General features: G+C 54.5%; 37 protein-coding genes, 1 tRNA gene and 1 riboswitch. Of the genes, 8 read left to right on the forward strand and 30 right to left on the reverse strand.

All coding sequences use genetic code 11. The features are described 5' to 3' along the window. From ACTQ1N_RS10055 to tig, 22 genes are all read right to left on the reverse strand, one after another. Positions 1-3784: Spy0128 family protein (locus ACTQ1N_RS10055; RefSeq protein WP_441956626.1), on the reverse strand; the 3784-nt coding region annotated here is incomplete at its 3' end. A 405-nt stretch (positions 3785-4189) separates the two neighbouring features. Continuing rightward, positions 4190-4261: transfer RNA gene (locus ACTQ1N_RS10060), tRNA-Gly, on the reverse strand. 143 nt (positions 4262-4404) lie between these two features. Next, positions 4405-5961, reverse strand: coding sequence for a HEAT repeat domain-containing protein (locus ACTQ1N_RS10065; RefSeq protein WP_441956627.1), 1557 nt, complete (start codon positions 5959-5961; stop codon positions 4405-4407). Between the two features lie 183 nt (positions 5962-6144). After that, the gene (locus ACTQ1N_RS10070; RefSeq protein WP_441956628.1) at positions 6145-7092 is read right to left on the reverse strand and encodes a peptidoglycan recognition protein family protein; all 948 of its coding nucleotides are present in this window, start codon (positions 7090-7092) and stop codon (positions 6145-6147) included. 21 nt (positions 7093-7113) lie between these two features. Then, positions 7114-8580 carry an IMP dehydrogenase gene (gene guaB, locus ACTQ1N_RS10075; RefSeq protein ID WP_441956629.1) on the reverse strand — a complete coding sequence of 489 codons (1467 nt, stop codon included), beginning with the start codon at positions 8578-8580 and terminating at the stop codon, positions 7114-7116. A 176-nt stretch (positions 8581-8756) separates the two neighbouring features. Then, on the reverse strand, positions 8757-9266 hold the full coding sequence (locus ACTQ1N_RS10080; RefSeq protein WP_441956630.1) for a DUF6106 family protein: 510 nt from the start codon (positions 9264-9266) through the stop codon (positions 8757-8759). Next, complete coding sequence (locus tag ACTQ1N_RS10085) at positions 9263-10267, reverse strand: hypothetical protein (RefSeq protein ID WP_441956631.1); 1005 nt, start codon at positions 10265-10267, stop codon at positions 9263-9265. Before ACTQ1N_RS10085 ends, ACTQ1N_RS10080 begins: the two co-directional genes overlap by 4 nt. Positions 10268-10479: 212 nt before the next feature. Then, positions 10480-11805: a C40 family peptidase gene (locus ACTQ1N_RS10090; RefSeq protein ID WP_441956632.1), complete on the reverse strand. Its 1326-nt coding sequence runs from the start codon at positions 11803-11805 to the stop codon at positions 10480-10482. A 365-nt stretch (positions 11806-12170) separates the two neighbouring features. Continuing rightward, a complete protein-coding gene (locus ACTQ1N_RS10095; protein WP_441956633.1) occupies positions 12171-13139 on the reverse strand; it encodes a carbohydrate kinase family protein in 969 nt (322 codons plus the stop codon). A 144-nt stretch (positions 13140-13283) separates the two neighbouring features. Further along, positions 13284-14771 (reverse strand): glycoside hydrolase family 32 protein, encoded by a 1488-nt coding sequence (locus tag ACTQ1N_RS10100; RefSeq protein ID WP_441956634.1) that lies wholly within the window; start codon positions 14769-14771, stop codon positions 13284-13286. A 44-nt stretch (positions 14772-14815) separates the two neighbouring features. Continuing rightward, the gene (locus tag ACTQ1N_RS10105) at positions 14816-16684 is read right to left on the reverse strand and encodes an amylosucrase (RefSeq protein ID WP_441956635.1); all 1869 of its coding nucleotides are present in this window, start codon (positions 16682-16684) and stop codon (positions 14816-14818) included. Between the two features lie 79 nt (positions 16685-16763). Continuing rightward, positions 16764-17624, reverse strand: a complete 861-nt coding sequence (locus ACTQ1N_RS10110) for a carbohydrate ABC transporter permease (RefSeq protein WP_441956636.1) — start codon at positions 17622-17624, stop codon at positions 16764-16766. Next, complete coding sequence (locus ACTQ1N_RS10115; RefSeq protein WP_441956637.1) at positions 17624-18505, reverse strand: carbohydrate ABC transporter permease; 882 nt, start codon at positions 18503-18505, stop codon at positions 17624-17626. Before ACTQ1N_RS10115 ends, ACTQ1N_RS10110 begins: the two co-directional genes overlap by 1 nt. A 150-nt stretch (positions 18506-18655) precedes the next feature. After that, positions 18656-19948 carry an ABC transporter substrate-binding protein gene (locus tag ACTQ1N_RS10120; RefSeq protein ID WP_441956638.1) on the reverse strand — a complete coding sequence of 431 codons (1293 nt, stop codon included), beginning with the start codon at positions 19946-19948 and terminating at the stop codon, positions 18656-18658. 448 nt (positions 19949-20396) lie between these two features. Continuing rightward, positions 20397-21374 carry a LacI family DNA-binding transcriptional regulator gene (locus tag ACTQ1N_RS10125; protein WP_441956639.1) on the reverse strand — a complete coding sequence of 326 codons (978 nt, stop codon included), beginning with the start codon at positions 21372-21374 and terminating at the stop codon, positions 20397-20399. A gap of 199 nt (positions 21375-21573) precedes the next feature. Next, positions 21574-22362: an ABC transporter ATP-binding protein gene (locus ACTQ1N_RS10130; protein WP_441956640.1), complete on the reverse strand. Its 789-nt coding sequence runs from the start codon at positions 22360-22362 to the stop codon at positions 21574-21576. Between the two features lie 14 nt (positions 22363-22376). Then, a complete protein-coding gene (locus ACTQ1N_RS10135) occupies positions 22377-23414 on the reverse strand; it encodes an ABC transporter substrate-binding protein (RefSeq protein ID WP_441956641.1) in 1038 nt (345 codons plus the stop codon). Between the two features lie 210 nt (positions 23415-23624). Next, complete coding sequence (locus ACTQ1N_RS10140; protein WP_441956662.1) at positions 23625-24290, reverse strand: ABC transporter permease; 666 nt, start codon at positions 24288-24290, stop codon at positions 23625-23627. 157 nt (positions 24291-24447) lie between these two features. Continuing rightward, a complete protein-coding gene (locus ACTQ1N_RS10145) occupies positions 24448-24756 on the reverse strand; it encodes a thiamine-binding protein (RefSeq protein ID WP_441956642.1) in 309 nt (102 codons plus the stop codon). A 127-nt stretch (positions 24757-24883) separates the two neighbouring features. Beyond that, positions 24884-24984, reverse strand: a riboswitch (TPP riboswitch). 36 nt (positions 24985-25020) lie between these two features. Next, complete coding sequence (locus tag ACTQ1N_RS10150) at positions 25021-26415, reverse strand: uracil-xanthine permease family protein (RefSeq protein ID WP_441956643.1); 1395 nt, start codon at positions 26413-26415, stop codon at positions 25021-25023. A 237-nt stretch (positions 26416-26652) separates the two neighbouring features. Next, a complete protein-coding gene (locus ACTQ1N_RS10155; RefSeq protein ID WP_441956644.1) occupies positions 26653-27570 on the reverse strand; it encodes a hypothetical protein in 918 nt (305 codons plus the stop codon). A 5-nt stretch (positions 27571-27575) separates the two neighbouring features. After that, the gene (gene tig / locus ACTQ1N_RS10160; protein WP_441956645.1) at positions 27576-28790 is read right to left on the reverse strand and encodes a trigger factor; all 1215 of its coding nucleotides are present in this window, start codon (positions 28788-28790) and stop codon (positions 27576-27578) included. Between the two features lie 204 nt (positions 28791-28994). On the opposite strand from tig, the gene ACTQ1N_RS10165 reads away from it, so the two are divergent. Further along, entirely contained in the window at positions 28995-29498 is a 504-nt protein-coding gene (locus tag ACTQ1N_RS10165; RefSeq protein WP_441956646.1) for a hypothetical protein, read from the forward strand. A 74-nt stretch (positions 29499-29572) separates the two neighbouring features. Here the strand turns inward: ACTQ1N_RS10165 and ACTQ1N_RS10170 are convergent, their stop codons facing one another. Continuing rightward, positions 29573-32734, reverse strand: a complete 3162-nt coding sequence (locus ACTQ1N_RS10170; protein ID WP_441956647.1) for a transglycosylase domain-containing protein — start codon at positions 32732-32734, stop codon at positions 29573-29575. 123 nt (positions 32735-32857) lie between these two features. On the opposite strand from ACTQ1N_RS10170, the gene ACTQ1N_RS10175 reads away from it, so the two are divergent. The 3 genes from ACTQ1N_RS10175 to murI all read left to right on the forward strand — a co-directional run bounded on the left by ACTQ1N_RS10175 (position 32858) and on the right by murI (position 35037). Further along, the gene (locus ACTQ1N_RS10175) at positions 32858-33514 is read left to right on the forward strand and encodes a YigZ family protein (protein ID WP_441956648.1); all 657 of its coding nucleotides are present in this window, start codon (positions 32858-32860) and stop codon (positions 33512-33514) included. A gap of 177 nt (positions 33515-33691) precedes the next feature. Further along, positions 33692-34123: a DUF1934 domain-containing protein gene (locus tag ACTQ1N_RS10180; RefSeq protein ID WP_441956649.1), complete on the forward strand. Its 432-nt coding sequence runs from the start codon at positions 33692-33694 to the stop codon at positions 34121-34123. 137 nt (positions 34124-34260) lie between these two features. Beyond that, the gene (gene murI, locus ACTQ1N_RS10185; protein WP_441956650.1) at positions 34261-35037 is read left to right on the forward strand and encodes a glutamate racemase; all 777 of its coding nucleotides are present in this window, start codon (positions 34261-34263) and stop codon (positions 35035-35037) included. Between the two features lie 10 nt (positions 35038-35047). Here murI and ACTQ1N_RS10190 read toward each other — a convergent pair whose 3' ends face one another. Continuing rightward, positions 35048-35551: a CarD family transcriptional regulator gene (locus ACTQ1N_RS10190; RefSeq protein ID WP_441956651.1), complete on the reverse strand. Its 504-nt coding sequence runs from the start codon at positions 35549-35551 to the stop codon at positions 35048-35050. A gap of 283 nt (positions 35552-35834) precedes the next feature. Here ACTQ1N_RS10190 and tsaA point away from each other — a divergent pair, with 283 nt between their 5' ends. The 4 genes from tsaA to ACTQ1N_RS10210 all read left to right on the forward strand — a co-directional run bounded on the left by tsaA (position 35835) and on the right by ACTQ1N_RS10210 (position 41135). Continuing rightward, positions 35835-36533: a tRNA (N6-threonylcarbamoyladenosine(37)-N6)-methyltransferase TrmO gene (tsaA, locus tag ACTQ1N_RS10195; RefSeq protein WP_441956652.1), complete on the forward strand. Its 699-nt coding sequence runs from the start codon at positions 35835-35837 to the stop codon at positions 36531-36533. A 30-nt stretch (positions 36534-36563) separates the two neighbouring features. Beyond that, positions 36564-37817 (forward strand): leucine-rich repeat protein, encoded by a 1254-nt coding sequence (locus tag ACTQ1N_RS10200; RefSeq protein ID WP_441956653.1) that lies wholly within the window; start codon positions 36564-36566, stop codon positions 37815-37817. A 92-nt stretch (positions 37818-37909) separates the two neighbouring features. Beyond that, positions 37910-39286: a vWA domain-containing protein gene (locus tag ACTQ1N_RS10205; protein WP_441956654.1), complete on the forward strand. Its 1377-nt coding sequence runs from the start codon at positions 37910-37912 to the stop codon at positions 39284-39286. A gap of 163 nt (positions 39287-39449) precedes the next feature. Continuing rightward, positions 39450-41135 (forward strand): AAA family ATPase, encoded by a 1686-nt coding sequence (locus tag ACTQ1N_RS10210; protein WP_441956655.1) that lies wholly within the window; start codon positions 39450-39452, stop codon positions 41133-41135. 137 nt (positions 41136-41272) lie between these two features. Here the strand turns inward: ACTQ1N_RS10210 and asrC are convergent, their stop codons facing one another. The 6 genes from asrC to ACTQ1N_RS10240 all read right to left on the reverse strand — a co-directional run bounded on the left by asrC (position 41273) and on the right by ACTQ1N_RS10240 (position 46952). Beyond that, on the reverse strand, positions 41273-42259 hold the full coding sequence (gene asrC, locus ACTQ1N_RS10215; RefSeq protein WP_441956656.1) for a sulfite reductase subunit C: 987 nt from the start codon (positions 42257-42259) through the stop codon (positions 41273-41275). A gap of 17 nt (positions 42260-42276) precedes the next feature. Next, on the reverse strand, positions 42277-43065 hold the full coding sequence (gene asrB, locus ACTQ1N_RS10220; RefSeq protein ID WP_441956657.1) for an anaerobic sulfite reductase subunit AsrB: 789 nt from the start codon (positions 43063-43065) through the stop codon (positions 42277-42279). 1 nt (position 43066) lies between these two features. After that, the gene (asrA, locus tag ACTQ1N_RS10225) at positions 43067-44092 is read right to left on the reverse strand and encodes an anaerobic sulfite reductase subunit AsrA (RefSeq protein WP_441956658.1); all 1026 of its coding nucleotides are present in this window, start codon (positions 44090-44092) and stop codon (positions 43067-43069) included. A gap of 155 nt (positions 44093-44247) precedes the next feature. After that, positions 44248-45012 (reverse strand): ABC transporter ATP-binding protein, encoded by a 765-nt coding sequence (locus tag ACTQ1N_RS10230; protein WP_441956659.1) that lies wholly within the window; start codon positions 45010-45012, stop codon positions 44248-44250. Then, the gene (locus ACTQ1N_RS10235) at positions 45009-45986 is read right to left on the reverse strand and encodes a FecCD family ABC transporter permease (RefSeq protein WP_441956660.1); all 978 of its coding nucleotides are present in this window, start codon (positions 45984-45986) and stop codon (positions 45009-45011) included. The genes ACTQ1N_RS10230 and ACTQ1N_RS10235 overlap by 4 nt, the downstream gene beginning before the upstream one ends. A 27-nt stretch (positions 45987-46013) precedes the next feature. Next, complete coding sequence (locus ACTQ1N_RS10240) at positions 46014-46952, reverse strand: ABC transporter substrate-binding protein (RefSeq protein ID WP_441956661.1); 939 nt, start codon at positions 46950-46952, stop codon at positions 46014-46016. Positions 46953-47099 lie beyond the last annotated feature (147 nt).

Here is a 47099-nt window from a genome sequence, read left to right on the forward strand (position 1 = left end):
ACTTGCCATCCTTCTTGTCAAGGTCGGCCAGCGTGTAGTTGATCGGCGGGAACTTGAAGCTTCCGTCTGCATTATTCTTTACCGTTTCCGTTGTCCCATCCGGCTTCGCCAGCACAAACGTGAACTCTTTGTCCTTCAGACCCCTATTCTCCAGTGTCTTTGTTCCGCCGAATGTAATCGTACTCTTCGCCCCGTATGTGTTTGTAAAGCTTGCCCCATCCGGTTTCTTGTCACATGCGACTTCGATGTTGCCATTTCCGTCATCATGAAGAGTCACTGTTACTTCATACTCACTACTGTCGTAAACGACGGTATTATCAGCTCCTGCCAACTCAGTGATCTTGTACGTCTTTGTTGTGTCTACATACTTGCCATCCTTCTTGTCAAGGTCGGCCAGCGTGTAGTTGATCGGCGGGAACTTGAAGCTTCCGTCTGCATTATTCTTTACCGTTTCCGTTGTCCCATCCGGCTTCGCCAGCACAAACGTGAACTCTTTGTCCTTCAGACCCCTATTCTCCAGTGTCTTTGTTCCGCCGAATGTAATCGTACTCTTCGCCCCGTATGTGTTTGTAAAGCTTGCCCCATCCGGTTTCTTGTCACATGCGACTTCGATGTTGCCATTTCCGTCATCATGAAGAGTCACTGTTACTTCATACTCACTACTGTCGTAAACGACGGTATTATCAGCTCCTGCCAACTCAGTGATCTTGTACGTCTTTGTCGTGTCTACATACTTGCCATCCTTCTTGTTAAGGTCGGCCAGCGTGTAGTTGATCGGCGGGAACTTGAAGCTTCCGTCTGCATTATTCTTTACCGTTTCCGTTGTCCCATCCGGCTTCGTCAGCACAAACGTGAACTCTTTGTCCTTCAGGCCCCTATTCTCCAGTGTCTTTGTTCCGCCGAATGTAATCTTGCCCTTCGCCTCGTATGTATCAGTAGTCGTATTATTAAATGCTACACTGCAACTCTCGTTTCCTTTTGCTAAAAATCCCTTGTCGTTGCATGACAACTTACTGACTTTGTACGTCGAATTTTGTTCATCTTTTTCGACAATAATTTGGATGTTATAGTTCTCTGGATCACAAGTATAACCATGAGGTACATCTTCCGTTACAGTAATATTGTATGTTCCTTCCTCAGTAAACTTTAGTTCTCCAAAGTCTATGGAACCATCCGGGCTATTTGTTACCGTTTTTGTGTTCGTTTCACCGGGAAATGGGTTTCCATGATCTGCCGTTATAATGAACCGAAACGCTGGTAAGTCCGTTTTCTTAACACCGTTAACAGTCTTCGATCCAGTGATAAACACAGATGCAGCCCCAGTTACAATCTTTCCTCCGAATGTAAATGAACTTTTGTGAAACTCTGCTCCAATATTAATTGTATTAGCAATGATTTCGCCATTCATATTCGAATTTGCGTTAACAGTCCCATTGGGAGCCAGAACTGTTCCAAATGAATGTTCTGTAAAAGAGACTTTCCCCGAAAATTCATTTTTAATACTGTCAGAGTTTGAATCAGATGAAAACAGATTGATTAATACATTTTTCTTTGTCCATTTGCCAACTACTTCACCCGTCGTCTGCTCTTCGCCATTTATTGTTATCCCATGAATATATAATTCTTGAATGATCTCGTTCGTCTTCTTATTTCTTGTATCAATATTGATAATAATAACTTGTGATTTATCAGGATCGCTTGCCTTGATATCTATACCTTTCTTATCGCTTGCAAATAAAGAGCCATCCAGATTTATCACAGATACATCCGTCGAGTCACCGACATCGATACAGACGACACTATCACTACTCTTCTCCGTGTTTATTGTTGCATTACAGTCTTGATAGCCTGCTATCCTTTTTTCAAGTGAAATGGCCTGTTTCTTCATTGAAGAATCCCGATCAGAATCCAAATCAAGGAACTTAGTATTGCTAGCCTCTTTCCAAACGATAGTTCCCTGATTTGAATTGTAATCATTCGTTACACCGTTGCCAGGATTAATTTGTAAACTCCAATTAACGCCATCTCCATCTTTGTATTGATAATCATTCTGCCCGTTTGAAACCACTACATCCTTTCCTAAAACAAGCACTGATCCGTTATACTGACTATTGTCACTCTGGGCAGTTAAATTATATTGTCCATTGATTGATTCCCCAATATATGATAGTTCACCTTCCGTCCGATGATTCGTTCCAAACGTTGTTCCGCCACTAAGATGCTTCGTCGCAAGATTCGAATTAACATGATTGCCCTTTGTATTGATTGAGTCAAATCCAACAAGCCCGAAATTGGCAAGTATTCCTAATTCGCCTTTGAGTTTATAATAGTCAAACCTTTGACCATCGTTTACGTTTACATTATTCTCTGCATTCTCAAAAGTGACTCCCTCTTTAATTTGATCTGGCTCTTTCGGTCTCAGTTTGTTATTCCCCGGGTCCTTTTCATCGCAACGAATTAAAAACGCATATGGGGAAAAACTCTCTGCCGAGAATGCGGCGCGTTCTGCGGCGACAGAGACGTTTGCCGCGATTTCAGTTGCACCGCCTGCGAGGTGGACGACTGCAACGTCATTTGCGGAATCCGCCCCGATGGAGGAAAGCTGTCCGTTCTTGAACTTGAAGGCAACATGGACAAGGCCGTTGTCGGGTTCGACTTCTCCAGCCTTCTGGCCATCCTTTTCCGGTACAGCAAAGTGAATATCGTAGACAATGGCATCTTCGTTGGAATAGGTGACACCATCCGGTGCCAGAGTATTCAGCTGGTTCAGGTAAGCCGATGTTGATACCCTGCTGACCTGAAGACTTGCGTCATCCGGAAGCACATCCGGGTTGTCGATGGTTGCAACGACGTATACGTCGGAATCGGAATAGGTATAGGTAGTGACTGTATTAACTGACTTCTCCGTTTCCGCTTCTGTTTCTTCTTCAGTGAGGGCTTCCGTCATAGCCTCGGATGCAGCCTCGCTCGCCGCTTCTGTCTCGGAAGAGGTTTCAGATTCAGAAGCTGTCTCGGTCTCCTTCACGGATTCTGTACTTGCTGCAATTTCCGTCTCGGACTCTTTCACGTCTGCAGTCGTCTCAGACTCAGCCGCCTTCTCCGTCTCGACCTTGTTCATCGTGACGCGGACAACCGTGTTGTCCGTCTGGATGCCTTCGATGATGTATTCGTTTTCATTATGCGTATTACGCGCATCCTTGGTGTCGTCAACCTTGACGGACGTGATGGCATACCCGGTCTCCGGAACGACCTTGAAGATGATCTTCCCGTCCCTGGCAGTTCCCTTCTGGTTCGTCACATCCTTGCCGTCGACATAGACTTTCGCGCCTTCTGCGACCGCAAAGGACACCACATTCTCGCGGACTTTCTCCGTTGAAGCAGTCTCAGAGGCCTTTGTTTCAGATTTGGGCGCAGCAGTCTCAGGCGTCTTCGTTTCCGGCGTCTTTGCCTCAGGTGCTGCGGTCTCAGGCGCTGCCGTCTCTGCCACCTTGGTTTCCGGTGCCGCTGTCTCCGGCGCTGTTGTCTCCGGCGCCTTTGTCTCAGGTGCTGCCGTCTCCGGTGCCTTTGTTTCCGGAGCTGCCGTCTCCGGCTGCGATGCCGGAGCGGCAGACTCTGTATTTTTTTCAGAAGCCGGTGTCTCTGTCTGCGCAGCGGAAGTTTCGGTCACTGGCTGTGGAACGGTCTCATCCGCCAGTACATAGGCTCCCTGCTGAACAACCATCACCACAACCAGAAGCATGGCCATGATCATCCTGTACAGGCTGTTTGATCTTTGCTTTTTCATACGAATCACACTCCCATTCTCTTACATTTCCACCCGGATAGCTGCCATCCTGACGCTTGTCTTTCGCTCCGGTATCGCAGTTTTTTTCCGAAAACGATTGCGTCTGCCAGAAAACAAAAAGAGCAACGGAATCAGATGCTCTATGCGGGCAACGTATAGCTGTTTATATTTTACTTCTCCTCTATTTAAGATCTCAATTGTAATGATATATAATTTTTCAGCAAAATTATGTCATCTATGACGAATTCGTTTTCGTGCAATTAAATAATCTTCAATATAAGCGAATCGTCATAGTAATTTTAACGATCTTTTATCTTCTTTAAGCTTTGTCAAGTCTCCTGCCTGACCTGAACAAAAAAAAGCTCCGGAACCCACATCCATGCGGCATTCCGGAGCATAAAAATAAGCGCGAAACGGGATTCGAACCCGCGACCTTCGCCTTGGCAAGGCGACGCTCCACCTCTGAGCCATTCGCGCACATCCTGTCATCTTGAAGCTTTTGTTTTTCACTCGCTCTTGACGACAAAATGAATGATACTACTTCTTCTCCTGCTTGTCAACCATATTATTGTTCGACTTTTTGGAAATATTTGAACTATTTACGGTCATCAGCCCTTCCGTCAAGTTCTACGGTACCGGAAGATGAACTCCGTCGTGCCGAGGCGCTCATTCAGCAGGTATTTTTGAAGAAGTCTGTAGTCCTGTCCCTCCTGCTGCGCTTCTAAGACGGCTTTCTCCAGCGTCTTCGGGCTTCTGGTTACGACCACCACAACGGCTTCCTCCGCAAGAAGCGCCGCTGCCTTGCGCAGAAAACGCTCCTCGAAGGGCGCGCTGCCCGCATCCTCTTCGACCCTGCTTCCCTCCTGGGGAAGCTCTGTGATCAGCTCATCAAATGCATACGCATGTGTAAAATCAAAGAAATTGCGGTTGATATAGTTGATGTGTCCGATCGTGCCGGTATTGACGCGCGCCTTCTCGATGGCCTCCCCGAAGGTATCGATCCCGTAGCAGGTTCCTGAAGGCAGGATCAGTTCCCGCTCGATCAGCAGCGTCCCGGTCCCGCAGAACGGATCGAGAACCTGTGCGTCCTCTTTCAGATACGGCCGCGCAAGTCTCAGGACAAGGGCGGCATTGACCGGTGACATGCTCTGGGCTGTGGATGCCTTCCGGTAGGCAAACCGCCTGTCCTTCAGCGTGAAAAGCTTCAGCATCGGCGCCAGCGTGCCATCTGAACGTTCAATCAGGCGCAGCTCGACCTCATAGTCGGTGTCATCGTTCTGGATTTTACCTTTTTCAAGCATGTCTAACCGCGCCGTCAGCCCCCGGATAAAGCTCCCCCGTTTCTCCATCAGAGCACGTTTTCCCTTCAGTTCTATGCGGTAGCAGTATGGTCCCTCCTCTCCTCCATGGAGGTACTTGAGATAGCCATAGACCTTCATCTCATGAAGGCACTCAGCTGCCTCCCGCTCCTGCGCAGGGACTGGCCGCGCCCCTGGGATCGGGAACAGCATCTCTGACCAGGTTCTGACCTGCATCAGCTCATCCAGGCTCCCGTCTTTGACAAAGACACCGCCCTTCAGCATTCGCACACTGCCCTTTTGAATCTGCTCTGCCGTCGCCGATACCTGGCAGCGGTTGCAGACTAATAGAAGCTCCGGCGCCGGGTCTGTCTTCGCATATGTATGGTGCTTCTTCTCTCCCACGTGTTCGATCATCCTGCGGATCTGACTGGCCTCCCCCGCAAGGTGCTTGTTGTTATCCCAGAGGCTGTGTTCCTGGCCGTCCTGATTGTGGTCAGCCTGCCCCTCTCCTGCCTCAATCTCCGCTAGACGCGCCCTAAGCTGCGGCAGAAAGGGCCTGTAGTCCAGATGCTCGACCGCCTTCAGGTAATCCTCGCGCACAAAGAGCGTCTTCTCCGTGCGCCAGGCCTCCATGATCGGAGCAAGGACATCCTCGTTCTCGGTCTGGCCGAGGATCAGCGCCGCATTCCGGCGGATCTTCGGATCCGGGTCCCTGAGAAGGCCCGAAAGAACAGAAAAATCGCCTCCGAGCAGAACCATAAACTTCCGCCGGAGGCTCTCGTCCCTGATCATCTGACGCACAGAGATCAGGCTCTGCCGAGCCTCATCTCCGCGGGTGATATTGTCATAGAGTTGCTTCAGACTGTTCTCAGCCATATATCCCTTTCCCGGCCTTATCGGGCTTCCCCGGCCCTCCCGGCCATTGCCGGATCGCCTCCGTCATGCCCGCTCTTGCTCGGTCTGATCCGGTCCAATCCCGCAGATTTCCAGCCTTCCCTGCAAATTCACATCGTTTCCGGCAGTGTGTATCATACACACTACCGGCCATCATTCCCCTTTTTAGCCCTCATCTGCCCTGGACTGGAACTCTTCTGCCTTTTTCTTCAGCGCATCCCACAGGCCGCTGTCAGAGGTCTCCGCCTCGATCTCTGTCTCCGTCCCGATCGAGTCAAGATATTCCTTCAGAACATCCTTCTCCGTCTGCCTGGAGAGCTCGGAGATCTTTTCACTCCTGGCATCATCGCACTCCTTCCGGTACGTCATGACGTCATCCTTGAACTTTTCCCAGTCATCCGGGTGCTCAACAAACCACTTCGGACAGTCCTTTCCCGTCACATCATAATGACGGATGATATCGTCACGCCCCAGTCCGTACTTTTCGGTCAGGTATGCGACAAGGTGAACATCCGACCAGTAGGTGGAGTCATTGAACTTACCGGTCGTGTCCTCATGGCAGTTCTCGATCGAAATCGAGTAGTAGTTCGCCTTGTTGGATGCCCAGGCGACTTCCCCATCCGGAACGCACTGGATGATCTCACCCTTCAGACCGATGACGTAGTTGGCGCTCATGTAGGTATCCTGGAGATCCTTGAGGCTCTCAAAGTAATCATGATTCTCCTGCGCCGTCGTCTTCGGATTGCCCAGGTAGTGGACGACAATCTTTTTAATTCCTTCCGTCGGAATCCCCGGTCTGGACCAGTCATTGATATCCAGAAGCTGCACATCGATATCCGGTTTCGGGACAGCCGGCCCCAGCCCGGCGGCCAGAGACGCCTCCGTCTGGTACGGAATCTTTGGCTTTTTCGCAAGCAGCTCCTCCACCTGAGGATCCTCCTTTGGAAGAAGGATGTAGAGCAGCCCTCCGATGAGCGCTACGATCTCAAAGAAAACAATCCAGAAGATCAGTCTTCCGACCTTCCGCTTCCTTTTTCGCCCGTTATTCGGTTGTTCATCCTCATAGCGATATTCATCATCGCCGTCCGTCTGGTACCAGTCGTCTCGTTTCATCCGTCCCGTCCGTAACCGAGCTTAGTTTACGTTATCCTCCACCGTATAGTTTGGCGCTTCCTTCGTGATATGGATATCATGAGGATGCGACTCTCTGAGCGCCGCGTTCGTGATCTTCACGAACCGACCCTCTCTTTTCAGGGTCTCTATATCCTTGCATCCGCAGTAGCCCATCCCGGACCTGAGGCCGCCCATCAGCTGGAAGATCGAGTCCTCGACAGAGCCCTTGTAGGCGACCCGTCCCTCGACCCCCTCCGGCACCAGCTTCTTCGCTCCGGACTGGAAATAACGGTCCTTGCTGCCGTTCTCCATCGCCGCAATGGACCCCATGCCTCGGTAGACCTTGTATTTTCTGCCCTGATAAAGCTCGAACTCGCCCGGCGCCTCATCACAGCCCGCAAACAGTGATCCCATCATGCAGACATTCGCCCCCGCAGCGATGGCCTTCGTGAGGTCGCCCGAGAACTTGATGCCGCCGTCCGCAATGATCGGGACACCGTACTTTGATGCCGCCTCATACGCGTTCATGACCGCTGTAATCTGAGGTACGCCGATCCCTGCGACGATTCTGGTCGTGCAGATGGAGCCCGGTCCGATTCCGACCTTGACACAGTCCGCACCGGCCTTGATCAGAGCCTCCGTGCCCTCTGCCGTCGCGACATTGCCTGCGATGACCTGCAGATCCGGATAAGCCTCCTTGATCATGTTCACGACGCGAAGAACATTCGCGGAGTGGCCGTGTGCCGAATCGACAACTACAACGTCCACATGTGCCTTCACCAGCTCGCCGACGCGGTCCAGTACGTCCGCCGTCACGCCGACCCCTGCGCCTGCAAGCAGCCTGCCCTTGGCATCCTTGGCACTGTTGGGATACTTGATCTGCTTCTCGATGTCCTTGATGGTGATAAGCCCCTTCAGATGGCCTTCCTTGTCGATGATCGGAAGCTTTTCCTTGCGTGCCTGTCCGAGGATCTTCTTGGCTTCCTCAAGCGTGATACCTTCCTGCGCGGTGACCAGGTTCTCGGACGTCATGTCCTGGGCAATCTTCCGGGTGAAATCCTCCTGGAACTTGAGATCGCGGTTCGTGATGATGCCGACCAGCTTTCCTTCCGTATCCACGATCGGAACACCGGAGATGCGGTACTTTCTCATCAGGTCTTCGGCTTCCTGAAGGGTATTGTCCGGCCCGAGCGAGAAGGGATCTGTAATGACGCCGTACTCGGAACGCTTGACCTTGTCGACTTCTTCCGCCTGCGCTTCGATCGACATGTTCTTGTGGATGATGCCGATTCCGCCCTGGCGTGCCATGGCGATGGCCATGCGGTGTTCCGTCACCGTATCCATGCCGGCGCTCATGACAGGAATGTTGAGTTTGATCGTCTTTGTCAGGTTTGTCGTGAGGTCGATCTGGTTCGGAATCACTTCCGAATAGGATGGAACCAGCAGCACGTCATCAAATGTAATACCCTCTCCAACTATTTTGCCCAAAGCAGTCTCCTTTCCTGAAGCATACCTGATGCAGTCCAAAGCCGGGAACAGTCCCGCAAAAAGATTTCAAAAATTATAGCAGACCAGGACATCTCCCGCAAGGGACAGACTTCCATGAAAAAGTTTCCTGTGCGGTACAAAATAACAGCAGTTGCACGAAATACACCTGAGACAGCTTACTGCAGAAAAACCTTCTGAGGCGAATACCGGCGCATGTCCTGCACAACCTCGTCCGGAAGCTCCAGGATCAGCATCTTCTGATCAGAACCGTCCCCATAGACCAGCGTCCAGGTCTTCACATTCGACTCCCGGCTCGAATAATCGAGCACCTTGATTCCCTGACGGTTCTGATAACCGTCCAGATGCGCACTTCCGGTCGGTGCCATGACGACAAGTGAGCTGTTGTCATAGGAGCCCTTTCTCTTCCGGGTACTCTTGCTGTAAATCTCATCGATGTCGATGTCCCCGTTCACGTAGAGGTACTCATACTCCACGCTGAACCGCGGGAAGATCAGCCAGATCTCCAGAAACAGCAGGACGATCCCGCCCAGCATGACAAGCGGCTGAACAAACAGCATGCCTGCCGCAAACACCAGCACCGCCGCCGCGATCAGAAGCCCTTTCTTCAGCGCGTTGGTCTGGGAAGGCCTTGGTTTCACCATGATTTCCTTGTATAAGTCGTTCATTTGTTGTCCGCTCCTTTGAGGTAATGAAGATAGGTGAGCGCCATGTCCTCATGGCGCGCGTTACTCACAATGCCAAAGTAGACCTTCTGATTGATCGGATACCAGGCATAATCGGACAAGACGCCTGAGTCGTCGACCCGGATCCCGTAGATCTGCTCACCCTCGGATGGTGTTGAATGGATTTCAGCTGCCTGACCTGATGACGCTTCCGTCCCGGTGTCTGTCTCCGGCAGGCTCTCTGATTTTGCCGGTGCTGCCATCCCGCTATCTGATTCGGCTTCTGTATTCGCTGCTGTTTTGGCTTCTGCTTCGGCGGCTTCTGTTCCGGGTTCCGTCTGGTTCTGCAGACTGCTCAGAGTGGTGATCGTGCGGACGGTGCTCTCACCCTCAGGGTCCAGCGTGCCAGCTTCCGATGCATCCTGCTCAGACAGCGCCTGAAGATCCGGTGCGGAAGCATAGGCCAGATCCCCGGCCTTTCCGTACGTCTCAATCTCATCCGGACTCAGGACATCATCCAGGCTCATCAGCATTCCTCGCTGCTGGATATAGGAGAAGGCATAGTCCGGGACGAGCACAACATCCAGTGTCCCGGAGGAAACCTGAACCTGAAGCTTGACGTCTGCCACCTGCTCCGCCTGCGTGACAGCACCCGGATGCAGATCGATGGAGAGATCGAAGGAAAGCGCTTCATGTTTCTTCAGCCCGCCGATATAAGAGGAAAAGTCCTTCTGCATCTGATCGCCGGCCGCGTTGTAGTCTGCCGACAGGGCACTGACCTGAAGAAGCGTCTTCGTCATCAGTCCCTTCACAATTGTCACCGCGATGTTGACCGCGACAATCGCAATAGCCAGAAACACCAGCCACACCTTGTAGTAATCCCAGAGGTACTGGAGCCTCTTCTTTCCGTGCAGAGAAGCGATCTTCTGCCGCTCCTGCCTTCGCTTTTCCCGCTGCTCCTCTTTCTCCTGCTGCCGCTCCAGCTTCTTCTCTTCATCTGTCATAGACACATCATCCTTCGGTGTATTTAGCCATTATTATAAAGTTGCAGAGCCGCTTTTTCAACCACTTGCATGAACAGGACAGCCTGCTCTGCCACTCTGGTACTCTTTCGGTTACACATATCCGGAAGCAAAAAAAGATCCTCCGCCCTGACGGAATGCCAAGACGGAGGATCTTTCTATCTCAATGCTGTGTAAATGATTCAGCTTCCGTATCAGACAACTCTGCAGGCTGCAACCGGGGTCATCCAGTTCAGGCTGCCGTAGCAGATACCGGACTTGCTGTTTGCCGCGTGGACGATGGAGCCGCCGCCGACATAGATCGCGACATGATCAATCTCTCCACCTGTGCTGCTGAAGAAAACAAGGTCGCCAGGCGCCAGGCTGTCGATTGAAACCTGTGTGCCGCAGGACAGCTGGGATGCTGCATAATGCGGAAGAGAAACGCCAAAGTTTGCGAAAACAGCCATCGTGAATCCGGAGCAGTCAGCGCCGCTCGTCAGGCTTGTGCCGCCCCATACGTACGGATTGCCGACAAACTGGGATGCATATGCCACAACGGCAGATCCCGTTGCAGAAGCTGCCGGAGCTGATGCCTCGGTCTGAGGTGCCTCTGTCTCCTGCGGCTGAGGCGCTTCCGTCTGCGGAGCATCGGTCTGCGCTGCTGTCTCCTGCGTCTGAGGAGCCTCAGTCTGCGCCGCGGTTTCCTGCGTCTGAGCCGCTGTCTCCTGTGTCTGAGAAGCGTCTGTCTGCGCTGCCGTCTCCTGCGTCTGAGAAGCCTCCGTCTGCGCTGCTGTCTCCTGCACCTGAGAAGCGTCTGTCTGTGCTGCTGTCTCCTGTGTCTGAGAAGCATCTGCCGGCGCTGCCGTCTCGCCGCTTTGGTCTGCAGAAGCATCCGTCGAGTCTGATGCAGCATCTGCCGCCTGCTCAGCCTGCTTCTCAGCTTCTGTATCACTCATCATCTGATCGATGGTCTTTGCCGTCGGATAATCGGTCTTCTCCTCGACATAATCCTTGGAAACATAACCGTAGGTGTCGGAATCCAGGGCAACCTTGAACCAGTTTCCCTCGTCAGCAACGATCTCAGCTTCTGCCCCCTCATCCAGGGAAGCAACGACATCCGATCCCTCATCCGCCTGAGAGCGGACGTTCAGGGAAACGGCGTTGTTGACCGCATAATTGTAAGCGACCGTCGGAGCGATCGCCGCTGCCTCATCGCCGGTCTTGATCAGCCATGCTGCCACATATCCTTCCACATCGCCGGACTTGATCTTGTACCAGCCGTCATCCTCGACGCTCTCGATGATCGCGGAATCATGATTCTTCAGGATTCCGATCACTTCGCCGCTGTCGGTGCTCGGTTCTGTGCGGACATTCACATAGTACGCTTCGTCACACTCTGCAAATGCCAGCGATCCGGTCACATCAGATGCTGCCTCAGTCTCCGGTGCGGTATCCTCGGCATAGACAGCTGCGCTGTTCGCAAAAAGAAGCCCTGCTGTCAGGCAGAATGCTGTAGCTCTTGCCAATCCTCTTTTCATGTTTCTCTTACCTCCTGGCACTGTGATGGTTCATCCATCCCCCGGTCGGTGTCACGTACTCAACTATATGGTGGATAAAGGATTCCGGAAGCCTTGCGGCTTCAATGCCTTACCAGCTGCCCCAGATCGGAAGCCCTTTATCAAACTGTTACTACTATAAAAGCAACTTGTGTCAATCCTGTGAAGATGTAACAACTTGTTAAAGGTTTTAACACAAATATTTCAAGAATGCAAGCACATTTTGTAACAAAAAAAGACCGGGGGGACTGTTCCTTTGTCCATCCCGGTCTTTCCTGTGAAATAGATTGATATTCCTGACTGTTTCAGAAACCGTTCCCGCATGCCTGTATGCAGCGGCATGCCGGTCAGCTGCGTTCCCTGATCAGTTTCTTGATCTCCTCCACGGTCGGCATGACCTTCAGTGCGCCCTTCCGCGTCGTGACGATGGAGGCTGCCGCATTGCCTGTCACAAGCAGCTCCCGCAGCTTTTCCTCGTCAAAGCCGTCCAGGCCGTATTTCAGCACAAAGTGAAGGATGGTTGCGCAGAAGGTATCGCCGGCACCGGTCGTCTCGATCGTCTTCTCCTGTAAAAACGGCGCCGCTTCGACACGCAGTCCCTTGTAGTAGGCGCGGCTGCCGTCTCTGCCCATCGTGATCAGCACCAGCGGAATCTGGTACTTGTCGATCAGCATCTGCGCACCCTTGTCGTAGTCAGTCGTCCCGCACATGAACTCAACCTCGTTGTCCGAGATCTTCAGAACGTCGCACTTCGAAAGACCATACTCGATCTCTCTCTTCGCGTCGTCGAGCGACCTCCAGAGCGGCGGTCTGAGATTCGGATCGAAGGTGATGACATCGCCGGCTTTCTTCGCCACATCGATGGCATAGCGGGTTGCCTCGCGCACGCCCTCATCTGTCGAGGACAGAGTTCCGAAGTGGAAGATCTTTGATTCCTCAATCAGCTTTTCGTCTACATCCGCCTTTGTCAGCATCATGTCCGCACCGGGATTTCTATAGAAGGAAAAGTCCCGGTCTCCGTTCTCAAATGTATGAACAAACGCGAGTGTCGTATGGACGACCGGATCGGTCTTCAGTCCCCTTGTGTCGATCCCGACGCTTTTCACTGCCTCCGTCAGCATCCGTCCGAACATATCATCGCCGACCTTGCCGATGAAGGCGGTCTTCCTGCCATAGTTCTGGAGCATCGACAGAACATTGCAGGGCGCTCCGCCCGGATTCGCCTCCAGAAGCGGATTTCCCTGACTGCTCAGTCCATTCTCCGTAAAATCGATGAGCAGCTCTCCGAGAGCTGTCACGTCTACTGTCTTTGCCATCTCCCATCCTCCTTGAAAGTACATCCATATCCGGCATGCTGCCTTACGCTGCCTCTGGAGCCGGGTGCCCTCTCCGGTACGCTGCCGGATGCTGTCCTTCCCGGCGTGCTGCCAGAAGCCATATGCGATCAGTATACCATGGAATTACAGGGTCAGGTCATATTTTGTAATGTTCATGGAGACGGCGCCCTCGCTGCTGAACGAGATGCCGTCTGCGTCCTGCTCCGTGTACAGATTCACCGTCATCACCTGCTCCCCGTCGTTGAAGAACGCCTCTGCCGAGAATCTGTCGAGAATCAGGCGGATCTTCAGGTGATTTCCCGGCCGGCGCAGCTGCATCCTCCTCTGGTGAATGATTGCGCGTCTGGAGCCGGAGAACTTGCGGTCGATCTTCACGATCCCCTCCTCCGGATGGAAGCTGAGGGTTGTGTAATATCTGCCCTTTGACGCGAAACGCACCTGGAACTTCCGGAAACCGGCCGTCTCATCTGCAGGCGCAATGTCCATGATCAGCTCTGTCTGCCGTCCGGATATGCCTTCAAGCTCCGTATCACCATCAACATAGACATGTTCATAGGCGACCTTGCCGGTCCTCAGCGTCTCGATTTCCCTGACCGGATTTTCATACAGATGCCCGTCCCGGATGCTGAGCTCCCTTGGCAGCGTCATCTGCCCGAACCACGTCGTCGGCTCCAGCCGGTAGCCGGGTGTCGTATCCCAGTTCTGCATCCAGGCGATCATGATCCGACGTCCGTCCGGCGCAAGGATCGTCTGCGTCGCATAGAAATCGATGCCATAGTCAATCGTCTGGTTCTTCTGCGGGGTAAAGGTTCCTGTCTGACTGTCGTAATCCCCGATCAGACAGAGCGTCCCGTTGCCGTTATGGTACTCAAACCCCTCCGGGAGCATGTCCATCGGAGAAGTCAGGAGCACCCATTTGCCGTCGAGCTGGAAGAACTCAGGGCATTCCCAGACACTGCCGAAGCGCCCATTGTTCCGGATCAGGACCTTTCCGCGGCTCCATTTCTGCCCGTCCAGACTCGAGAACATGACAATCCGCGCATCCCGCTCATGGTTGGCACAGCAGGTGACCATCCGGTATGTCCCGTCCTTCTCCTGCCAGATCTTCGGATCGCGGAACTCATACTTATTCGCTCCCTCCGGCAGGTTTTCAACCGTCAGGATCGGATTGGCGTCGATCTTCTCATAGTTCAGCCCGTCCCCGATCGCAACGCACTGCCGCTGCAGGCCGCGGCAGACCCCCTGCTCGTCCAGCTCGCGGACAACACCGGTATAGATCAGCATCTGCCGTCCGTCCGGCATCGTCATGGCAGATCCGGAGAAGCAGCCGTCCTTGTCGTATGCCTCATCCGGCGCCAGCGCCGCAGGAAGATACTGCCAGTGAAGCAGATCATCCGACACTGCATGGCCCCAGTGCATCGGTCCCCAGACCGTATCGTACGGATTGTACTGATAGAACAGATGATACTGTCCCTTGTACCAGGAAAATCCGTTCGGATCGTTCATCCAGCCCACCCGCGAGGACAGGTGGAAATGAGGCCGCGCATCCGCAGGGATGCGGCTTCCCATCTCTTCTTCATACTTTCTTGCGTCTTCCAGTATTTTGCTCACGTCTCTCTCCTGTCCGGCCTTCCTGCCTCATACTGTCATCTGCCTTACTCTTCTCCTGCCTTCGGCTGCTCCAGATACCATCTGTATCCGTACGGCTCCAGCTGGTCTCCAAGCTCCTTCATCGTCTTCCCGGAGAACAGATCGACATACCGCTCCGCCTCGTCATCCGGCATGGTCCAGAAGTGCTGGGTCTGTTCGCTGAAATTGAAGTATGCCCTCAGATGCTGGTCCATTCCGAGATACCGCAGAATTCCGAGCACAGAGCGGCTCCCGGTCTCCATCGTCTCGACACCGGCCTGGCCTGAGAAGATGGCATGCGCTGCACGCAGTTTCTCCATCGTCCTGAGTGCATTGAAGATCCGCATCGAGATTGGGTCCTTCTTCTCAACCTTCTCCCATGGGAACTTTCCTCTGTGGAGATATCTGGAGTCCGCCCATTTCTCTGGATCCTTCTTATATGTATAGTCATTGAGCTGTCCGATCTCATCTCCGGAATAGATGACCGGGATGCCGCTCTGTGTGAACAGCCACGCGTGCAGCATCAGGATGCAGGCAATCGCCTTCTCCTCCTTTGCCTTGTCCTTCTCATAGAGCGCCGCCTCCAGCCCGCACAGGGATGCGGTCGTCCCGCAGAGTCTCGCGTCTCCAAGCTTCGGATCGTCGTTGTACAGCTCGCCCCTGCTGTCGCTGCCATACCAGCGCCCCGTCAGGTAATCATTCAGATACTTCTTGTGCGCGACCTGGTCGATCCCGAACTGTTTGAGCCAGTCATAGTCCAGCCCCCATCCGATGTCATCATGGCATCTGAGATAGTTCTGGAACACATAGTCCTTCGGAAGTCCGGCCACCTGATCTGCCTGGCGCTTCAACAGCCCGACATCGCGCGTGGCGATTGTATTCCAGGTGCTGGCCATCGTCGTAACATTGTAGAGGATGTGACACTCCGGCTTTTCGACCGTCCCGAAATACGGCACGACCTTGGACGGCTCCATGACAACCTCGCCCAGAAGCAGGACGCCCGGACAGACGACCTCTGTGATGATTCGCATCATCCGGACGATTGTGTGAACCTGCGGCAGGTTCCGGCAGTTGGTACCGAGCTGCTTCCATATATAAGGAACGGCGTCCAGTCTCATGACGTCGATACCGCGGTTTGCCAGATACAGCATGTTGGCGGTCATGTCGTTGAAGACCATGCAGTTGCCATAGTTCAGATCCCACTGGTATGGGTAGAATGTCGTCATGACGACCTGCTTGCAGTCGTCCAGCCAGGTAAAGTTTCCCGGAGCTGTCGTCGGAAAGACTTCCGGCATCGTCCGCTCGAACTGGTTCGGGATGTCCCAGTTGTCATAGAAGAAATACCGGCTTCTTGCTGCCATGTCACCCTGACGCGCCAGCTTCGCCCAGATGTGCTCCTCGCTGGTGTGGTTCATGACAAAATCGAGGGCGACCGAGATCCCGGCGTTGTGGCAGTCCTCCGTCAGTTCCTCGAGATCCTTCATCGTCCCGAGCTCCGGCTTCACCTTCCGGAAGTCTGCGACCGCGTACCCGCCGTCATCCTTTCCTTTTGGGCTGTCCAGCAGAGGCATCAGATGCAGGTAGTTCACACCGCAGTCCTTGATATAATCCAGCCTGCTGCGGACACCCTGAAGGTTGCCGCCAAACAGGTTCGAGTACATCATCATGCCCAGCAGTCCGTTGCCCTTGTACCAGTCCGGGTTCTTTTCTCTCTGGCGGTCGAGCTTCTTCAGGCTGCTCTTTCTTTCGGAATAATAGTCCCACATCGCCGACGTCAGCCAGTCCAGCGCCTGATAATCCTCCCCGTAGAGCGAAAAATACAGCCATTTCAGCTCGTCATAGCGATGATCGAACCGTTCCTTGAATTCCTTGTTCCATCCTGATTCATCAAACATACACTGTTCTCCTGTACATGAAAACAGGCGCAGCGAACGCACCACCTTGTACGTTCTGCCGCGCCCGTGTTGTCAGCTGTTATCCCTTGACTGCTCCGGAGGTGACACCTGCGACGATGTACTTCTGAAGGAAGACGTACAGGATCAGGATCGGCAGCATTGCCATCAGCAGAGCCGCCAGGATCAGTCCGATATCGGTCGAGAAGGTTCCGTAGAAGACCTGTGTCGCGATCGGGATCGTGTACAGGCTCTTGTCTGTCAGGACAAGGCTCGGAAGCAGGTAGTCATTCCAGAATGCCATCGCATCGATGATCGCGACCGTTGCGGTCGTCGGCGTCAACAGCGGATAAACCACCTTCCAGAAGGTCTGCCACCTGGTACAGCCGTCGATCAGCGCCGCCTCCTCCAGCTCCAGCGGGATGTTCGTGTGAATCGCCCCGTGATAGAGGAATGTCGCCATCGAAAGTGAGAATCCGGTATGCATCAGAATCAGTGTCAGCCTGTGATTCAGGACATTCAGAAGGCCGCCGTAGAAGGATACGAGCGGAACCATCAGAACCTGGAACGGGATGACCATGGACGCAATCATCATCGTGAACAGCAGCGTGCAGGCTTTCCACTTGTTCCGGACGAGCACGAACGCACACATCGCGGAAAGCAGAAGCGTCAGCACCGTCGAGCTGAGGGTGATGATCAGAGAGTTCCCGAACACTCTCCAGAAGTGCATCTTCTTCATAGCCTTCGGGAAGTTCTTCGTCGTGAAGCCATGCTTGCCGATCAGTGCCAGCGGATGAGAATTGATATCCGCCTTGGTCTTGAAGACGTTGATCACGACCATGATGAACGGGAACACAATCATAACAAAGAGGATCAGCAGGACGATCCACATGATGATCTTCGTGATCTTCCTGTTGCGGGCTGCTCTCTCGTTCTCAGACATTACGCACCCACCTCCCCTTTTCTTCCGATCTGAACCTGAAGGACGCCGACGACAGCGCAGACGATGAACAGGATCAGAGCCTCAGCCTGGCCGACACCGTAGTTCTTGTAGGTGAATGCCTGGTTGTAAACGTGCATCGCAGCGAGTACCGAAGAGTTGAACGGCTCGCCCTTTGTCAGGGACAGGTTCACATCGTAGACCATGAAGCATCTGGTGATGGTCAGGAACAGGCACTCGACAAATGAAGCCCGCATCAGCGGAACGATGACCTTCCAGGTTGCCTGGCTCTTGGTGCAGCCGTCGATCTCGGAAGCCTCAATCAGAGACTTCGGGACGCTCATGAAGCCTGCCACATAGATCAGCATCATATACCCTGCGTACTGCCAGACCGACACGATGATCAGGCAGGTGATTGCTCCGGCGGGCGTTGCCAGCCATGAGGTCTCCATGAAGCCGATATGGAGGGACTTTCCGATCGTGACGAACGCGCGGTTGAAAACGAACTTCCAGACGTAACCTAAGACGATACCGCCGATCAGGTTCGGAATGAAGAAGCCTGCACGGAAGAAGTTCTGTCCCTTGATGCCGCTTGTCACAAGATAAGCGAGGAAGAATGCAAGCACATTGACAAGGACGACTGAGATCGCGGAGTAAAGGACTGTCTTTCCCATCGCTGTCCAGAACGCTGTGTCAGAGAATGCCGCCGCATAGTTGGATAACCCGACGAACGGCTTTGCTCTTGAGACACCGTCCCAGCTTGTGAATGTCAGATACAGACCGTAGATGAACGGAATGATGATGACACCGATGAAAAGCACGGTCGGAATGCCCGCGAACATGAGGAACTGCCGTACCTTGTACGACATCGTATTTCTTTTCATGTTCTCTCTCCCATCAGATATGAAAGCCGGGAGGTATCGGGATCAGATCTGCCGATACCTCCTGCTTACCGGATCCGGTCTCCCGGGAAACTTTCCCGGAAAGCCGGATCATTCCTGAAACATTCTTAAAGAGGAATCAACTTCGGATGATTACTCAGCCTCCGTAGCCGCTTCGGTTCCGGCTGCTGCACCGCCTGCGACTGCCGGATCAGCGAGGGTTGCACCCTGCCAGTATGCCTCGACTTCCTTTGCCAGCTCTGCGCGGTCGATCTCGCCTGCGAGGTACTTCTGCATGGAAGCGCCGCATACAGAGAAGTGATCGTCCGGATCATAGTTGTAGTTTGCAATCAGCTTGTCATCATCAGCATAGGACTTGACGGACTTTCCAAGCGGGTCGCTGACATCCAGTGTGTTGGTCTTAAATGCCGGTACCAGTGCGCAGGTGTTGACCAGGAAATCCTTGCCATCGTCCGTGTTAACCAGCCAGTTGAGCCAGTCCTCTGCCTGCTTCTGAAGATCTTCAGATACAGAGTTGTCGATGAAGAAGTACTTGGAACCGCCGCCGACAAGCTTCTCGTTGGAGCCGTCGTCCGTGTTCTGCGGAACCGGCATCATGCCCATGTTCTCACTGTAGTCATATGCGTTGATGACGGACCAGTCCCAGTTGCCGCCGAACATGAATGCGATCTCGCCTTCCGCCAGCTTCTGCTCGGTTGTCTCACGCTCTGCAGCGATCGGTGCGTCCTTTGCGTAGTTGTACTTCATCAGGACATCGAAGGTGTCCATCAGAGAGTTGAACTTCTCATCCTTCGCCAGATCAACCGTTCCATCGTGAAGACCCTTGATGAATCCGGACGGATCCTCGCGCTCCTCATAAACCTCCTGCAGATAGTGCGCTGCAAGCGACCAGTCTTCCTTCATGATGCCGGTCGGAGCTTCCATGCCGCCGTCCACCAGTTTCTGGCAGAGTGCATCGAAATCATCCAGGGTCTTGACAGATGCCGGATCAAAGTCCTCACCGGTGATCTTCTTGATTGCATCCGCGTTGTAGATGACACCGCGCGCCTCGATGGAGACCGGGAAGCCCATCACCTTGCCGTCGATGCTGATGATCTGGCTTGAATCCTTCACCCACGGCTGGTCGGAAAGATCAAGTGCGTGATCCGGCCCGAGGCTGTAGATATCCTTCGCATCGACCATGGACAGTACATACGGATCCTTGGAAGCATACTTTGTAGAAAGATGCGCTGCCACTGTATCCTGAGAATAGTAGACTTCCATATCGACATCGTTCTCATCCGAATAGTCGGAAGCCATATCCTCCATCTGTTCCTCGATCTCACTCTTGGAGTTGAACACTGAAAGCTCATCTGCCAGAACCGGCGTCGCTCCCAGAGTCGCTGCAAGAATCGTTGCCATAACAGCTGCTGTTCTTCTTCTCATGTTTTCCCTCCATGATGATTTTGAAAAGCAGGAACTGAAAGTTCCTTGTCCCTTAAGCTGGTTTCACTGTATCACCGACTGTATGATATGTCAACCGTTTAACATGTTTGAAATTGTATTTCGTGACATATTGACAGTTTTTACACGTTTTTATTGTGTATAATGACCATAGCTCTATGAAAAATCCCTTGTTTTTGCTTGTTCATAACTTGTTCAATTGTGTTATTCGTTTATCATATTTGACGTAATTTCAGATTGTTTACAGTCTGTATACTTTCTGTTGGGCACAGTCATCCGGTGGGAACGTTTCCATTGCGCAAAATTTTAAAAGCGCCTGCCATCGGGAATTTCCCATGGCAGACGCCCTCATATACTCGTACTCTCATATTTTAACCAGCCCGCCGGTACAGGACGGGAAGGCGTTCTATTATGCACCTGATAACGTGGGTCAGGTTGTCCCTCTGCTCACCAGAGAGACATGAAAGATCGTCCTGGCCGGGACGAAATCCCCATTGTTTTTCTTGTCGATCAGGTCGATGCACATCTCCGCCATCTCCTTCACCGGCTGGTGGATCGTCGTGATCTTCGGCATCGTCAGCTCCGACAGGAGCGTGTCATCATATCCGATGATCTTCAGCCTGTCCGGGGTGCTGATGCCCAGCTCCGCCGCCGCCTGGATGGCCTCCGCTGCAATTACATCGCTGCCGCAGAACAGACCGTCAATCCCCTCATTCTGCTTCAGGAACTTGAGGATGTCCGGATAGTAGCCGGAGTCGATCGTCCGCTCCGGCGGAAAGTCCAGCGCGACCGTCTCGATTTCCTGCTGCCTGCAGGCTTCCAGAAACCCCTCTTTCCGGGTATCCGCCGGCATCCCGACCCGGGAGGTTCCGCTCAGGCACCCAATCCTCCGGCATCCCTTTGCAATCAGCTCCAGCGCCGCCATCCGGCCGCCCTCGTGGTTGTCGCAGAGAACGCAGGCATCACTCGAATCCAGGTACCGCTCATAACTGACGAGCGGAAAGCCAAGGTTATTGAAGGTCTGTGTCCGCACCGTATCGGAGCAGATGATCAGTCCCGCAACCCGGTTGCTCCTGCAGGCTTCAACAAACTTCTTCTCCTGGTCATCGATGCCGTAAGCACAGAACAGCAGAATCTTGTATTCCCGCTCGTACGCCGCACGCTCAAGACAGCTGATCAGCTTGGCAAAATACGGATGTTCGATGCTCGGCATGATGAGGCCAATCGTACTGGTCTTCTGCTTGGACAGGGAGCGCGCCACCTCGTTTGGCTGGTAATTCAGCCGCTCCATCGCCGCGTAGACACTTTGCCTTGTCTCCTCACTGATATAGCCTCTGTTGTTCAGAACTCGCGAGACCGTCCCGACCGAAAGGCCGGCAGCCTTCGCAACATCCTTCAGAGTCGCCATATAAAACCTCCCTGACTGTTCCTTTTTCCATCTATACGGATCGTTCCGCCTTTGATCTGGTCAGAAGCCGCATGGTTGTCCCTTCCAGAAGGCCGTTCTGTACTTAGTTAAACATGTTATACGCATAACATATAGTATCGCTGCAGAATCCTTCTGTCAACGGTGTAATCGGAAAAAGTATCCGGAGAATATGGCATCCTCATGTCATCTTTGATCCCGCATCGTGTTCCTGAATTCTGAAAGATCCGGGGCCAAGCGCCGAGACGATCTGTTTTTTATATGAGAGAAATGCCGGCGTCAGGCTGAAATCGCTCGCTCTCGGACGCTTCTGAGCAATCTCGATCTCGTCCGTGATCTGCCCCGGCGAGCCGGACAGGATGTAGATCCGGTCTGACAGGACAATGGCCTCGTCGATATCATGGGTGATGAAAAGAGTGGAGAGGCTGATCTTCTGCATGATATCCAGATACCAGTCATGGATGGCGCTTTTCGTGATCGTGTCGAGGGCGCTGAACGGCTCGTCCAGAAGCGCAACGCCCTCCGAGGACAGATAGGTCCGAAGCAGCGCTGCCCGCTGCCGCATGCCCCCGGAAAGCTGGGCGGGATATTCGAACTCAGTCCCGGCGAGTCCGAATTGTTCAAAGTAAGCTGCCGCCGTCTCACGCGCTTTCTGCTTCTTCATTCCGCGTATCGTCAGAGGGAGCGCGACATTATCGATGATCCGCTTGTACGGAAGGAGCAGATCCTTCTGAAGCATATAGCTGATCTTTCCAGGCTGCCCGGTGATCTCTCTTCCGTTAAGCATCACTCTTCCGCTGTCCGGCCGGCTCAGTCCTGACAGGATGTGAAACAGCGTGGTCTTGCCGACACCGCTTACCCCGAGCAGGCAGACAATCTCCTGTTCATTCAGACGGACATTGATATCCCGGATGATCGTCCGCTCTCCATATGATTTTGTGATGTGAGCCGCGCTCAGTACCTCTGTCATGTTCTGTCCCCTGCTTACTGCGGCAGATAATCGTTCGTGAAGCCGGTGCCGGTCAGATCCTTCTCAATCAGCTTGTTGTCGTAGAGCCACTTGTAGAAGGCATTCCATCTGTCTGCATCGATGACGCCCCAGGAAGAAGCATCCGCAATGTACTGATCCGCCATGTAGGCCTGGCTCTTTTTGACAAGCTCCTCGGAGCCCTTCAGCGAGCCGGTATTGTCGGAATCAATCAGGATCTGCGCCGCCTCATCCGGATGCTCCACGGCATACTCATACCCCTTCGCCGTCGCCTTCAGGAAGGTCTTCGCGGCGTCCGCATGTTCCTTCAAAAAGTCGTTGTTGGCAATGATAACCGGCGTATAGTAGTCGAAAGACGGCTCGATGTCCTTGAAGTAGAAGAAATCGCAAGGCACACCCTCCACCTCAGAATTCAGATATCCCCAGCCGTAGAAGACCCAGATCGCATCTGTCTGCTTCGCCGCAAGCGCCGCCGGCTCGTCCGTGATGTCGTTGGGAATCATCTTCACCTTGTCAAAATCTCCACCGTCCTTCTCGACGACATACTTCATCATCGCCTGTTCGGTCGGCAGATCCCAGGTGGAGTAAGTGTGCCCCTCCAGTCCCTTCGGCCTGTCAAGCCCCTCGCCCTTCCGGCTCATGATTCCGGAAGTGTTGTGCTGCAGAATCGCTGCAACCGCCGTCACCGGAAATGGATTTTCCTGTGTCCACGCGCCTGTGATGGTGTCCTGCGCGTCGACCGCAAACTGCGCCTGACCAGAAGCGCACATCTGGACAGCTCCATTTTCAGGCGGCTGAACAACCTCGACATCCAGCCCCGCTTCCTTGTAATATCCCTTCTCCTGTGCGACGAAGATGCCCGTATGATTGGTGTTCGGCGTCCAGTCCAGGCAGAAGGTAATCTTTCCGGCATCCCCGAAGTTCTGCTCCTTCTCTGTCGCCACCTCTGTTCCGCCTGCCAGTGCCGCCGATGACAGCAGCATCGCCGCTGCCGCTGCTGCACTCAGTACACTGGTGATTTTTCCGTATCTCATATCTCTCTCCTCTTTCTGTTCAGATTGATGATGCCATATCCCCTTGGCATCCTTGTTTGGCACAGCCCGCAACACCGCCCTTGTGCGCCTAGACAGCGTGCATGTTCTCCGGCATCCCGGTTTTGTCACAGTCCGCGGCGCCCCCTTATGCGCATGACAGGCATGCCCTCCGGCATTCCGGGTTGTCAGCACAGTCCTTCCGTTTTTCTGTCAGCTGCGTTCCTCCTGCACCCGTTCCCACGGCATGACGGCCCGGCGCAGCAGGTTGACCGCTGCAATCAGAAGCAGCGAGATGATCACGATCAGAATAATGACCGCAAACATCTTGTCGAACGAATAGGCTTTCCGAACCCTTGTCATGTAAACGCCGAGTCCCCTGAAGCCGCCCAGCCACTCCGCAACGACTGCCCCGACGACGGAGTAGGAGGCGGATATCTTCAGTCCCGAGAAGAACTGTCCGAGCGCGGACGGCACCTTGATCTGCAGAAAAATCTGCCGCCTTCCCGCTCCCATCGAGCGCATCAGGTCGACCGCATCCTGATCGACCCCCGAGAATCCGTCCAGCAGTCCGACCGCTATCGGGAAAAATGTCGTGATCACAACCAGCGTGATCTTCGGCGCCATGCCAAAGCCCATCCAGAGAACAAGGATCGGTGCGATGGCCACGGTTGGAATCGTCTGCGTGACGACCATAACGGGGTAAAGTGCCCGCCTGCAGGTAATGAACCGGTCCATCAGTACTGCAATCAGAAACGCCAGAACAATTCCGATCAGAAGGCCCAGGATCGCCTCCGCAAGGGACACACCGCTGTGGTACATCAGCATCGGGAAGTCAGAGACAAATGCCTTCACAACCGCGACCGGCGAAGGCAGCATGTAGTTCGGCACAATCCCGCCCTCTGTCAGCACCAGCCAGACAGCCGCAATCGCCAGGAGATTCAGCACCGCCGGCGCATGTTTCTGAAACCCTGCTCTGGCATCTCTCCCCTTCCTGCTGTTTTCATGCTCTGGCATTTGAATTCGCCCCATCTTTTTACTCTGCGTCCTTGTGATACTTTCCGATCTTCTGATCAATCGTCAGAACCTCTCCTTCCGGGCGATAATTGATCTTGACATACGCGCTGACCGACTTGCAGCCTGCCTTGATGGCGATCTTCTGGCAGTTCTTGACGACCTCCATCAGCTGATCGTAATCCTCTCCCTCGATGGCTGTCTCACACGGCCCGACATAATAATTGAGCCCGGTAGATGCGATGTAGGCAATCACCTCATCTACAATCCGGCAAACCTCCTGATCCGAATCCACCGCCGGCAGCACCTGAATGGCAACACTTGACTTCATATCTCAAATACCTCCTATAAAAAATGGTTGGTGATCACCTGTCTGACATGCATGCGCGTGAATCTTGCACGCCTTCCGCTTCTCTCCAGCCGAAAAAAAGCGCCCGGCTGGTCTGCCGGGCGCACAAAACTGCACACTTTTGTCTTCCTGCGCTGGCATTATCCAACAGGTTCTAGGGTCAAAGACAACTGTCTTACTCTCAGCCTTGCGGCTCCCCTGACAATGAACAAATTGATTATAAGATAACCCTCCGAAAAGTCAACCTCAGATGTTATGCACGCCGCGGTTCTCGTCGCCTTCCTCGTTCACACCGAACTGGTAGTCATTGCCGGGCAGGATGGCGTTCAGAAGGATGCCTGCAATCGCCGCGATCGCAAGCGCTGTCAGCGTCACCGTCGCGCCGCCAACATGGAACGTGATCCCGCTCTGGAAGCCCAGCCCGCTGACGAAGATCACCGCGCAGATGATCAGGTTGCGGGACTTTGTCAGATCGACCTTGTTCTCCACAATGTTCCGGACACCGATGGCGGAGATCATGCCATAGAGCATGAAGGAAACGCCGCCGATGATCGAAGCCGGCATCGTTCCGATCAGATCAGACAGCTTCGGAATGAAGCTGATGATGACCGCGTAGACTGCCGCAAGGCGGATCACGCGCGGGTCATAGACCTTCGAAAGCTCCAGGACACCTGTATTCTCACCGTATGTCGTATTCGCAGGACCGCCGAACAGACCGGCTACAGAGGTTGCAAGTCCGTCGCCAAGCAGGGTTCTGTGAAGCCCCGGATCCGCAAGATAATTATTGCCGGTTGTTGCGGAGATCGCGGAGATATCCCCGACATGCTCCATCATGGTCGCAATGGAGATCGGCGCCATCACCAGAATCGCCGTGATGTCAAATTTCGGCAGCTGGAAATGCGGCAGTCCGATCCATGCGGCCTTGCTCACCTCTGTGAAATTCAGGATTGCGGAGCCGTCCGGATTTGTCACCCCGCAGGCATGGAGAATCAGCGCCACGCCATAGGAGATCAGGACGCCCATCAGGATCGGAATGATTCTGAACATGCCCTTTCCCCAGATGTTGAAGATGACGATGACCGCAAGCGCGATCAGGGCAAGTCCCCAGTTTGTCTTCGCATTATTGATCGCGGAACCTGCCAGAGAAAGGCCGATGCAGATGATGACCGGACCCGTCACGACGGGCGGAAGGAAATGCATGACTCTCTTCACCCCGACTGCCTTGATGATCAGGGCCACGACCAGATAGATCAGGCCGGCGACCACGATTCCGCCGCAGGCATAGGCTGCCTTGTCATTGGCGCTCATGCCCTTATAAATTCCGTCGTTCAGGTTGGCGATGGTTGAGAAGCCGCCCAGGAACGCAAAAGATGACCCGAGAAATGCCGGGACCTTCATCTTCGCGCAGACGTGGAAGATCAGGGTTCCGATGCCGGCGCAGAACAGCGTCACAGCAACGGTCAGGCCTGTTGTCGGTGCCTCCCCGACCGCATCCTTGAAATAGCTGGCAATCAGAATCGGAACCAGAATTGTCGCTCCAAACATCGCAAACATATGCTGAAGACCCAGAATCAGCATCTTGGGAACACCAAGGGTTCTGGCATCCCTGATCGGACCGGCTGGCTGCTGTTTTTTCTCCATACTCATATCCTCCTTCTTCTCCTCTTCCCCAACAGCATACAGACAGCATGAGTGGCAGGCATCACAGCCTGCCACAAACTGCTTTTGTCATTCTATTTTACGCCAGACCATCTGTCAACCCGAAACTTCTTTCGGAATCCTGATTCTTTTTCCGCAATATTGCCGGAAATGCGGCAGTCCTCTGATCTGCCTGTGCCTGACCGGCCGCTGCAGACAGCCTCTGATCAGCGCTTATGCTTACTGCCCTGCCGCAGCCGTCGTCTGGGCGGTTGTCTCCTGCCCTGCCGCAGCCGCATCCCCTTCGGTCTGAGCCGACTCGCTCTCGGTCTCCACGATCTGCTCGACATGGTTGGCTGTCTCGAGGAAATCGAGTGTCTTGTCCATCAGAAGACTGACGCGAACGGTCGCCTCATCAAAATCAGCCAGGAGCGCGTCCGTAGACGCATATCCATACCTGGAGGCGTAGTCCGAAAGTCCCTTCTGATAGTCCTCATCGGAAACGGTGATCTTTTCCTTTTCTGCAATCGCAGAGAGCAGAAGCTCCTGTTTGAGCGTCGTCTCCGCAGCCTTCTGTACTGCGTCCGAGAATGCCTTCTCATCCATCCCGAGATAGGTGCTGAGGAAGGTTCCGAAGTCCATCCCGTACATATCCGCATACTGCCTGTAGGTGGAGGAAAGGCTCCCCGTCACATACTCCAGAAGATCCTTCGGATACTGATCCACCGGATACAGGCTGTAAAGCCGGGTCATGATATCCGTATCCAGCTTTTTCTTGTAATCGGCCTGCGCCTCAGCCGAGCTGTCCGCCGGCGGATAGATGCGGATCGTCATGGTCTTGTACTGGTCGTCCCCGATCTTCACATAATCCGAAGCCTTGTAGGACGGCCTTGTCCCCTCCGCACTGCTCCCGGCAGCCGGAAGATCTTTTGTCTCAGGCAGCGCCGCCTTGCCGGAAGTGTCTGCCCCTTCTGACTGCTTTTCGCTTTCAGACTGTTTCTCGCTCTCTGCGCTGCTCTCATCTGCGGAGGCCGCTGTCTGCGCCTGTCCGTCCGCCGCCTGAGCTGCCGGTACCTGTGCATCTTCCGCATAGACTGCCGGTGCCGCTGTCAACATGGCGGCTGAAAGAAGCGCCGCCATCATTCTGTACACTTTCATGTCCTTCAGCTCTCCGTATCAGCCTCTGCAGGTGACGTTTCCGCCTCCGTCTGTGCACCTTCTGTCTCGACCTCAAGCTCCTCGGTCTCGATCTCCGTCTCGTCTGTCTCCGTAATCTTTGCCTTGGATGCCAGAAACTCCATCACCTTGTTTTCAAGCTCGCTCTCGCGGATATCCTTCTCACTGTAGTAGGAAAGGAAGTCGTCGACAGAGACGCCGTACTGCTGCGCATATCCCTCCACAGCACTCTGGAAATCATCGTCGCTCAGCGTGATATTCTCTTTCTGCGCAATTGCACCCAGGATGATCCGCTGCTGAAGCAGCTGCTCTGCATATGTCTTGAAATAGTCCTTCATCGAGTCAGCATCTGTTCCGTAGACCGTCTTCAGCATGTCATCCAGCGTCTCACTCTCGTCCTCCGCCTGCTGCTGAAGCTGGTTCATGGATATATTCACATAGTAATCGATGAATTCCTGCGGATATTTGTCAACCGGATACAGCTTCAGGAGCTGCTGGAAGATGGCACTGTACACCTCGCGGTTGTAGCTGGTCTCATTATCCTGCTCCAGCTTCTCCCGGACAGACTTCTTGAATTCATCGATGTCCTTGTACTCTCCGCCGGAGAGCTTGTCAGCCAGATCATCATTCACCTCGGGCTCGCCCTCGATGTAGTTGATCGTGACGGTAAAGACGACCTTCTGGCCCGCCAGGTCCTTCGATGCGTAATTCTCAGGGAACGTCAGATTCAGATCAACGGTGTCGCCGACCTTTTTTCCGATCAGCCCGCTCTCAAAGCCGTCAATAAATGTATGGGATCCGATCGTCAGATCTGCTCCGGAGGCCGTTCCGCCGTCGAATGCCTTTCCGTCCTTCTTCCCGACGTAGTCAATGTTGACCGTGTCGCCGTCCTTGACGGTTCCCTTCTTTACCTTCGTGGAGAGCCCGGCGTCGGACGCCTCCTGCTTGATCTCATCCTCGATATCCTTATCGGTCACTTCTTTCTTCTTCGTCACGGTCACCTCGACGCCCTTGTACTTGTCGTCATTGATCGTCAGGTAATCTGCGACATCAAATTCCGGCTCCTGCTCGGTCTCGGCCTCCGTCATGGATTCCGTTCCAGCTTCTGTCCCCGCCTCTGTCTCTGCCGCCATGGCAGCTGACGGCAGCCATGCAGCAGTCATGCTGACTGCGAGCAGGAAGGATAGGATTCTTTTCTTCATCAAAACACCTCCTGATGTGTATGTCCCTGTAATTGTTATCTATTGTTGTCATTTATTGATCGGTCTGTCTTCACTATAACATAATCTTGCACCGTCCACCAAATGATGATAAAATTTCACGAGTACGTCACAGGTTGTCCGGAATGGAATGCCATCTTCAGACCGTGACGAATCGAACCAGACTTGCGGTAACAGGAGGAAGCTATGCCAGTATTTGCAATTGTTCTGCTGATTATCCTCGCCGCTCTGGTCGCCCTGCTGATCTTCCTCTATTTCTGGGGGAAGAAGCTACAGAAGAGGCAGGATGAATCCAGAGAAAAGATGGAGGAGACGAAGCAAAGCGTCCAGATGCTCGTCATCGACAAGAAGATGCTCCCGATCAAGTCATCCGGCCTTCCACAGGCAGCGATCGACCAGACCCCGAAGTATCTCCGCCGGAGCAAACTGCCGATCGTCAAGGCACGCTGCCAGGGCAAGATCATGACCTTCATCGCCGACTCGAATATCTATCCGGTCATTCCGGTGAAGAAAGAGGTCAAGGCCACGATCAGCGGTCTCTACATCATGGATGTCAGAGCCATCCGCGGTCAGCTGGAGCAGCCGCCGAAGAAGAAAAAGTGGTATCAGAAGCTCAGCAGAAAGGCCGATGAAGCAAGAAAAGAGCTCGACAGCTCCAAGTCTTCAAAGGGTAAAGGAAAAAAGAAATAATCTTCCCTCACCAGACAGCAGGTATGACGCATACCTGCTGTTTTTTTGTGAAGGCGAGAGCCATTAGGCCTTGCTCACTGCGCCGGCGGAATGTTGTTCAATATCTCGATGACATCCTTGTCTGAGCTGCCCTGCTGGCCCCCGGAGCCTGCCTGATTCCCGCCGATCTGGATCACGCCGCCTGGAGCACTGCCGCCCTGGGTATTTCCCGCTGCGGAGGGACTGCCCCCGGCGGCTGTACTCCCTCCCTGCTGAACGGTTCCAGCCTGACTGCCCGTGCCCGACGGCGCGGCTCCCGCTCCCGCTGCGCTGCTGCCGCTTCCGCCTGCTGGCCCGGCGGCGCCGCCTGCACTTCCTGTGCCAGCTGCAGGATTCCCGCTTCCTCCGGACGAGGTTCCGGCCGTCCCCTGACTGCCTCCAAAGCCGGCCGCCGGAGCATTTTCACCCGTGCCTCCGCCTCCGGCTGCACCCTGTGCGTCCCCTGAGCCAGCCGCTGCATCTCCGCCCGCGCCTCCGCTCCCGGGCGCGCCGCCTGCAGCATCCGGCGTCTGTGTATGGACCGTCGCCTGGTCGGATTTGTAGATGGTGATCGCGTCCGGCGAGATTCCGTCTGTCTGCTGCTGCGATTGATCTACCGGGCTTCCATCCCCATGAATATTGCAGTAATTCTTCGGCTCCGTCCCCTTCGCAAAATACTCCGTATACGGGTTCGGACAGCCTGGGGCCGCCGCCATGTGCGAATCGGAACAGATTGACATGCTCACCACATCGGACGGCATCCCGAACGCGGAGATGGTCTGTGACTGACTGATCCGGTTCATGATGCTGTTCCATAGTGTCTTGCTGTAGGTATGGTAGGTATCCTTGTCCGGAAGCGGTGCGTTGTTGTCGTACCCCGCCCAGATGCCGCAGGTCACATAAGGCGTGAAACCGACAAACCAGCTGTCCCTGTAATCTGTCGTCGTTCCGGTCTTGCCGGCGGCTGCCATCTGCCCGAGGTCAATCTTTCCGTACGCCGTTCCTTCCGGATCCGAGATGACACCCCTCATCGCGGAGGTCAGAAGTGCCGCCGTGCTGTCCTTGACCACCGTCCTCGGCTCCGGGTCGGTATTGTCGAGCACAACATTGCCATATGTGTCAAGCACCTGTGTATAAAAATGTGGTTTCAGATACTGTCCGCCATTGGCAATGGCTGCATAGGCTCCGGTCATCTCCAGATTTGTAACGCCGTACGTCAGTCCGCCCAGTGCAAGCGTCTGCCCGACATCCGAGAACGTCCCGCTGTCCGTCGTCTTCGATTCAACCAGAGATGTGATCCCGAACTTTTCTGCATAGTCAAACCCGGCCTGCGGCGTAATCTCTGTCAGGCACTTGACGGCAGCGACGTTGATCGAACGCACAATCGCCTGACGGATCGTAACGTCTCCGGCATAAGTGCCCTCCGCATCCTTCACAGGCGTCCCGTCTTCATAGTTATAGGGCTCATCCTTGTAAACGGTCGCCAGCGTCTTTCCGGCTTCATCCAGCGCCGGCGCGTAGACCGCAAGAATCTTGAACGTTGACCCAGGCTGGCGCTGCGTATACGAAGCCCGGTTCAGCGTCAGACTGGCCTCCTTCGTCCCTCTCCCGCCGACCAGCGCCTTCACAAGCCCGGTTGCGGAATCAATGATCACGCAGGAAGCCTGCGGCTGCGGCGTGACCGTGACACGCTCTCCAAGTACTGTGTCGCCGTCCTTCACAACCGATGCCCGGAAGGCTGCTGCCCCGTCCTTCGCCTCCTGCGCCGTCCCGTACATCAGGTCAAATGACGGATCCGTCTTCCTCACAAAAGCGCGCAGATCTTCATTTCCATAGTCCGTGATCTGACCGTTCTTGTCCTCAACGCTGAGCGCATAGTCGATCCCGACCTCCGTCCCCGACGGGAAGTTGGCCGGATTCTCAAACTCCTCGTCGCAGATCTTCTGCATGTCATCATCCTGCGCCGAGTAAATGCGCAGGCCGCCCGAGTAGACCGCCTTGTACGCCTGCTGGTGCGTATAACCCTTCTGTTCCTCCAGATCCTGCATGACCTGGTCAATCAGCGCGTCCTGGTAAAACGTATAGATGGTACTGGTTGTATCGACCTTGCTTTCGTTGTCCTGGATGCGCGCGTAAACATCGTCAGCAAGCGCAGAGGCATACTGGGACTGGGTAATGTACCCCTGTCTGAGCATCGCGTCCAGCACCTCTGTCCTGCGCTTTTTGTTCTTCTCCGGATTGGTGATCGGATTGTATGCCGTCGGATTCTGCGTGATGCCGGCGATGACCGTTGACTCCGAGAGCGACAGCTCCGAGACGGGGACGCCGAAATACCGGTAGGCAGCCGACTGGACGCCGTAGCAGCCCGCTCCCAGGTTGATCGTGTTGAGGTAGTCCTCGAGGATCTGTTCCTTCGTCAGCATCTTTTCGAGCTTCAGTGCCAGAAACTGCTCCTGGATCTTCCGTTCCAGCCGCTGCCGGAAGGTTGTCTCCTTCATCCAGTTCGGAAACACGGAGTTCTTCAGAAGCTGCTGGGTGATGGTGCTCGCCCCTTCGGAGAAATGTCCGCTCGTCAGTCCCTTGACCAGCGCCCTTGCGATCCCCTTCGGGTCGACGCCGTTGTGCTTGTAGAACCGTTCATCCTCGATGGCGACAACGGCATGCTGCAGATCCTTCGGGATGTCCTTGATGCTGACCAGATCCCGGTTGGCCTCAGGGAGTGTCAGCTTCTGTTCCCGTTTTCCGTCTGCGTCATAGATGTAGGTTGCCGCTTCCGATGGTATAAACTGCGCCGGACTGATCTCGGGCGCCTTCTTGAGAATGGTCCGCACCTGGAAGAACGCAAAAATGCCGGCCCCGATGATCAGCACCAGAAGCACGATCAGGATGAACTTGAAAATATTTCCGATCAAGGTGAGCGCCCTGCTCCGCGGCCGCCTGCCGCGTCTGCCTTGTCTTCCGTTCTTTCCGTGTTCTCCGGACCAGTTGCTGCTTTCCTCTGAAATGGTTTCATCCTCCATCAGACTCTTGCTGATATCCCTTACGGCGGCTTCCTGATGCCGCGTCCTTCTCCGGCTGACACCTTTCTCCGTCTCCTCCGGTGTCTCCTCAGGCACAAAGTCATCCGGAAGCAAGTCATCACCCGGCATGATCCTGTCATCAAAATCAACCGGGAAAGCCTCCTCCCCGTGTCTCTTTTTTCTTTCCCCTGTTCTCATCAGGCTTCTCCCATCAAATTGATCATGCCGGCTGGACGGTTTGACGTTGTGTTTCCGTTTATTGTATAACTACATCTGTTAAAAATACTGAAGATTTTCTTATAAATAGCGGGAAACAGATTTATGAAAATAGTCACCACCGGCGGACAGGCAGAGATTGTCGAGAAAAAATCCAGATTCATTGCGCAGGTTTTCCCGGTTCAGACTGCGGAAGAGGCTTATGCAGACCTCGCCGCCGTCCGGAAAAAGTACTGGGACGCGCGGCACAGCTGCCATGCCTTTGTGATCGGCCCGAACAACGAAACCGCACACTCCTCCGATGACGGGGAACCGCAGGGGACTGCAGGAAAACCGATCCTTCAGGTTCTGACCGGTGCAGAGATCCGGGACTGTCTCATCGTCGTCACGCGCTACTTTGGCGGCGTGCTTCTGGGGACAGGCGGTCTTGTCCGGGCTTACACCCAGGCGGCAAAGGCCGGGCTGGAGGCCTCGGAGATCTCTAACCGGCAGGATGGCTGGCTTCTTACCATCCGCTGCAGCTACGAGCAGCTCGGGAAGATCCAGTACCTGATCAGCGCTTCTTCCTGTCCGGTGACCGCATCCTCTTACACGGACGTCTGCGACACAGAGGTTCTGGTTCCGGCCGCACAGCTGCCGCCCCTGAAAGCCGCCCTGACCGAGAAAACAGCCGGAAAAGCTTCCTTTCCGAAGGAAATGAGCGTACGATATGTCACATCGGGTGATGGTTCTGTTCTCGACATCACCCCGCTTCCATCATAGACGGTCGGCTGGTAACGGCCGGTTCCCCGCCTGCCGGCTTAGAGAACCTGTTCCGGACGTCTGTGCAGAAAGAGGGCTGATAGCGGAGACAGGCAGGCGCAGTTCGATCTGTTCAGGGCGTCTGTGCAGAAAGAGCCGGCGAAGGCAGTGAACGCAACGGGAGGCACGAATCCCATCATGAATTCAACAGATACAAAGAATGTAACGGTCCATGTCCGGGCCATTCAGCAGAGACCCGGCGGCGATACAGACCAGATGGAGACGACCTCATCCGGTATTCTGCGTACACGCGGAAACCGAAAGTATCTCTTCTATTCAGAGAAGTCAGAGGACGGCGCCGAAACCCGTACGGTCGTGAAATTTGACCAGCGCAGCGCCCAGCTCACACGCAATGGTCAGATTTCCTCTGTCTTTCTGTTTGACGAAAAGCAGCACTGCCGTTCCAGCTACACGGCGCCGCTTACATCGTTTCTTGTAGATATTGACACGGAGCGATATCTTCTGGAGGAAGATGAGCAGCACCTGCATCTGACCATTCACTACCGGCTCAGTGTGGAGGGCAGCAGTCCGACAGGCTGTCAGACCGAGATCGAAATCCGGCTGCTTTGAAAACCAGCAAAGAGCCTCCAGATCGAGATCGTAACCTGGCTGCTCTGAAAGGCAGGGATTCGGCTCCAGGCCGAGATAAAATCCGGCTGCTTAAAGAAGCGCCGGATCTGATTCAGGGTTATTTTCAGGAGAAAACTATGGAAATCAGTTCACAGCTCCCCATCGGTTTTTTTGACTCCGGACTGGGCGGGCTGAGCGTTCTGAGGGAAGCCGTCCGGCTGATGCCTCAGGAAGATTATATCTATTTCGGGGATTCCAGGAATGCGCCCTACGGGACAAAGACGCTGGAGCAGATCCGGCGGCTGTCTCTCACCCATGCAGAAATGCTCTACCGAAGCGGCATCAAGGCGCTCGTCGTCGCCTGCAATACCGCCACAAGCGCAGCCATATCCATTCTGCGGGAGGTCTATACCGACATCCCTGTCATCGGCATCGAGCCGGCTTTGAAGCCTGCTGTCTCGATCGGCGAGCATCCGCGTGTCATCGTGATGGCGACACCGCTCACGGTCAGGGGCCAGAAGCTTCACGAGCTGCTCGGACGCTATGCGAAAAGCGCGGATGTCACCGCGCTTGGCTGCCCTGGTCTTATGGAGTTCGTGGAGGACGGCAACCTGGACGGGCCTGAGGTCCGGGCATATCTCCGCACGCTCCTGCTTCCGCATATGGAAAAGCCCGTCGACGCCATCGTGCTCGGATGCACGCATTATCCGTTTCTGAAGAAAACCATTCAGGAAATTGCAGGACCCGGGATCCGGATCCTGGATGGCGGCGAGGGAACCGCCCGCCAGCTTGAAAGACGGTTAAAAGAGGAAAATCTTCTGAAAGCGCCAGGCCGGAAGGGACAGATCGAATACAGGGAAAGTCTCCCGGATAAACTGCCCCTCTGCAGCCGGCTGATGGCTGAGCCCTGGTAATCCGGCGGCTTCAGATTGTAAAGGCATCCTTCAGGATTGTCTTGATCTCGTCTGCTCCGATTCCGAGCACGACCGAGAACTCTTCCGTGAGTTTCTCGGTTGCTGCCTTGAAGTACCGGTCGTCTGTCGCCGTCACTTTCTTGCCGTTTGCAATCCGCGAACGGATGCGGCGGTTCAGGGTTTTCACCAGGCAGATCCACTGCTTACAGTCTCCGGAATGAAGCGCCTTCTGATAGGAGAGCTCCTGCTGCCTTGCACTCTGGTCCGGGAGCGTCTCCATCTCCGGGATATCAGCCAGAAGCTGTCTCGTTTCCTCCGGAGAGATCAGATCCCGCATGATGACCTTCTGATTGTCCACCGGTGTCGTGATGGTGCAGGACTTGTCATGGAGCGGACGCAGAATGTAGCACTCCTTCATGCCAGCCCCGGGCTGCGCCGACTCAATCTCCCGCGTGCCAACCACTTCGCAAACACCACTGTTGCCATAAGATATGTATTGTCCGATGCTATACACGTCCACTCTCCTTTCCAGGCAGGTGGTTTTCCTGTTTCAAAACCCATCCCTGCTTCTCTCAGTTTTTGTAATCAGACTCGAGTTTTGCCAACATAATCATTATACCAATTTCTTTTCAATCCTGTAATGTCTCATAATAGACAATTATTTCCAAATTCGTCGAACATTTTCGTGGATATTGATGTTCCAGGGGGCTATTTCGTCCCTGCCGGCACCCGTCATTGTGGTATACTGGCTTGTAGCTGTCTTCGGACGCAGGCAAAGAAAAAGGAGGACATGGAGAGTGGCGGAGCTGAAAAGGATTGCTGTCATTCACAGTGATTTTCAGGAGAAGTTCGGAATCCCGCGCCAGAGCAATCTTATCGATTCGCTCAAGGCAGAGATCGTATTCGAACCAGGGTACCGGGATCCGAATGAGGTGGTCGGACTGGAGGAGTACTCTCACCTCTGGCTGATCTGGGAGTTTTCCGAAAATGAAGCTGCAGGCTGGTCTCCGATGGTCTACCCGCCGCGTCTTGGCGGCAGGACGCATGTCGGCGTCTTTGCCACCCGCTCACCGTTCCGTCCCAATCCGATCGGCCTGTCGTCCGTAAAACTGGATCAGATTGAGCTGCGCGAGGGTGTCGGCCCTGTTCTGCATATATCCGGCGCGGACCTGCTCGACGGAACGCCGATTCTCGATATCAAGCCTTATATCCGGTACACCGACAGTCATCCGGATTCTGTCAGCGGATTTGCAGACCGTGTAAAAGACAAGGAACTGAAGGTCGTATTCCCTGAGAAATGGCTGAACGTTCTGTCTGAAGACAAGCGGCTCCCTGCAGTTGAAATTCTGAAACAGGATCCCCGGCCGGCTTACCAGAACGATCCCGCCCGCAGGTACGGCGTCGCCTTTGCCGGTTTCGATATCCGCTTTCACGTGGAGAGGGATGTCCTGACTGTCTGCGAGGTCGTGCCCTACCATCGCGGCTGCCATGCCTGAGGCTGCACAGGGTCATGAGGTCTTCTGAATATGGATGTCATCTATTACATTGACAAATCTACATATGTCATTCTGTTCCGGGTATATACAGAATCCGACACGATTCAGCTTCCGGAGCAGATTGATGGAAAGCCTGTGAAGGAACTGGCCGATCACGCATTTGCGGATGAGCCATCTGTGATGTACGCAGAATCTGAGAAGCGCCGGGCCGTACGCTCCGGGAATTTTGGAGCTTTCAAACCAGCCACCGCCGGGGCATCTGCAGCGTCCACGCTTTTCTCAGGCGAGAGCACAGAACGCCCGGATCCTTCTGTGAACGCAGCTGCTGAGCATCTTGCGCCCCCAGGCACGCTTCCCCCTGCGCTCTGCGGCAGACGGCTGAAAGCGGTAATCCTGCCGGATGCCCTTGCCGCGATTGGCAACTATGCCTTCTATGGCTGTGACAATCTGAAGACCGTTTCCTTCCCGGAATCGATCAGGCGGATCGGGTCCGGGCTGTTCAATTCCTGTCCTGCCTTCTCGGTGCTGATCTTCCGGCAGGCCGCAGGTCTTTCCCCTGCTCGACCGGCACCTGCACGGCTGCAGCAGTCAGCAGGTCTTTCCCCTGCTCCTCCGGCGCCTGCACGGCTGCAGCAGTCAGCAGGCCTTTCCCCTGCTCCTCCGGCGCCTGCACGGCTGCAGCAGTCAGCAGGTCTTTCCCCTGCTCCTCCGACGCCTGCCCTGCTGCAGGAGGTGCTGCGGACGGTAAACCACGAGGTGGAGGTCCGGCTTCAGGATGCCGCCGGTCAGGACGCGGTGCGCCTTCTCTTTCCTGAATACTATGAGGAGCCGAAGGAAAACACTCCCGCCCGCATCATCGAAATCATCTGGCATGGGACCGGTTACCAGTACCGCCAGTGTTTTCTGCAGCGAAAGCTTCAGTACAGTCAGTATGACAATCTGCTTCCGGCAGCGGACGCCCAGGAGATGCCGCAGACTCTTGTCCGCCTCTGTCTTGACCGGCTGATCACGCCCGTTGAGCTGTCCAGCGCCCATCTGGAGAACTATGTATCCTGTCTCAGGAAACGGCCCGACGCGCTCTGGACATATCTCCTCGCTGATCAGGAAACGGATCTGACCGACTGGCTGCGTGTGCTGGAGCGGTCCGGTTACTTCACGAGGGAACTGCTGGACCACATGGTTGACCAGGCCTCCTCTGCCGGGCGGGCGGATGCCTCCGTCTTTCTGATGGACCTGCGCCGCAGAGTGTTCCGCCCCTCTTCCAGGAGCAAGTATGATTTCTGAGGAGTTACAGGCTGAATGAAATCCGGGCAGGAAATGGACCTGGCCTGGCATCAGCCCGTCCCTGAATAATCACATTCGGAAAGGAAAACCGTATGACAACCGCTGAGGATCTCGCAAACCGGTTTGTCAAGGTCTCGCAGGAGATTCTGACAGGCAGCCGCAATGAGCTGTACTTTGATATGCATTACCTCGGGCTGGCTCTGTCAAGTCTTTCATTTGTCGTATCGACTGATATCGATTCTTTTGGAACAGACGGCCGTTCGCTCGTCGTCCACCCGAAGGCGCTTGCGGACCTGTTTGAGAAGAATCGCCGGCTTGTCAACCGTGTCTACCTGCATGAGGTCTACCACTGCCTGTTCCGCCACATCTTCAAGTCGGTGAGGCGCAGCAAGACACTGTGGATGCTTGCCTGTGATATGGCCGTTGAATTTCTCATCGACGACGGTCATTTCCGATCGACCCGGATCGCCCACAGTCAGTACAGAAGCCGCCTCAGGTCCGAGCTCGAAAAGCGCACCCCCGTCCTGAATGCGGAGAGCCTGTACCGCCAGCTGGTTCTGATGGCTCCTGACCGCGAAGAAGCTGCCCGTATGAAAGCGGAATTCTCCGTCGATGACCACAGCCTCTGGCCTACGCTGAATCCGGAGAATCCGAACAGCCCGCTTCCGCCCGCTGCTCTGAAGCTCCAGAATAAATGGGACGACATCTCAAAAAAGACACAGACGCAGATGGAATCCTTTTCCACGGAGATGTCCCAAAAGGGCAGCGATTTCCTTGAACAGACAAAAGTGGAGAACAGGAAAAAATACGATTACCGTTCCTTTCTCCGGAAGTTTGCGGCGATGAGGGAGGAGATGCACGTTGATCCGGATACCTTCGACTCTATCCTGTACACCTTCGGTCTGAGTCATTATGGAAACATGCCGCTGATTGAGCCCCAGGAATTCAGGGAAGTGAAGAAGATTGATGAGTTTGTGATTGTCATCGACGTATCGATGTCTGTCACGGGAGAGCTTGTGCACGCCTTCCTGGAACAGACCTACAGCATTCTGAGCGAGTCGGAAAGCTACCTTCACAAGGTCAATATCCGGATTCTGCAGTGTGACGAAAAGGTGCTGTCGGATGAGAAAATCACCTCTCAGAAAGACTTGAAAACATATATGGAACACTTTGAACTGAAAGGGCAGGGTGGTACCGACTTCCGTCCTGCCTTCGACTATGTGGCAGACCTGATCCGGAAGAAAGAATTCCGGAATCTCCGCGGGCTGCTGTACTTTACGGACGGCAAGGGAATCTACCCCAGGAAGAAGCCGCCCTATGAGACGGCCTTCATCTTCTGTGAGGAAAGCGCGGATGACCGTCAGGTTCCGCCCTGGGCGATGAAGCTGATCCTCCCGAGGGAGGACATTGAGCAGGAAAAAGACGAACTTCTGGATTCGTCCTTCGTATGGCCGGAGGACCAGCTGTAAAAAATCCGCAGCCGATATCCATGTGAACCTCACTGCCTGAGCCGTCGTTCAGATAGAGTCTGCACCGTCTTTTTATCAATCACACAAGAAGTCTTGGAAGGAGGATGGACCGTATTCCCGCCTGGGATCGGCAGAAGTCAGGAAGGGATAAAGTCCTGTCAGAATGAATATTCAGAGAGCAAAACAGGAAATCAAGGACACAATCGAAGCATACCTTGAGAAGGATGAGTATGGAGCTTACCGGATTCCGGAGATCCGGCAGCGTCCGGTGCTCCTGATGGGGCCTCCGGGTGTCGGCAAGACACAGATCATGGAGCAGATCGCATCCGAGTGCGATATCGGTCTGGTGGCTTACACGATTACGCATCACACCCGCCAGAGTGCCATCGGTCTTCCCTTCATCGAGAAGAAAACCTACGGCGGAAATGAAGTATCCGTCACCCAGTATACGATGAGCGAGATCATTGCCTCCGTGTACGACCGCATGGAAGTTTCCGGAAAATCAGAGGGGATTCTGTTCATCGATGAAATCAACTGCGTATCCGAGACACTTGCCCCGACGATGCTGCAGTTTCTCCAGTGCAAGACCTTCGGGAACCAGAAGGTGCCGAAGGGCTGGATCATCGTCGCCGCCGGGAATCCGCCGGAATACAACAAGTCTGTCCGCGATTTCGATGTTGTGACGCTGGACCGTGTGAAGGTGATCGATGTGGAAGCCGATTACCCGGTCTGGAGGAAGTACGCGGACCACGTCGGCATTCACGGAGCGGTCATCTCCTACCTGAATATTCACAGAGACAACTTCTACCGCTGTGAGACAACGGTGGACGGCATGCGTTTTGTCACGGCGCGCGGGTGGGAAGATCTTTCCGAGATGCTTTATGCCTACGAACGGCTGGGAAAAACGATGGATGAGGACGTTGTCGGGCAGTATCTCCAGTACCCGTCGATCGCGAAGGATTTTGCGAATTATCTGGAGCTTTACAACCGCTATCAGAAGGACTACCAGGTTGATGAGATCCTGTCCGGCGTCATCCGCCCCGGAACGCTCAATAAACTCCGGTATGCTGCATTTGACGAGCGGGTGGAAATCGTCTCGCTGCTGCTCTCCCGCCTGTCGGCAGACTTCAGGAAGTGGTGGGAAACAGACCGGTATGTGGGACACCTGTATGCGATTCTGAAGGAATTCCAGAGACGATGCCTGCTGTCTTCTGCAGAAGGAACCATTCCCGGCACGGTCTCAGGCTCCCCGGCTGGCACAACCTCAGGAACCCCGGCTGGCACGGCCTCAGTCTCCCCCGCTCACACGGCTCCGGCTGACAAGGTTTCTGCTTTCTCAGCGAATGAAGCCAGGACAGCCGTGGAAAACACATCGGCCTATACTGCCACCATAGAATCGATCGCAGCCGGTCTGAAACTGCAGGTTCACCACAGGCTGGATGCCGGACAGAGCGAGAAGGCCCTGACAGCAGAGTACCGCCCTGTTTTTCAGGCCTGCGACCGGTATGTCCTGCTGCTGTCTGAAAAAATACCGAAAAATGCCGAGGCAGCCTTTTCCCTGCTCCGGGAGTCGTTCATGAAAGACCGTGAACGTCTGGATACCGCTGCCGAAAAAACCTCTGCCCGGCTGGAGTATGCCTTCGACTTCATGGAAGCCGCCTTCGGCGAAAGCCAGGAGATGGTCTACTTCATCTCTGAGCTGTCGGTAAGCCTGTATGCCATGGACTTCCTGAAGGAACATGAAAGCCCGCGGTACTATCGCTATAACAAGTCGCTGCTGTTTGATGATGCCCAGACAGGCATCCGCAGGCAGCTTGATGAGATCCGCTCGGAGATGCGCGGCGAGTAAGCTCCCGGCAGCCGAACCGCAAATGACAGTCCGGCTGCAGGACCACAGGCGCACGGCTGTACGGCAGTTCTGCTGCCGAACCACAAAAGACAGTCCGGCGGCAGGACCGCGAATCGGCATTCAGGCTGCCGGATCACTCAACCGCCGTACTGGTCGTAGTGCTTTCCGCCCCAGTAGACGCGCTGGGCGACTTCCGCCTTCTCGTTCAGTGTGACATCCTTGAAGATGTACTCCTTGAATTTCTCAAAACCCGTCCGGTCCACGATGTATCCGATGTGTTCCTTGTGTTCCACCGCATTCGGGTCAATGTACTCCTCGATATAGGCGTAGGTATTTGCGGCGATCTTAAGGATGCTCTCCTCATCACACCACTTGATGAAATCCTCCGCCAGGCGCGGGTTCTTCTTTCCGGTCCGTCCGAGGATTACCAGACGGAAATAATGCTCCCGGCTTCTGGTCCATGCGCGTGTCGGGCAATACGTCACGCAGACGCCGCAGCCGATGCACTTGGCGGTATCGCGGACAACCTTCCCGTTTTTCAGGGAAAGTGCTCCGACCGAACGGCGTCTGCAGTATTTGATGCACTGCTCGCAGGCCACACAGCGATCCGGATTGTACTGCGGCTCGGTCATACCGATCACCCCGAAGTCCGCCAGCCGGACCTTCGCGCAGTCATTCGAGCAGCCGGTAAATGCGATCTTCACATGACGGTCATTCGGGTAGATGGTCTTCTCCATCTTCTGCGCAAAGGCGGTCGTGTCATAGCAGCCGAAGGGGCACAGCCGCGCTCCCGGACAGGCAATGACGTTCCGGGTTCCCGAAGCAGGATACCCCTTGCCTTTCTCCGTCTGATTGATGCGGAGCGAATCGATGATGAGCTGAACCTCCGCATTGACCTTGTCGACATCCTCCAGCCGGATCCCCGGAATCTCGATCCCCTGGCGGTTCGTGATGTCAATGACACCATTTCCATACTTTTCAGCAATCTCCACGACGCGTCCCAGCGACTTGCTGTCAATCACGCCGCCCGGAATCCGGATCCGGGAAGCCGTCTCGCCGCGGACCTTGGAATAGCGGAAGGCATTTTTCTTCAGCTTTGCGACATTGATATCTAAATTTCCCATATATGCTCCAATCTGGATCAATCCATCATCGTTCTTGCATCGACATAGTTAAACACAGGGCCATCCAGGCAGATGTACGTGTCATTGACCCGGCAGTGCCCGCACTTTCCCAGGCCGCAGCACATCTTGCGCTCGTAGGATACCGTAATGTTCTCGTCCGCAAACCCCTTCTTCTTCAGCTCAATGATCGTGAACTTCATCATTGGCGGCGGTCCGACCACAATCGCCTTTGCCGAAGCCGGATCTCTCAGCGGAAGATCCGCGATATACTTCGTGACCAGGCCGACATTGCCCTCATATCCCTCCGGAGCGCCGTCCACTGTCAGAATCAGGTTCAGTCTCTTCTCCCACGCCTCAAGGTCGTCCCGGAACAGCATGTCCGATGGACTCCTGAAACCGGTGATGGCATATTTATCCTTTGCATTGTCCATCTGGGCAAGCGCGGATATGACGCCTCGAACAGGCGACACACCTGTTCCGCCGGCGACCACAACCGTCTCCCCCTCACGGTAAAGCCCGACATCAAATCCATTTCCATAGGGGCCGCGGAGCAGCAGGTTCTGTCCGGCATAGGTCTCGAAGACCTCGTTCGTCACTCTGCCGACCTTCCGGATTGTCAGATCCACAAAACCAGGGCCGATTCCGGATACCGAGATCGGGGCTTCGCCGTACTTGGGAACGGAGACCTCGAAAAACTGACCGGGCTTTACCTCTCCGTTGAAGGCCATGCGAAAGGTGTACTCCTTCTGCGTATGACGGATGACCTCCAGAATTCTCGAAGAAAATGGAATATACGGATTGTTCATCTTATCTGCCCTCCTCTTCCATGGCATCCACCGCATTGGCGACCTTGTTGATGATGTTGGAGTAGCTGATATACTCGCCGCAGATATCATCGCAGCGCCCGCAGCCGACGCACATGTCATAGCCAAATCGTTTGCGGAAGTCCAGAATCTTGTGAAGAACCTTGAAGCGCATGCGCTCCCCCTGTGTCCTGCGGTACTGACCGCCTCCTGCTACATTCGTATAGCCGTCCACCATGCAGGAACTTGCCACGCGGCGCCGTTCACCGACACGCCCGTTGTCGCTGTAGTAGACATCCTGCATCGTGAAGCAGGTACAGGTCGGACAGACAAAGTTACAGCGCCCGCAGCCGATGCACCGGGTCGTGTATTCATCCCACAACGGATGCTTCAGAATCTCAGCCGGTATCTTTTCCGGGATGCGGACATGGACCTCATTCTGTGTGACATGCGCCGGGACAACCTCTTCCTTCGAAGTGGCTGCGGCGGAAAAGACGGCATCCATCCCCTCATCCAGCACGTTGATCCGGTACATCCCGTCTGCTTCATCAACCGAGAATGCGTATCCGTCCTCCGAGACATTGGACTTCATGTCTACGCAGAAACAGTTTTCAAAGCTGTGGCTGCAGCCGATCAGGACGTAATGAACAAGCTCCCTGCGGCGCTGGTAGAAGAAATCCTTCTCCATTCCGTTTGCCAGATAGATCTGATCCTGGCGCTTCATGGCATGCAGATCGCAGCTCCTCAGAAACAGCAAAACTGGTCTTGTATCCAGGCTCGCCTCTCTGCACTCATCCTCCGTAAAGTAAAACAGAGTCTCAGACAGCGGAGTCAGAACCTCTTTGGCAGAATAATCAGACTTTTCATGAAGCTCGATTTCATCGCTGCCGTTCACCTCGTCATACAGTATGGTGTCCACATCGGTAAAGCGCCCTGCACCCTTCTTCCGGACCGGCGCAAAGATCCGGTAGGTCTCCCGGAGCGTACGGATCGCATCTGCGAAGCCCTCCGGTGTCAGCACATAGCCCATAGATTTCCCTCCTGTGATGGTCGTTTGGTATCAATATGTTTCAGCGCCGCATGAACGCGGCGCATGAAGCCTCTGTAGAGAGCGCATGTTTCTGCAGGCAAAGCCATGACGGCCCGCAGAAGATGCACAGAAAAACGCCTGCCTGTCAGACAGCGTCACCGAATCAGCTCGTAGGCGTAGAGGGACTCATCGGTTCGGGACGGCGCCAGACCGATGCCCAGGATCTCACGCAATCGTTCTGGCTGGCCTGCCAGCTCCTCCGGTGTTCCTGAAAGTACAACTTTCCCGCATTTCATAACGAGAATCTTGCTGCTGATGCTGAAGCTCAGCGGCAGGTCATGGGAGACGGTCACCACGCTCTTCCCGCACTGTGCCAGTCTGGCAAAAAGTTCCATCGTCTTTCTCTGATGCGCGATATCCATGCTGGAGGTTCCCTCATCGATCAGCAGATAGTCCGGGTCCTGAGCCAGTAACATAGCCAGATATGCACGCTGTCTTTCTCCCCCGGACAGATTCCCAATCAGCCGGTCAGAGAGCGGAGTCATGTCCGTCTCCCGGAGTGCCGTCTCAATCCCCCTCCGGTCTGACTCGCTCAGTACATTTGTGATACCCGTCCTGCTGAAGCAGCCGTGCGAGACCAGCGTGCGCACTGTCATACGCGGAGCCGGAAGGCTCTGCGGAAGATAGGCAAGATGCTGCGCCCTTCTCTTCGGGGAGAGTGCAGCAATTTCCTTTCCGTCCATGAGTGCATGCCCGCGGTAAGGGAGAATGCCCGCCAGCGATTTCAGAAATGTAGACTTGCCGCAGCCATTTTCTCCGATCAGGGTCGTGACCTCCCCTCTTTTGAGGGTAAGATCTTCGATTCCGATTCCGAATGCACATGCGCCATACCCGGCAGAATATGATTGTATCCGGATCATATGCCACGCTTTCTGTGTATCAGCATCCCGATGAAAAAGGGTGCCCCGAGCAGACTGAGCAGAAGTCCGACAGGCAGCTCGTACGGATACAGCAGTCTTCTACCCAGGAAATCAGCTGCCAGAAGCAGTGCGCTTCCATAGAGCACACACAGCAGAAGACTTCCGGACGTTGTCAGATCCTGTGGGAAGACTCTTCTGATCAGATTTGGGATGATCAACCCCAGAAAACTGATCAGACCGCCGACGCAGACTGCCGCCCCGGCAAGCACAGCTGCCGCCAGAATGGTGAGACAGCGATGCCTCTTTACATTCAGCCCCAGGCTGTGTGCCGTCTCATCCCCGAGTGCAAACAGGTCAATCCCCCGGCTCAGGAACAGGCCGCCCAGCAGACAGGGCATGGTCAGCGTCCCCGAAAGAGCAAGCACCGGCCAGGTCACGCCGGACAGGCCGCCCAGACTGAAAGCCACCTTGTCCGCAGCCGATTCCGGAAAAAATGTGATGATGCCATTGATTCCTGCGCTCATCAGAGCGGACACTGCCACCCCTGAAAGAATGATCATCGTTCTGCTGAATCCTGCGCGTGTCGCGATCAGATACACCAAACCGGTTGCCAGAAGTGCGCCAAAGAGGGCCATCACAGATCGGATATATATCCTGCCCGGAAACAGCAGCGAAGCCAGAAGCACGAAGAGGCCGGACCCATTGTTGATTCCGAGAATCGATGGCGAAGCCAGTGGATTATGAAGCGCTTCCTGCAGAAGGAGTCCGGAAACGGCAAGTGCCGTCCCGCAGAGGATTGCTCCGGCTGTTCTTGGCATCCGGACATAGAAGAAGATCTGATGCCAGACCGCTTGATCGCCGGGCCTTCCGTAGAAAAGCGACAGCAGGGAGAAACCCACTATGAGCAGAATACCGGCTGTGACGGCGATGGTATAAGACACCTTGTTCTGCTTGTTTACATTCTTTCGATGCATCCTTCTCCTCTCTTCCGACCGTCAAGTTCATCCTTCCGTGCTTTCTTGCATTCCATCTGTCAGATCATCAAGCAGCACCTGATAGGCCTGTGCCCAGCGATTGTTCGGCTTATACTGAAACAGGTCTTTCTCCAGGGTGAAAAGCCTGTGTGTTCTGACAGCGGACAACTGATTCCACGCCGGTTGGCTCAGGAAGCTCTCCTGAAAGGCCTCATTGGCCTTCTTCGCGTCTCCCTGTGTGATGACAAAGATGAAAGTCGGATTCTTTTCAAGGATCCACTCAAGACTGAGGTCGTCAAGGCTGCTGTCGTCCGCTGCAATGTTGACCAGCCCGAGGTCTGTCAGCATGGCTGCCACAAAATGATCATCCTTCAGCGTCTTCGTCTTTGTCGCAGACGCCCGGATCAGCAGAAAGCTCTTTCCCCTGACCGCGGCAGGAGCGGTGTGCCTGAGATCGTCGATGGCGGCTGCCACTTCTTCCACATTTGACGCGTAGAGATCCTGCCGTCCGGTCTGCTCCGTGAATTCCTTCATAATCTGCTCATAATCCGTAAAGCTGTTCACCCTTACATCCCGGCAGGAAATACCGGCGGTCGTAAGGGTCTCAGCAACTTTTTTCTGGGCCGGAATCTCCTCTGTCGCCAGGACCTCATCCGGCTGCAGGTCCATGATGGCTTCTGTGTTCGGAGCACCGATGGTGCCAACTGAAACACAGTCCGTTGTGATGCCATCAAGGTTCATTCCGTCACTGGTAATACCTGCCAGCGTTCCGCCTGCAAGCAGCCAGAGGTCCCCGATGGAACGGGACAGCGCCACAACACGCTTCGGCGCCTCCTTGAACGATGCCTCTGTTCCGCCCGCCATCTGGCTGTCCCCGGCAAAAATACATCCCGTCATCGGCAGTAAAGCCAGGAGGACAACAGCTGTCATCACGGTGGTCCTCGAAAGCCTGATCCTTTTGTTCATCGATTTTTCTCCAGTCGTCAAAACATTAACAAACACCCGTGAATTGAAAAAGTAAATTCCAGTGCAGAAGTAAATTCTACTGCAACTTAAAAAGCTTTCTTTTTTTAATATTTCAGATGCAATTCCGTTCTGAGATGCATATAATTA

The sequence above is a fragment of the Porcincola sp. LCP21S3_C12 genome, assembly GCF_052118625.1.
Classification (GTDB): domain Bacteria; phylum Bacillota; class Clostridia; order Lachnospirales; family Lachnospiraceae; genus Porcincola.

Bases quoted from the DNA above. Each gene is read 5' to 3' on its own strand.
- ACTQ1N_RS10065 (WP_441956627.1), bottom strand. From the start codon at position 5,961: ATGGCTGAGAACAGTCTGAAGCAACTCTATGACAATATCACCCGCGGA.
- ACTQ1N_RS10070 (WP_441956628.1), bottom strand. From the start codon at position 7,092: ATGAAACGAGACGACTGGTACCAGACGGACGGCGATGATGAATATCGC.
- ACTQ1N_RS10080 (WP_441956630.1), bottom strand. From the start codon at position 9,266: ATGAACGACTTATACAAGGAAATCATGGTGAAACCAAGGCCTTCCCAG.
- ACTQ1N_RS10085 (WP_441956631.1), bottom strand. From the start codon at position 10,267: ATGACAGATGAAGAGAAGAAGCTGGAGCGGCAGCAGGAGAAAGAGGAG.
- ACTQ1N_RS10090 (WP_441956632.1), bottom strand. From the start codon at position 11,805: ATGAAAAGAGGATTGGCAAGAGCTACAGCATTCTGCCTGACAGCAGGG.
- ACTQ1N_RS10095 (WP_441956633.1), bottom strand. From the start codon at position 13,139: ATGGCAAAGACAGTAGACGTGACAGCTCTCGGAGAGCTGCTCATCGAT.
- ACTQ1N_RS10105 (WP_441956635.1), bottom strand. From the start codon at position 16,684: ATGTTTGATGAATCAGGATGGAACAAGGAATTCAAGGAACGGTTCGAT.
- ACTQ1N_RS10110 (WP_441956636.1), bottom strand. From the start codon at position 17,624: ATGTCTGAGAACGAGAGAGCAGCCCGCAACAGGAAGATCACGAAGATC.
- ACTQ1N_RS10115 (WP_441956637.1), bottom strand. From the start codon at position 18,505: ATGAAAAGAAATACGATGTCGTACAAGGTACGGCAGTTCCTCATGTTC.
- ACTQ1N_RS10120 (WP_441956638.1), bottom strand. From the start codon at position 19,948: ATGAGAAGAAGAACAGCAGCTGTTATGGCAACGATTCTTGCAGCGACT.
- ACTQ1N_RS10125 (WP_441956639.1), bottom strand. From the start codon at position 21,374: ATGGCGACTCTGAAGGATGTTGCGAAGGCTGCCGGCCTTTCGGTCGGG.
- ACTQ1N_RS10130 (WP_441956640.1), bottom strand. From the start codon at position 22,362: ATGACAGAGGTACTGAGCGCGGCTCACATCACAAAATCATATGGAGAG.
- ACTQ1N_RS10135 (WP_441956641.1), bottom strand. From the start codon at position 23,414: ATGAGATACGGAAAAATCACCAGTGTACTGAGTGCAGCAGCGGCAGCG.
- ACTQ1N_RS10140 (WP_441956662.1), bottom strand. From the start codon at position 24,290: ATGCTGCCTTCGCCGGTCGCGGTTGTGAAGGCATTTGTCTCTGACTTC.
- ACTQ1N_RS10145 (WP_441956642.1), bottom strand. From the start codon at position 24,756: ATGAAGTCAAGTGTTGCCATTCAGGTGCTGCCGGCGGTGGATTCGGAT.
- ACTQ1N_RS10150 (WP_441956643.1), bottom strand. From the start codon at position 26,415: ATGGAGAAAAAACAGCAGCCAGCCGGTCCGATCAGGGATGCCAGAACC.
- ACTQ1N_RS10155 (WP_441956644.1), bottom strand. From the start codon at position 27,570: ATGAAAGTGTACAGAATGATGGCGGCGCTTCTTTCAGCCGCCATGTTG.
- tig (WP_441956645.1), bottom strand. From the start codon at position 28,790: ATGAAGAAAAGAATCCTATCCTTCCTGCTCGCAGTCAGCATGACTGCT.
- ACTQ1N_RS10165 (WP_441956646.1), top strand. From the start codon at position 28,995: ATGCCAGTATTTGCAATTGTTCTGCTGATTATCCTCGCCGCTCTGGTC.
- ACTQ1N_RS10170 (WP_441956647.1), bottom strand. From the start codon at position 32,734: ATGAGAACAGGGGAAAGAAAAAAGAGACACGGGGAGGAGGCTTTCCCG.
- ACTQ1N_RS10175 (WP_441956648.1), top strand. From the start codon at position 32,858: ATGAAAATAGTCACCACCGGCGGACAGGCAGAGATTGTCGAGAAAAAA.
- ACTQ1N_RS10180 (WP_441956649.1), top strand. From the start codon at position 33,692: ATGAATTCAACAGATACAAAGAATGTAACGGTCCATGTCCGGGCCATT.
- murI (WP_441956650.1), top strand. From the start codon at position 34,261: ATGGAAATCAGTTCACAGCTCCCCATCGGTTTTTTTGACTCCGGACTG.
- ACTQ1N_RS10200 (WP_441956653.1), top strand. From the start codon at position 36,564: ATGGATGTCATCTATTACATTGACAAATCTACATATGTCATTCTGTTC.
- ACTQ1N_RS10205 (WP_441956654.1), top strand. From the start codon at position 37,910: ATGACAACCGCTGAGGATCTCGCAAACCGGTTTGTCAAGGTCTCGCAG.
- ACTQ1N_RS10210 (WP_441956655.1), top strand. From the start codon at position 39,450: ATGAATATTCAGAGAGCAAAACAGGAAATCAAGGACACAATCGAAGCA.
- asrC (WP_441956656.1), bottom strand. From the start codon at position 42,259: ATGGGAAATTTAGATATCAATGTCGCAAAGCTGAAGAAAAATGCCTTC.
- asrB (WP_441956657.1), bottom strand. From the start codon at position 43,065: ATGAACAATCCGTATATTCCATTTTCTTCGAGAATTCTGGAGGTCATC.
- asrA (WP_441956658.1), bottom strand. From the start codon at position 44,092: ATGGGCTATGTGCTGACACCGGAGGGCTTCGCAGATGCGATCCGTACG.
- ACTQ1N_RS10230 (WP_441956659.1), bottom strand. From the start codon at position 45,012: ATGATCCGGATACAATCATATTCTGCCGGGTATGGCGCATGTGCATTC.
- ACTQ1N_RS10235 (WP_441956660.1), bottom strand. From the start codon at position 45,986: ATGCATCGAAAGAATGTAAACAAGCAGAACAAGGTGTCTTATACCATC.
- ACTQ1N_RS10240 (WP_441956661.1), bottom strand. From the start codon at position 46,952: ATGAACAAAAGGATCAGGCTTTCGAGGACCACCGTGATGACAGCTGTT.